This is a genomic window from Aerosakkonema sp. BLCC-F183 (genome assembly GCF_041929145.1).
GTDB lineage: Bacteria > Cyanobacteriota > Cyanobacteriia > Cyanobacteriales > Aerosakkonemataceae > Aerosakkonema.
In genome coordinates, this window is the sequence record NZ_JBHFNU010000072.1 from 1 (window position 1) to 57,671 (window position 57,671).

Genomic DNA, 57,671 nt, shown 5'->3' on the forward strand with positions numbered 1-57,671 from the left:
AGGTTGATAGCCTACCTTTGGATGTTCGCAGTTGGGAATGCCTCAATTGCAAAACCAAGCATGACAGAGACGTAAATGCTGCTATCAATATTCGAGATGAAGGCTTACGGATATTATCGTTGGGAACCAGCGATACTGCCCAAGGAGGCGATGTAAGACCAAAGCGGGGGCGTAAGTCATCCGTAGAGGCGGTTGCTGTTGAGTTGGGAAGCCCCGTCCCCTCGTGGGCGGGGTAGTTCACCGAATCCAAAGCCGATCGCCGCTTTCGATCGCATTACACCGAACCATCGACTGATGCTTTTGGGACGGGCGATCGTCCAGATGTTGATGACCAGACAAATGCTTCCCAGACACAGCAGGATGTAGGTAGGGGCCATCACCACTCCGATCGCCCACCAGGTAAATACGTGCAGTATCATCAATAAAGCAGGAATGCAGGCAATTACAGCAGCTCCAGCTATTTGCACTTGCGGGCGATCGAGTACTGCCAGAATCAGTGTCTGCAAAGTCAAAACCAAATTGGCGGGAACCAAAAACGCACAAATGGCAACGCAGTGGGCGCGTGAAAACTCAGATAAGGTATTAAAATCGATCATACAAATAACTTGTATAGGACAACACGAGAGATTTTGGTAGACTTTATTTCTTTTTTTTGGGAGTCCAAACGTTTGTGAACATCATCAAAAATGCGCCCAGGACAATGGCGACCGCCAGAGTGCCTGCTATTATATTCTGCCAATCAGTAGTTTCCATTTGCTTGTTGGGGTTTTCAGAGCCATATCGAGACAGCTATTACTTTAACGTAGCTTAATTTCCCGAAAAGCTCAACCAATCCGTAAGCATTCATCTGTCAGGTATCAGCCTAGAGCTTTGGGAGGAATTGACTCCGAGCAGTTTAACAAAGGCTACGGAAACTTAGGCGCTCTCGATCGCATTAGCTGACGGCTGATTGCCCTACGGTGAATAATTACCATAACGGGCATATGGATGAAGGGAATTTCTTATTAAAGTTCTGTTGGCGTTTCAGGTGCGATTTCAATTCCCCCTTTTTCTTTCACCGTCTGTTGCTCTGTAATTAAGTCGCTCAATTCGTGAATTTGTACACCTATATCCTCACAAGCTTGCTGTAGTTTTTGCTGAAAAGTATTTACATCTTTTCCATAGCCACACAGATGAGTAGCGGTTTCAATTCCCTGCTTTGCATTGGCTTTAGCACAGTCGATCAAATCTGTACCGAGAAGTGGTGTAGGTGATGCCATAAGTTCAAATATTTCTCCATTTTTGCATTACCAGTACCTTAAATAAAAGCAAGGATGCGCTGCATCCCTCTGCGGAGTTATAGCAACTACAGCTTGATTACTTCTCGTTAGGTATATCTTCAGAGAGGTTAAATCCAAAAACAATGAAAATCAAACCTTGGTAATCCCACTATTTAAAAAGTTTAATTAAAAATTAAAGATAAATTTTAATTTTTAATTAATTATGCTGCCAGTATTTGCAGGCAGCATAGGCGAGAGTGACAACTCCAGTAACGATCGCAGATTCATCCACCTCAAACTGAGGATGGTGTAGGGGGTAATTTTGTTTGTCTTTCAACCCGACGCCGAGACGAAACATCGCACCGGGAGCGTATTCCAGATAACGAGAAAAGTCTTCCGCACCTAAAGAAGGTTCGGGTAAAATAATGACGCGATCGCTTCCCCAAGCTTCCCTTGCTGCCGTTTCCAAGATCTGATTCAGCAGAGGATCGTTTTGCACTCCCGGCACGCCCTGCCTGTAGTTTAATTCATAGCTAGCACCGTAAGCCTGACAGACATTGGCCACAATTTGCTCAATCCAGTCCGGAAGGGCTTTACGGGTTTCTGGGTGGAGCGATCGCACAGTTCCCAGCAACTTCACTTGGTCGGCAATCACATTCGGCGCACGTCCGCCAGAAATTTTACCAATAGTTAGCACTACCGGACGCAAGGGATTTTGCGTGCGGCTAATCGCTTGTTGGAGAGTAGTAATTACTTGTGCAGCGATCCAAATAGCATCGATCGCTTCGTGAGGTCTAGCACCGTGACCCGATTCACCAATAATAATAATTTCCAGATCGTCTGCCGCTGCTGTTAAAGCACCGTACCGGATACCTACCGACCCCCCCGGAATCGTCGGGAAAACGTGAACCCCAAAAATGCTGCGTACCTTATCCATCACCCCATCTTGCACCATCCAGTTGGCACCTTGGGCAATTTCTTCTGCCGGTTGAAACAGGAAGCGAACATTACCCGCAAACTCTTCTCCGAGTTCCGCCAGAACCATTGCCGTTCCCAAACCGACTGTAGTGTGAACATCGTGACCGCAGGCGTGCATAACTCCCGCTTCGCGAGAGGCGTAATCGAGAGTAGTGCGTTCCTGAATTGGTAGCGCGTCCATATCCGTCCGAATTGCCAGCAGTCCAGCATCCTCCTTTTTCCCCTCAAGTTCGCCGATGACTCCAGTTTTGCCAACAGCTTCTTTAACGTGGAGACCGCAGGAAGACAAAACTCCCGCCACATAAGCAGCTGTTTGGTACTCTTGACCGCTTAATTCTGGGTGAGAATGGATATGGCGGCGAATTTCAATCAGACGCGGTGCTAGTTTGGTGGCGATGTTTTTGATTCGGCTAAGCATGAACTGTTGGGTTTAACGATCGAAGCTGTTTACAAATATTAACCTCGAAAACAAAAAGCGATCGCACCTATTTTCGGTAAAAGTGCGATCGCAAAAGAGGACTCCTTGTAGAAATCCACTGATTCCTAGCATCAGGGGATAACCTGAAAAATTTGAGCAAGTTTTACATCATTCCAGCCATCATTCCACCACCACTAATTACATCACTTCCACTGCCGCTAAAAGGAGACGGAAGCTCATCGGCAGACTTCATTCCCTTGTCAATCTGCATAGCGAGTCCGGGAGGCAGACCCTTAATCTTGCCGATCGCTTCATAGTCCCCAGTTTCGATCTTAGAACTGAGCTTCGTGGAAGGTAGTCCGTTCGTACCGACTGTGATATTGTCCGCAGTCAGCTCGCCATTACCGAACAGGGTGATTTTGTATTCCTTGCTGAACTCAAAGACGGTGAAATAAGTACCGCTGCTGGATTTGCCGCTCTTGAGGATGTCGTCCAACACCTCTTCTGCATCCCCATAGCCAAAGTCGGCTACGCATAACTTGTCTTTTTTTACATCGAAGTTGTAGATGGTGTAGCTACCGCCAGTTAAGGTGTCGGTGCCGTTACCACCGGACATCGTGTCGGTGCCGCCACCACCAGACATCGTGTCGGTGCCAGTGCCCTCTTTCGGGCTGTTAGTGATGACAAAAGTGTCTTTGCCAGTGCCGCCGACGAGGGTATCTTTACCAGTACCCGCATAAAGGACAGTACTCTTGCTACCGCCGATCAATACGTCATTGCCATCGGCACCGAAGAGATAAGCATCGGCAGAGCCACCGTACAGAACATCGTTACCCACACCAGCAATTAGGTAAGCGCTCCCTTGACCTGCGATGAGTACGTCGTCTTCTTTTCCACCAATCATCAGGTTGTCGCCCTTGCCACCGATGAGGACGCCTGCGCCTTTGCCGTCCTCAACTTGGAGCAAAGCATCTTCGTCATCGGAGGCGATGATGATTTGCTTGTTGCCACTACCTTTTCCACTTCCTTCCAGGGCAATTTTGAGCAAACCTTCTTTGTCGGTCGCACCATCGAAGTCAGGAGATGCGATGTAACCTTTATCTTTACCTTCCAAAAGGTACTCCTCGAAGGCGTTAGTATATTTACCCTTGTCGAGGGAATCTTGTACGCCTTCGTTCAGTTCCTTATAAAGTTTGAAGTCGAACTTCTTACTGAAAGTGCGCTCTTCTTTTAACCCAAATTCGACCAAGTGTTGGTAAACGGTGAATTCGCCACTCTTAACAGCTTCACCGACATCTTTATTTTGTTCGAGGTACAGATTGATGTCGATCAGGGGGTTGAAGGCACGATTCTCTTTGGTTCCATACGCATTCCAGTGCTGGAACACATTTGTAATAGTTCCTTTTGCAACTTCGTCGGCGACATCTTTATTTTGCTTTAGGTACTCTTCCTTATCGAAGTACGGGTTGGGGATTTCACCTGCGGATGCACCTTTTGTAATGTAGTACTGGAAGGAGCTGGAGACGTCTCCTTTGTCGATCGCCTTCTTAACATCGTCTTTCTTACCATAAAACTTGGCGTCAAATCCAGCGCCGAGACTGCGACCGTCTTTTTCTCCATATTTAATGGCGTGTTCCAAGTAACCGATTTTACCTTTAGAGGCGGCATCCTTTACATCCGGATTAGCCTCTGCATATCCTTTGACATTGAAGTAATCGGTACCGAGCCCACGCCCCTCTTTGTCGCCGAATTTCAGGAGGTGATCGATCGTTGTCGCATCTCCAAGTGTACCTGTTTTAATCGCCTCGTCAACGTCTTTATTCTGTTCCCGGTATTTCGTTACATCAATAGCTTCGCATGGGTTAAAGTCCTCCTTCTTGCCAATTTTCTCGTAGTGTTCCTTGGCATCCTTGACTTTACCTTCTTTCTTGGCTTTGTCGATCTCCTTTTTATACTTTTTGCTGTAATAAGCTTCGTCAAAAATGTCCTTCACACTTAAAGTCATACAATCTCTCTCCCGCAAATAAATTTCAACAACGTTTTATCTTCTGTGCTTCTGTTGAGTACAGAAGGGTAGATACGTCACCCCAAATTGACGGTGTTTTAAAAGACTGGGTTCCCACTTCCAAAAAATTATTTTTTTTGATTGTGCGATCGCTTTTTAGATGAAAATGGGAAGTATACCAGCCATTTCTAGCGGTATATTTTGTACCAGTAATATTCACAAGAAAGCTAGTATAGATTAACACGATAATAAATCATATCTACCCTAAGATAGATACCAAAAAGATGAGGTTTTATGTCTAGCCAAACTTCCTATTTTCTATTTCGGCGTATAGTTCTGGCTGGATGCAGGATAACCTCAGAATGATTAAGATTAGGCGATCGCAAGATGGAGTAATGTTTAAGTTTTAGGGAAAGTCAAAAGTCAAAAGTCAAAAGTCACTCATTAAGAATTTCTTCCTGCTCCCCCACGCCCCCACTCCCCCACGCCCCCGCTCCCCCACGCCCCCGCTCCCCCGCTGGGGCATGAGCGTGTATTACGTTCTTTAAAGTTTTGCTGACTTTTGCACAAGTGGCTGAAAGCCCTGCGGTAAACTAAGTTTCGATCCTGAGAAGCTTATCGTTCAAATCTGCCTAAAGCAGATACTTGCAGTTGTTGAGCCTTCATTTGGAGTCTTTATTCCATGTCTCATTCCGTAAAAATCTACGATACCTGCATTGGCTGCACTCAATGCGTCCGGGCTTGCCCAACTGACGTGTTGGAGATGGTTCCTTGGGATGGCTGCAAAGCTGCCCAGATTGCCTCATCTCCCCGTACAGAAGACTGCGTAGGCTGCAAGCGGTGCGAAACTGCTTGTCCTACTGACTTTCTCAGCATTCGGGTTTACCTGGGGGCTGAAACGACTCGCAGTATGGGCTTAGCGTACTAGACAACTTCTTTGGTACTGACGGCTAAATGCCTAGCGTTGAGTGGAAATTGTGCGATTTTTATGGCCTGTTTTCGCTCTTTACCAGGTGTTTGGCTAATTTGCCCCTTGTGCAGCCGATAGGGGCCAGGATGTCCGGAAGAGTGAGGGTGTGGCAAAAAGGGGGAAAGGGGGAACCATTATGTACATTTTCTGTGGCTCCCCCACTCTCCCACTCCCCCACTCTCCCACTCCCCCACTCTTCCGCTCTGCCCTAGTTGAGGCTTGACGTTATCCGGATAGCTCAGTAGCTTTGAGCAAGTACGTCTTATGAGACGATCGCGATCGAAGTATAGGAGTTGCGGCTAAATGTGCGGAATCGTTGGCTATATAGGTACCCAAGCAGCTAGCGAAATTTTATTGGCAGGATTAGAAAAACTGGAATACCGGGGGTATGATTCTGCTGGCATTGCCACAGTCTGGGAGGGTGATGTTCATTGCGTGCGGGCGAAGGGGAAGCTTCAGAACTTGCGGGACAAACTAGCAGGTAATGAAAACCCAGCCCAAATTGGCATCGGACACACACGCTGGGCTACCCACGGCAAGCCAGAAGAGTATAATGCACATCCTCATATGGATACTGCCATGCGCGTGGCGGTGGTGCAAAATGGCATTATTGAAAATTATCGCGAGTTGCGGGAAGAACTCAAAAGTAGAGGACATAAATTCCGTTCGGATACGGATACAGAAGTAATTCCGCACTTAATTGCGGAATTTTTAGCTAAATCTTCCACTGCCACTCCCCCCCACTCTCCGTCTCGGTTTGTGGAGGCGGTGCGACAAGCTGTGAATAAACTGGAGGGGGCTTTTGCGATCGCAGTTATCGGTGCAGATTATCCCGATGAATTGATCGTAGCCCGACAGCAGGCTCCTTTGGCGATCGGTTTCGGATCGGGAGAGTTTTTCTGCGCTTCGGATACACCGGCGATCGTACCCTATACTCGCACGGTGCTGACACTGGAAAATGGCGAACTCGCACGCCTGACGCCTCTGGGAGTTGAGGTATACAATTTTGCAGGCGACAGGCTCAGAAAAACTCCCCGCACGCTCAACTGGAACCCCATCCTAGTCGAAAAACAGGGATTCCGTCACTTCATGCTCAAAGAAATCCATGAGCAGCCGGGAGTAGTGCGGACTTGTTTGGAAGCATATTTAAACAGCGATTGGCATCTCTCTAATGGTAAGCCGCCAGTTAACCTGTCTTTGCCTGCGGAACTTTATACAGACTTAGAACAAATTCAAATTGTGGCTTGCGGGACAAGTTGGCACGCTAGTTTAGTTGGCAAGTATTTGCTGGAACAACTAGCGGGAATTCCCACCACAGTGCAGTACGCTTCTGAGTTTCGTTACGCACCGCCACCGCTAATGCCAAATACCCTCACGATTGGCGTTACCCAATCAGGGGAAACAGCAGATACTCTAGCTGCTTTGGCAATGGAAAAAGAGCGTCGCACGAATCAGCCGCCGCAATTTAAACCGCGATTGTTGGGGATTACCAATCGCCCGGAAAGTTCTCTCGGTTTGTTAGTATCTCATCTCATCGATACTCACGCTGGGATTGAGATTGGCGTGGCGGCAACTAAAACATTTATTGCACAGTTAGTGGCGTTTTACTGTTTGGCAATAGATTTGGCTTATCGGCGCAAAACTTTGTCTGCCGATTCTCTGGAGAAAATTCTGGGTGGTTTGCGCTTGCTTCCTGCGGAAATTGAAATGATTTTAGAGGTTCAGGAAAGGTATATCGAAGAGTTAGCCCACGGTTTTGTGGATACTCAAGATTTTATCTTTATCGGTCGGGGAATTAATTATCCAATTGCGTTGGAGGGGGCGCTGAAACTGAAGGAAATCAGCTACATTCATGCGGAAGGTTATCCGGCTGGGGAAATGAAACACGGGCCGATCGCATTATTAGATGCTAAAGTACCTGTGGTGGCTATTGCTATGCCCGGTGGCGTTAATTACGAGAAGGTTCTCTCCAACGCCCAAGAAGCCAAAGCTCGCGATTCCCTGTTGATTGGCGTAACACCGAAGGATGAGGGAGAAGCAGCAGAAATATTCGATCGCCTTTTACCGGTAGCGATGGTAGATGAAATTCTCTCGCCAATTGTGACGGTAATTCCCTTGCAATTATTGGCTTATCATATTGCAGCGCGTCGCGGTTTGGATGTGGATCAGCCTCGCAATTTGGCGAAGTCGGTAACGGTGGAATAGTTAATTATTAGGTACGTAGTTGCGCTGTCTTCGCTAAAGCGCAATTACATACCTTTAAGATGCGATCGATCTTGTTTTATGAAATGCGTAACGCAAATTCATCGCCACTTTGAAAATTAAAGTCTACCTGATAGGAGTATTCAATTTTCAGCGTATAGTCTCCACTATTAGGGCTATTAGTTTCGATTACTATTTCCTTCGATACTTCTCCAGAAGAGTCAGAGTTACGAGAGCTAATGGGAAGTAAATCACCAAAGGATATTTCTGGGGATGGTTTAATCACAAAGGCTGGTGTTCCATCGGCTAAATTGGGAATAGGAGTTCCATCGGTTTTTAGCACTGGCGATAAAACGGCGGTTAAATTTTTGAAAGTGACATTTGAGTAACAGTTAGATGCTACGATCGTGACAGTTTCCGACCCCTGTACCGCTAATGGCTGACGCTCGCTTCTTAATTCAAAACAGGGTAGCGGCTGCTGAATTTCCAGTTTAATCCCCACAGGACGGCTATTGCAAATCACTTTTTTAAGAACCTCTGTAAAGCCGTCAATGGAATCGCGCTCGCAAAAAGCTTGTCCACCCGTTTCTTTCGCTAATCTCGCGTATTCTTTCTCCAAACTATCTTTAAACTTACTCTTGGTCGTACCAAAATAGGTATGAACTTTTACACCCGCCTGGGTAGCTTTTGCGATCGCTTTATTTGCAGCGATAATATCTTTCTGTTCCGTTCTATCCCCTCCAGCGTCGAGCGCTTCATCTCCCAAATAGAAAATCGCTCGGGCTGCTCCCGGTCGCCAATCAAAATGATTGGAGATATCTTCTATCGTTCGAGCTGCATCTTCCTGTGCGCCAGCATCAGCTAATTGTCCTCGCTTTCTGGCCCGAATGTCCCCTGGGGAAACTTGGCACTCTTTTAAGAGATAATCCTGTACTGTCCGATTAAAATTTGTCTCTTTCCAAATACCTTCAATTCCAAACCACATTACCCTCAAATCGCAAGGACAACTAGAAGAAGCGGCATCAATACCAGCTGCGGCAGCATCGCTAAGCTGGCGAGCTTCATCTTTCATCGAAGGGCTAGTATCGATGACGATTACCAAATCCACCGGATTTATTGTTGTGATGTTATCGATTCCGCAAGGGCGCACAGTGGGAATGACTTGTTTTGTTTGACTCATATTTTGGCAATTATGTACTAAATGGTTGATGCTAATAGGGCAATTATTTGGCCTATATGCCAGATTATTGGAGAATAGATCCCAACGGGCTAATAGTTTTTCGCCTTTGTTGTCAGTCCAAACAAAGTGGCACTGAAGTAGTATAGAATAAACCTTAACGAAATTATCTAAGTAAAGGTTTGTAAACCTTAATTAATCGAATGTAACACTTGTGACGCCAGTTAGCCTTGTACTAGAAGTCATATATACTAATGGCGATCGCACTATTAATTACTGCTTTTAATTATAGGCAAAATTGCTGTTATTTGCTATAATTAAATATAAAAACTTTAGGAGTTTGTATAATTGATATAAATAGCCGATCGCATCTATCAATTTACCCAATTAAATCGGCAATTTTCCTATGATAGTCAATCCCGATCGCAAATTTATGACTCCCCAGGAATACCTCGACTGGGAAGAACGACAACCAATTAAATACGAATATATCAACGGTGAAGTTTTTGCCATGACTGGGGGGACGCTTCCCCATAATTCGATCGCCCTTAATTTAGCTTCAGTCCTCAACTCTCATACCAGAAGTAAAGGGTATAGAGTATTTATGATAGGTGCTAAGTTGGGTGTATCTGAAAATGGTTCTTTTCACTATCCTGATGTAATGGTAACTTGCGATGAAAGGGATAGACGAGCTATTAAAGCAATTTATTATCCATGTTTAATTGCAGAGGTATTTTCGTCCAGTACGGAAGTTTCGATCGCGGTAAAAAATTCCAACAATATCGTCGTATTTCAACGCTAAAAGAATACGTTTTAATAAGTGCGGAAGAAATGATGGTAGAATGTTTTCGAGTGAATGAAAGAGGACTTTGGGAACTTTCTACTTATGCAGAAGGAGAGGAGATTTATTTAAGTAGCGTGGATTTTCGGTGCGCGATCGAACTTTTGTATGAGGATGTAGTACTTGAAGATGCAGAAAGTGAAAAAGCGATCTGATTGTAGGGGCGGGTTTAGCAGATAATCTCTGTGTAAAACAAACAATCTCTCAACAAAACCCGCCCTTACCATATAATACGGATACTTTTCTAAGCTACAATGTCAATATCTCTAACTTTAGGATTAATTATGAGTACAGTTCAACTGGAAATTCCCGAAGAAGTATTAATTAGCTTGAAGGAAACACCCGAAACTATTGCTAGAGAAATGCAAATATTAGCCGCAGTTAAACTATTTGAATTGGGTAAATTATCATCGGGACGTGCTGCACAGTTGGCTGGAATGCCGCGAGTACAATTCCTGCTTTTACTAGGAAAATATCGGGTATCGCCGTTTTCTTTAACAACGGAAGAATTAGAGCGAGATGTGCAAAATGCCTGAAACTACAGTCATTGTTAATACATCGCCGTTGTTGTATCTTCATCAAATAGGACAATTACAATTACTTCAAGAATTGTACGGTAAAGTTACAGTTCCTACTGGTGTACCGCAAGAGTTAAAAGCGGGAAAATTGTTAGGAGTTGATGTTCCTAAAATCAATTCTATCGAATGGATTGAGGTTCGCCCAGTTGCCTCAATTGCTCTTATACCTGCTGTAATTGATTTAGGACAAGGGGAAGCAGAAGTCTTGGCGCTTGGGTTGGAAATTCCCGATCCTTTATTGATTTTTGATGATAAATTAGCTCGTCGAATCGCCGATTTATATAAGTTGAAATATACTGGTACACTTGGCATTTTAATCAAAGCAAAACAAAGAGGTTATCTGGGTTCTGTTGCACCGATTATTGCGATGCTTCAAAGTCAAGGAATGTGGTTAAATGACAAGATTATTAATGATATTCTTAGATTATGTGGAGAGGTGGGGCGAGAATTTGACTGATGAAACCAACTAAAAACCCTATCTGCGTTTATCCGCGTTTATCTGCGTTTATCTGCGTTGAAAAAAAGCCACATCTCTGACACCAACCAAAAACCCCATCTGTGTTTATCTGTGTTTATCTGTGGTTAAAAATAATTTTAATTAAACCACGAAGGACGCGAACAAGAAAATGAAGAGGATCAAGAGATATCAACGGCGAAGTTTTTGGCATGACTGAGAGAACGCTTCCTCATAATTCGATCGCCCTGTACCTACCAAGCAAGTAGAAGAGCCAAATTTGACATAAACATCGACAAAGTTTTTAATGCTAACTTAACGATATATATCTTTACCTTTTAGGGATTTGTTAAATTTTTCATCCCTATCTAGAAGTTGTTCAATAATTTGCAATAGTTTCTTATCAATTTCATCTAGCTTACTTTTTTCTCTAAATAACTGAACTCTGTATTCATATGATTTTTCTTCGTCAAAGGAGGCGTTTTTGGAGATAAATTGGTTTGTATTATTAAAATAAAATAGTTTCAATTTTTCGTGAGCATATTTTCTATCTTATAGGTTTTTATTAAACTTTTTAGTTAAGTCTACTGCGGAGCTAGCTGCAATTATCAGTCCATCTGATGCTTGTCTTTTTTCCTCTTTTATTAATCCTTAACCATAAGCTAGAAATTAGCAAAGCTAAGATAGCAGGGTAATTATCTATCACAATACTGACCATTTATAACTCCTTTTTTAAACTGTTTTTATATTAAAATATATTATTTTTTATAGCATATAACCAACTAAGTTGGCAACAGACATCATAGGCTTATCTTCAAATAAAGTATCTTATCTAACCATTTCAACAACTAAAGTAGCCGCTTGCCATTTTTTCCAACAATTAGGACTTTCTCGATCGTTTTCCCAGATTTCCCCTGTTTGTATTCTTGATACCACTTGCGGATCTGTTCGGCGATCGCGATCGCACCACCGACAATCCCTATAATGGTGGCAATGGTGGCTACGATTCCTTCGCGTTCTACTTGACTATCTACCTCGTAACTGCCGGATATTCCAGAGATGGAGAGTAATTCTTCGGTGGCTGCGATCGCATCTTGTCCCTGAACTTCAATTAAAATAGCTGCCATTATTTTTTTTCTAAATTTATATAGCCTATTGTAAGGCATAAATGCGATCGGCTCAATATTTATTTAATTCTAATTATTACCTCTGTAGGGGTGAAGCATTCGGGCGACTATCTTTGAGAAAAATCGACAATTCATATATCCGAATGCTTCACCCTTTCTTGGCGACAATTGATGTATACGAATGCTTCGCCCTGCGCGACAATTGATGTATTTTGGTTGGGTGTCATAGATATGGTTTTTTGCAATTGTCGCGGGGGTGGGCGAAGCATTCGGATTGAGGTATTTTCGTTGGGTGTCATAGATTATCGCCCGAATGCTTCGCCCCTACAGATTCGGTAATGAGGAGTAAATGGGGAAATTAAAATTAATTTCGCCCATTACCAATTACCCAGTACCAATTAGGCGAGATATTCCTGAATGGTTTTCACATCCAGGGGTGAGGATTGCAAACGTGCGATCGCAGCTGCGGTAGCTTTGGCCCCGGCAATTGTGGTGATTACCGGAACTTTGTAAGCTAGGGCTGTACGGCGCAATAAACGGGCATCGGTTGCTGCTTCTCCGCCAGAAGGTGTATTGAGAATAAGTTGGATTTTCTCGTTCTTAATTGCGTCTACAATGTGCGGACGCCCTTCGTGTACTTTCAGCACCAAACCGATATTTTTGACGCCGTTTTCTTGCAATACTCGACGAGTTCCATCTGTCGCCACAACTTCAAAGCCTAATTCCAAGAATTTTTTGACTACTGGAACTACAGCTATTTTGTCGCGATCGTTCATAGAAACAAACACGGTTCCCGCTAAAGGTAAGCGCACGTTTGCGGCCAATTCTGCCTTGGTAAATGCTTTACCGAAATCGCTATCAATTCCCATTACTTCGCCAGTCGATCGCATTTCTGGGCCAAGTAAAGTATCCGTACCTGGGAACTTATCAAATGGCAGTACCGCTTCCTTCACAGCAATGTGATTGAGTATGGTTTCGTGCGTGAATCCCAACTCTTCTAAAGTTTTACCGGACATAATTAAAGAAGCTAGTTTCGCCAAGGGTTTACCGATAGCTTTCGACACAAATGGTACTGTGCGCGACGCCCTGGGATTCGCTTCCAAAATATAAACCTGGGGTGTGTAGCTGTGCGCTCCGGCAATGGCATACTGAATATTCATTAAGCCAATTACATTGAGCGCTTTTGCTAACCGAATTGTTTGGTCGCGAATTGTTTGCAAAACTGCTGGCGGTAGAGAAGTTGTTGGCAATGTGCAAGCAGAATCCCCGGAGTGAATACCTGCTTGTTCGATGTGTTCCATAATGCCGCCAATTACCACCCGTCCGGTGCTATCGGCGATCGCATCTACATCGACTTCGATCGCATTCTCCAAAAACTTATCAACTAACACCGGTTTTTCTGGTTCTACCTGCACCGCCATCGTCATGTAGCGTTCCAAATCTGCATCGGAATAAACGATTTCCATTGCGCGTCCGCCCAAAACGTAGCTGGGACGAACGACTACAGGATAACCGATTTTCCGTGCGATTGTCAGCGCTTCTTCTTCACTGCGAGCAATACCGTTAGGCGCTGTGAGCAATTGCAGTTTATCGACAATTTCTGCAAAGCGTTCGCGGTCTTCAGCAATGTCGATCGAATCTGGCGATGTTCCCCAAATCTTCGTACCGAGTTCGGGATTTTCATTGAGCGTTTCTTGCAGAGGTACTGATAGTTTCAGCGGTGTTTGTCCGCCAAATTGCACAATAACCCCTACTGGTTTTTCCGTCTCAATAATATTGAGAACATCTTCTTTGGTGAGCGGTTCAAAATAGAGACGATCGCTCGTATCGTAATCAGTCGAAACCGTCTCCGGATTCGAGTTTACCATAATCGTCTCAAATCCCGCACCGCGCAAAGCATAGGAAGCGTGACAGCAGCAATAATCGAACTCAATCCCCTGCCCGATCCGATTAGGGCCACCACCCAAAATCATCACCTTTTGTTTATCGGATGGCAACACTTCCGATTCGCCTTTTTGCGGGTAATCGAGATCTGCTGTTTCCGATTGTACCCCACAACCCAATTCATAAGCGGAATAGTGATAAGGGGTAAACGCCTCAAACTCTGCCGCACAGGTATCGACAGTTTTGTAAATAGGCACAACACCTAAGCCTTTGCGATACTCGCGCACTTCATCTTCCTTGGTTTTCGTGGCGAAGGCAATTTGGCGATCGCTAAATCCCTGTTGCTTAATCGCAAACAACTGCTCCTTACTTATTTGTTGCAAAGGAGTGCGTTTCAAGAATTTCTCTGTTTCCAGCAATTCCTGCATCTTATCCAAAAACCAAGGGTCGATTCCCGTCAGTTCGTAAATATCTTCTACCGACATTCCCAACTGCATCGCGTGACGCAAAGTAAAAATTCGTTCTGGATTTGGCGTCCGCAATTGAGCGCGAATTTGTTCGAGAGAAGGCAATTTTTCCGATTTATCGCAACCCCAACCGGCGCGACCTGTTTCTAAACTTCGCAATGCCTTTTGAAACGACTCTTGGAACGTGCGACCGATTGCCATTGCTTCGCCCACCGATTTCATTTGCGTTGTCAGTATCGGTGCAGTTCCGGGAAACTTTTCAAATGCAAAACGCGGGATTTTTGTGACCACGTAGTCAATTGTCGGTTCAAAGGATGCCGGCGTTTTCTTGGTAATATCATTATTAATTTCATCCAGCGTGTAACCGACTGCCAATTTAGCAGCAAACTTGGCAATTGGGAAACCGGTAGCTTTGGAAGCTAACGCGGAAGAACGAGACACGCGGGGATTCATTTCAATGACAATTACTTCGCCGTTGACCGGATTGACGGCGAACTGAATATTAGAACCGCCAGTTTCTACACCAATCTCGCGGATAATTTTGATGGAAGCATCGCGCAGGCGCTGGTATTCTTTATCTGTGAGAGTTTGTGCGGGTGCGACGGTAATCGAATCGCCAGTGTGAATACCCATCGGGTCGATGTTTTCGATCGAGCAGATAATCACCACGTTATCCGCCAGATCTCGCATTACTTCTAATTCATATTCTTTCCAGCCTAAAAGCGACTTTTCGATCAAAATTTGGGAAACGGGACTGGCATCTATACCAGCTTGCGCCATAACTTCAAATTCTTCTTGGTTGTAGGCGATGCCACCACCCGACCCTCCCATAGTAAAAGCGGGTCGAATAATCAGGGGATAGGAGCCAATTTGATGCGCGATTTCTTTAGATTCGTTAACGTTGCAAGCAATGCCGGAAGGACAGACGCCTACACCTATTTTTTGCATCGCTTCTTTAAATAGCTGTCGGTCTTCTGCTTTTTCGATCGCTTCCAGTTTAGCTCCGATCAATTCAACGCCGTAGCGTTCCAAAACGCCATTTTTCGATAAAGCTACCGCCAAATTTAACGCAGTTTGTCCGCCCATTGTGGGCAGCAGAGCATCGGGACGCTCTTTGGCAATCACTTTTTCCACCATTTCCGGCGTCAGCGGCTCAATATATGTGCGGTCTGCCGTTTCCGGATCGGTCATAATGGTGGCTGGGTTAGAGTTAACTAACACCACCTCGTACCCTTCACTGCGGAGTGCCTTGCAAGCCTGAGTGCCCGAATAGTCGAATTCGCAGGCTTGGCCGATCACAATTGGGCCAGAACCCAACAGCAGGATTTTGTGGAGGTCGTCACGACGAGGCATAATGGTTGGCCTGGAGTAAGAGTGTGCAAATCCAACCCATTTTAAGTGGTTTGTTCCAAGTAGGGGCGCTTGTTTCACTACACTTTTCTAAAGTTCGATGACAAATTGGCCTTTGTCCCGTCTTTTTTTGGCCCAAAAAGGTTTACAGCCCCACCCATACCCTTCCCGATGGGGCCACGGACACAGGTGGGGTTGCAGCTTCGGCTAATGATGTCACCGAAACTTCAACTGACTTCGATAAAGCTTGCTTTTCATCCTGATTTCACTTTGGCCTGTTTTACTGGAGATAAAAGTAAGTAGTAATACTCAGCCAAAGATGAGTAAGCTGTTATGACCTGTGCAATGTTATCTCCAACCCAAATTACCTCGTTTGACCTGGATAAATTAAACCAGCGATTTGAAACAGCACATCCGCAAGAGATTCTAGCTTGGTGTCTGGAAAATATCCCAAACGGACTCGTGCAGACGACGGCTTTTGGGATCGCGGGTATGGTTATTATTGATATTGTCTACCGGATTCTCAGCCCCCAATTCCCAGTCCCCGTACTGTTTTTAGACACCCTGCACCACTTTCCCCAGACCCTAGAATTTGTTCAAAAAGCTCAGTCTGTCTACAAGTTAGATCTGCACGTTTATAAGACTTTAGAAGCAAATTCTCGCGAAGAGTTTGCGGTTCGTTACGGTTACGAACTCTGGCATAAAGATATTGAAAAATTCCACTATCTGACTAAAGTTGAACCGTTGCAACGCGGTTTAAGCGAACTGAACGCAGTTGCTTGGATCAACGGTCGCCGTCGCGACCAAGCACAGACTCGCGCCAATATTTCAGTGTTTGAACTCGATCAAAGAGGACGGATGAAAATTAATCCCTTGGCAAGTTGGACGTGCCAGCAGACGTGGGCGTATGCGATCGAGCATAACGTCATCTACCACCCCCTGCACGATCGCGGTTATGGTAGTATCGGCGACGAACCGCTGACGACGCCAATCGCAGAAGGCGAACACGAACGAGCCGGTCGCTGGCGCGGTACGGGAAAAACAGAGTGCGGCATTCATCTGTAAACTGAAGCTAGTGCCGCTAGGCGGAAGTCAAAAGTCAAAATTTGTTTGAGCGTCAGTTTTGTGGTGATAGTAGAAACTTATCTAATCGTAGGGTGGGTTAGGCACGGGCGATAATTTCCGCACTTTCGATCGATAATTTAGTTCCCGTGCCGTAACCCACCATCTCACTCAACTGTAATATTAACCAACATTTTACCGATAAATGCGGAAGAGTCGGCGATTTTTGTACTAAAACAACATAGATATTGTCAAAAATTATCAAAATAGGATTTCATGCTAATTTCATAAATAGGTGTCAAACTAATAAATAGGAAACCAAATAGGGATTGTTTAACAGGAGGTTTCCCAACATATGAATAGAGTTACTCAAAACATCCTCAGTGCTGCTGCTGGCGGTCTAACAGTGCTGGCACTTACATTCAGTCCTCTTTGCACAAAACAAAACGACAACGCTAACTCCAGCTTCTAACACCACTGCTGAAGCGCCAGCCCAGCACCAGCAAATGAAAACCGATAAGAATAAGAATGAGAACAAGAAGTGCTGTGAGTCTATGATGGCTAAAGGAATGATGGACAAGAATAAATCGACTACAGATCCGCACAAGCAACATCACCCCACAAATACAAAACCGACGACTGGTTCAAGCGCTAAGCCTAGCGTGAATCGATAAATATGTAATAATAATCGTTGACACTCAATACTGTTCTGCTAAGGGCATTTGCGCTCCCATAAATCAGGATCGAATTAATTGGGAAAAGGTGAGAGGGGAAAGGGAAAATGTTCTTCCCTTTCCCTAATTGAGTAGTTTTGTTAGCTTTTTACGGCGGTTTTGAGAGAGTCTGGTGACAGATGCGATCGCTCTCAGACCTGGTAGAAAAACTTAAAATTAGACATCTTTATAAGGATATAATGATGTTTGGTAAATGTACAAATATTTCACCCAAATTTTATTTTTATATGCCAATATAAGTAGTAGCACTGCGGTGAAAAGCCGACGGTTAACAAAAGGAAAAATAAATTTCTGAAAAAAGCGAGATGGCTCGAAAAATTATGCGATCGATTTCAGAAAAAACAAGCTTATTGGCGTTAACTATGATGGCGGTTGCCTCCCTAAGTGGCGTTCTCACCGCTTGTTCCAATCCTTCCCAGAATAATTCTACGACCTCACCGAATCAAAGCGAAGGTCAAAATGCTGCTGTGACAAATACTAATAGCAACCAAAATATAGATAATAGCAGTGCCGTACATCATAGCCACACAGACCACAGCATGGCAATGAATTTGGGCCCAGCAGATATTGACTACGACCTCCGGTTCATCGATGGTATGATACTGCACCATCAAGGAGCTGTGGAAATGGCGAAAGAAGCACAACAAAAATCTACTCGCCCACAAATCAAAAAACTGGCAGAAGATATCATCAAAGATCAAAATAAAGAAATCGATCGCATGAAGCAGTGGCGGAAAGCTTGGTATCCCAACGCAGCAGATAAACCAATGGCTTATGACGCAGCCATCGGTAAAATGACGGAAATGTCATCTGACCAAAAGAAAAACATGATGATGGATATGGATTTAGGTGCAGCTAATGGTGAGTTTGACTTGCGTTTTGTCAATGCGATGATTCCACACCATGAGGGAGCCGTAACAATGGCTCAAGATGCCTTGACTAAATCCAAACGTGCGGAAATTAAACAATTATCCCAAGCAATCGTCAAAGCACAAGCGGCAGAAATCAAACAAATGAAACAATGGCGACAAACTTGGTACAAACAGTAAACAAGTAGGTTAATATCTCCAAAGAGGGAATGTCGAGCCGCACAGTGCTGCAAAGGCTGGCGAAATTTCATCCTGATTTCATTTCTGTATGAAAAACTGAGAAAAGAGAGCTTCATTAAACAAGCCATCTCGGTTACAGCCAACCGTTCTTTGCACGAGGAAGATGCCAATGATGCAGCACTGTTACCATTATCCATCACCCGGCTCGCGTTCTTGGATTTCTGGAACACTCCTGAGTCTGATTTTGTTAATGACTCCCGCAGCAGCATTAGCCCACGCGGGACATGGGGATGAATTTCATCAAGAGGGAACAGAAGCTTCTCAGTCAACTGAGTCTATTCAAGTTGATGCAGAAACGGCAAAACGGCTGCAAATTAAAGTAGAACCAGTTAACCGTCAGCAGTTAGCTGTTAGTATTAAAACTACCGGAATAATTGAAACCCTACCCAGCAAAAAAGTAGAAGTCACAGCGCCAATTCCCGGAAAAGTAGTTGAGTTATTAGTAGAACCGGGTGCAGTTGTAAAACAGGGTCAACCGGTCGCTGTCGTTGCTGCGCCGGAATTAGTGGAACTGCGAGTTAATTCTGAGGAAAAACAAGCTGAGGCTCAAGCAGATTTGCAACAAGCTCAAGCAAATTTGAAGCTAGCTCAAGAAAATTATCAGCGTCAGCGTCAAATATCGGATGCCGAAATAGCACAAGCTCAAACTCAACTAACAGCGGCGCAATCGCAGTACGATCGCGATAAAACTTTAGTCGATCGTCAAGCAGTATTAAAAGTAGCTCAAGAAAATTATCAAAGTCAAATTCAAATAGCCGACGCCGAAATAGCGCGAGCTAAAACTGAATTGTCAGTCGCACAAGAACAGTACGATCGCGATAAAGAATTAGTCGAAAAAGGCGCTCTCCCACGACGGCAAATGCTGGAATCCCAAGCCCATTTGCAAGAAGCCAAAGCTGACCTCGCCAAAGCTTTAAGTCGTCCGAATGTTCTTGAAGCAGAAAGCCAGGTAAAACGCGCCGAAGTTGATTTGCCTCTCCGGGAATTGCGAGAATCGGAAGGGAAATTAGCAGAAGCTAAAGCCCAACTTACCAAAGCTCTCAGCCGCCGAGAAGTATTAGAAGCGGAAGCGCAACTAAAACGCGCTCGATCGGCTGTTGAAGTGGCACAATCTCGTCTAAAACTGAGTAATGCCACCTATCAAACTCGATTGCAGCAATTAGGAACTCGCGCTAACGATAAAGGATTGGTGACGGTGACTGCACCTATTTCTGGCAGAGTTGCGGACAGAGAAGTTAGCCTCGGTCAATCATTTGAGGATGCGGGCGACAAGTTAATGACGATTGTGAATGACAGTCAGGTTTTTGCGACTGCGAATATTTATGAAAAAGATTTAGATAAAATCAAAATCGGTCAGCAGGTAAATGTGAAAGTTGCCAGTTTACCGAACCAAACCTTTAGGGGAAATATTACCGTAATTGGTTCGGCGGTAGAAAGCGAAACGCGAGTAGTGCCTGTAAAAGCTCAATTAGAAAACTATAGCGGCATCCTCAAACCGGGTACGTTTGCAGAATTGGAAGTGTTAACAGATAAGACAGCTACACCGATTTTGGCGATTGCCAATTCTGCTGTAGTGGAAGCAAATGGTAAGAAACTGGTTTACTTACAAAACGGTAATAGCTATCAACCAGTTGAAGTTACTTTAGGTCAAACTTCTGGGGATATGGTGGAAGTGAAAACAGGTTTGTTTGAGGGAGATTTGGTAGTCACTCAACGCGCACCGCAACTTTATGCACAATCTTTACGCGGTGACTCTAAAAAAGCAGGAGAAAATGTACATAATGCTTCCCCCACTCCCGCACTCCCGCACTCCCGCACTCCTTCACTTACCCAGTTACCAATTTCTTGGTGGTGGGCGATACCTGCTGGTGGTGCGATCGCAGTTTTTACTTTTTGGGGAGGTACTGTTTGGGCAACTCGTCGCACTCAGCATCGTCCATTGCCGACAAACTATTCAGAATCCGACATTCCGATTTATGAATTGCAAGCATTAGAAAAGCGGTAATTACTACAGCAGATTGCAATCGCTTGTGGTACACCTTTAATCTGCGTTCATCTGCGTTTATCTGCACTCATCTGCGGTAAAAATAAATAATTTATGATGTTGCGAATAATCGTACCTCACTGAGAAAGCAATTCGCTATAATTGCTAATCCCTCGCCAATCCCCCAGTTACGAGTTCCTATTACGACAATGCTTAGTGCGATTATCAAATGGGCGATCGCCCGTCGTTGGTTAGTTATTTTAGGTGCAATTGTGGTGACGATTTGGATATTTCGTACCATTATCCAAATGCCTTTAGATGTATTTCCCAGCTTTGCACCACCCCAAGTCGAAATTCAAACCGAAGCACCGGGACTTGCTCCCGAAGAAGTCGAATCCCTCGTAACTTTACCGATTGAAAGTTCGGTAAACGGGACTCCGGGAGTAACAGCAGTACGTTCTGCCAGTGCGGCGGGAATTTCCGTTGTCAAAATTATCTTTAATTGGGAAACTGATATCTATTTAGCTCGACAATTAGTAACAGATCGATTGCAACAAGCACAAAGTAAATTGCCTGAACGAGTAGAAATCCCGCAAATTTCTCCTATTAGTTCTCCTGTAGGCACGGTACTGCAATATGCTTTCACTATTCCCAACGAAACCGCCCAATCTCAAATCGATTTGATGGAAGTGCGGCGCATCGTTGATTGGCAAGTAACCAATCGCCTTTTAGCTGTGCCGGGTGTCAGTCAGGTTGTCGCTTATGGCGGTGACATTCGCCAATATCAAGTATTAGTTGACCCGGAAAAACTGAAAGCTTTTAATGTTTCTCTAGAAAATGTTGTGGAAGCAGGAAAAGCCGCCAATGTCAATGCTCCAGGCGGTTATGCGATCGAACCCGATCGCGAAAAATTAATTCGGGGAATTGGGCGAATTGAATCGATCGAAGAATTAGGGCGATCGGTAATTACTGCACGCAATGGCACGCCCGTCAATATATCCGATGTCGCTGATGTGCAAATAGGTGCAGGTATCAAACGAGGTGATGGTAGTTTTAACGGTCAAAAGGCAGTTATTGTGATGGTTAATAAACAACCTCTTGCCGATACACCAACCGTTACCCGTGCCATTGAAGCGGCAATGGAAGAAATAAAAGCAGGTTTACCTAAAGATATTAAAGTCACCGCTACATTCCGTCAGGAAAACTACATCGATTCTTCCATAGAAAATGTGCGAGAAGCATTATTTGAAGGTGCTATTATCGTTGCCCTTATCCTGATTCCGTTTTTAATGAATTGGCGCAATCTCGCTGTTTGTTTAACAGCATTACCTTTATCGTTGCTAGTGGGAGTGATGATGCTGAATTGGTGGGGACAAGGTTTAAATACAATGACCTTGGGAGGTTTAGCCGTTGCGATCGGTTCAGCCGTTGATGATGCCATTGTCGATGCAGAAAATGTTTATCGTTGTTTGCGAGAAAATAAATATTCCCCCCATCCGCGCCCGGTTTTAGATGTGGTATTTGATGGTTGTCAAGAGGTGCGCGATTCCGTATTTGGAGCTACTATTATTACTTTAGTAGTCTTTTCTCCCGTTTTCGCTTTGAGCGGCGTTGAAGGCAGCATTTTTATTCCAATGGGACTCGGTTATATTGCCGCAGTTGTGGCATCTAGTTTGATTGCGCTAACAGTAACTCCAGCTTTGTGCGCGATTTTGTTACCTCACGGTTACTTGCCAGAAAGAGAACCTTGGGTAGCAAGGTTTTTTAAGTCGCTTTATTATCCTATTTTAAAGTTTTCTGTGAGGTTTTCTGGAATTATTATAGCTTTAGCTATTGCTAGTTTGATAGCGGCAATTGTAATAGTTCCTTCCTTGGGAAGGATATTTTTACCGGAGTTTCAAGAGCAAACTTTGGTGAATACTTTAATGCTATATCCCGGTATGTCTTTGGAGGCTACAAATAGTGCGGGTTTTGCACTTCAAGATGCGCTGAAAAATGACCCCAGATTTCCTTATGTGCAATTGCGTTCCGGACGTGCGCCGGGAGATGGGGATGCAGCGGGGGTTAACTTGGGGCATTTGGATATAGAGTTAAGTGAAGAGGGAATGAAACATAGGGAAAAAACCATTGAAAAGCTGCGGGAAGAGTTTGCTAAATTACCGGGAGTAGCGCCGAATATTGGGGGTTTTATTTCACACCGGATGGATGAGGTGCTGTCTGGGGTGAGGAGTGCGATCGCGATCAAAATTTTCGGCCCAGAATTAGATAAACTTCGCACTCTTGGGGGAGAAGTAAATGATATTATGAAAACTGTCAATGGAATTGTAGATTTGCAGTTAGAACCACAAGTACCGATCGAACAGATTCAGATAAACTTTAATCGCGCTGCTGCTTCTCGATATGGTTTGACAATTGGACAGCTTTCTGAAACAATTGAAACAGCACTAAATGGGCGAGTGGTATCGCAAGTTCTAGAAAAACAACAAACGTTCGATTTAGTTGTTTGGTTAAAGCCAGAAGCACGTCAAAACCTGGATACTATTAGCAACTTGCTAGTTGATACTCCTGACGGTAATAAAATTCCCTTGGCACAAGTAGCCACCATTGACAGCGGTACTGGGCCAAATACTATCAACCGCGAGAATGTTTCTCGTTTGATAGTTGTTTCTGCTAATGCTAGCGGCAGAGATTTACGCTCGATCGTTAACGAGATTAGACAGAAAATTCAGCAACAATTGCAAATACCCTCCGGTTACTACATCCAGTATTCAGGTCAATTTGAAGCGCAAGAAAGAGCCACGCAAAATATCTTAATTTTCAGTGCGATCGCCTTTGTTGCAATTACCATCATCATGTACCTTTCCGTCAAATCTATTCCCTCTACCATCATGATTGCGATTAACTTGCCGTTGGCATTAGTGGGAGGAGTATTTTCGGTGGCTATGAGTGGGGGAATTGTTTCGATCGCTTCCTTAGTTGGCTTTGTTACTTTGTTTGGAGTAGCCACTCGTAACGGCTTGTTACTGGTGGATAACTACAATAGTAAATATGCTGAAGGAATGCCTTTGAAAGAAGTTTTGATTAAAGGTTCGATGGAACGGCTAAATTCTATTTTAATGACCGCTTTTACTTCGGCTTTAGGTTTAGCACCTTTGGTAGTTGAAAGTGGCCCAGGTAAGGAAATTCTGCAACCGCTATCTATAGTAGTATTGGGTGGTTTGTTTACTTCTACGGCATTAACGCTCGTAGTGTTGCCCGCTTTATACGCTAAATTTGGAAAATTTTTCATGCCGAAACGAACTCTATCTGTTTACGAACAGGAGAGCGCTACTCATGCCGGAATTTCATCTTAATTTGATTTTTCACAAATCGGTACAATTTATAACTTTTACACTCAAGGAGCAAACAGTATGAAATCGCTAAACACCAGCTTAATTGTTTTCGGCAGCGTAGGGTTGCTTTTACTGACAGCTTGTAGTAATGGAACCCAAGGAAGTAATTCAACTAGCAACCCCGCTAACTCTGTCGCCTCTTCTCCCTCTCAAACTCAGTCTTCTACTCCCAACACATCGACAAATCAAACAGCTGCAAAATCAGACCATTCCCAATCATCAAAAGGAGGTCAAGTAGTCGAGACGGGAACTTATCACCTAGAGTTTGTTCCGGAGAAAGAACAAAACGGAACTCATTTAGATTTCTATTTACAAAAAGGTGACAACCACGAACCAGTACCTAATGCGAAAGTAACAGCTTTAGTTCAGTTACCGGATGGAACGCAGAAAACTGTAAACTTGTCTTATGATGCTGAGGGCAAACACTACGCTGTTTTACTTCCCGAAACAGCACCCGGTCAGTATCAGGTCAAGATGATTGCCGATATTAATGGCGAAACAGTGAACGGTCGTTTTAACTTTAACAAATAGAAACTAATTTTATGAGAGTCTTGCTAGTTGAAGACGAACCCGATTTAGGGGCGGCTATTAAGCGCACATTGCACCAGCAAAAGTATGTAGTTGACTGGGCGCAAGATGGTCAAGAAGCTTGGGATTATCTACAAGATCAGTGGACTCAATACACCCTAGCTATTTTCGATTGGTTGCTGCCAGGAATATCCGGATTAGACTTGTGCAAGCGACTGCGGTCTAAGGGCAATTCTTTGCCTGTGTTAATGCTGACAGCTAAAGACCGAATGGAAGATAAAGTAGCTGGTTTAGATGCTGGTGCGGACGATTATTTGGTGAAGCCGTTTGGGATGGCAGAACTGTTAGCAAGGTTACGCGCTTTGCAGCGGCGATCGCCTCAATTTCAACCCCAACAACTAACTGTGGGAAATCTCACTTTAGATTATGGTAGTTACGCAGTTTCTCTTCAGCAATCCAATGGCAATAGGCAGGCGATTTCCCTCACCACTAAAGAGTTTCAGTTGTTAGAATATTTGATGAAACATCCAAATCAAATTGTTACCAGCGATCGAATTCGCAATCAGCTTTGGGAAATGAGTGCAGAACCAGTTAGTAATGTAGTAGCGGCGCAAATGCGTTTGCTGCGACGCAAACTGTCTTCTAATGACTGCACGATTCCCATCGAAACTATACACGGAATGGGATATCGTCTCAATCTGAGTGATGAATCAAAATAAACTATTTAACCAGACTCGTTGGCGGTTAGCTTCCTGGTATGCAGGAGTTATGGCTTTGATTTTGAGCTTGTGCGGCATAGGCGTTTACAATGCGATCGCTCATGCCCATTTGGTAGCTTTAGACCGGGAAATCGAGTCTGTGGCGGGAACGTTGCACGACAGCCTCGAATTGAAACTCAAGCAACCCGGACGCTTAGAGCCAATTTTACAGCGATTATTACCAAATATATGTCAAATAGGAACCAACTGCCAAAAAGAGCAGTTGAGTTCCCCACGCCATACTTTAGGCATTATTAATCAAGGCAGTTATTATGTTCGTTTATTTGATAATTTCGGTCGTCCGATCGCTATAGCGGGAGATTATCCAGAGGGATTGCCCCTGCAATTAAACAAGGAACTTTGGCAAACTCTACAAGATAGTAAAGGCAATCGCTATCATCAAATTTCCGTAGCGCTGCATACCGATTCTCAGGCAGATTGGGGATACATACAGGTGGGGCGAAACCTCAAAGATTTAGACGATTACCTCAATACAGTGCAATTGATTTTGTGGTTGGGATTGGCAATGGCAATCGTTTTGATAGCGGTTTCTAGCTGGTGGTTAGCGGGTTTAGCAATGCAGCCGATTTACCAATCCTACAGACAAATTCAACAGTTTACAGCCGATGCTGCCCACGAATTGCGGACACCTTTAGCCGCCACGCACGCTACTGTAGAATCAGCGCTGTTGATGCCTCACTTAGATGAAACAGAGGCGCGAGATATTCTCCAAACTATAGAGCGTCAAAACTTTAGGCTGACAAATTTAGTCACCGATTTGCTTTTATTGGCTCGTTTGGATCGACAAAATCTGCCGATGCAAAGTCAAGTTTGTTGCCTCAACGATATGGTTGAAGATCTCATAGAGGAATTTACAGCGTTGGCGCTTTCTGCTGAGGTAAAGCTGACTGCCGATATTCGAGTATTTAATTCACTCAATGTTTTGGGCAACCCCGATCGACTTTATCGCTTGATTTCTAATTTAATTGTCAATGGTATTAAATATACAACTGCTGGCGGTCAGGTAATTGTTGTCTTGGATCGCAGCGATCGCTATGCTCTAATTCATATCCAAGATACTGGTATTGGTATTGCACAGAACGAACAGCACAGAATTTTCGATCGCTTCTATCGAGTCAACAGCGATCGCTCGCGAGGTACAGGTGGGGCGGGATTGGGATTGGCGATCGCCAATGCGATCGCTCGCACGCATGGCGGCAGCTTGAGCGTACAAAGCGAATTGGGCAAAGGTAGCACTTTCACGATTCGATTACCGGCTCTTGCGTAGATATAGCTGGGGCGTCGGGGTTAGGGGCTGGGGAAGAGGGATGGCTCTCCAAAAGTTTAGTAAAAAATTAGCTCGCTAGTCGGTAATCAATGATAGTTATTAAGTAGAAGGTAGAGATCTGTCGCTACCCGTTAACCAATAGAAAAAGTCCTTATGCTGCACTTGGATGGCTTTATACCAAACGAGATGCTGCTTGCACAGCAACATCCTTTGCATGACAACCTGATGCGACACCTTCCCGATACGGAGGTAGCATCTACTGAGGAAATCAGGGAAATTCAGCTGCGCGATCGCATTCCCGGTATCATCAAACGCCTCATCCCTCTCAATCCGCTGGTATCTTGGGAGTACTGGTGGTGCGTTCCCGGTCGAATTCTTTTACCTGAAGATGTGGCAGTTTTGCAAAGCGATCGGCCCAGGCTGGAAGCCATTTTAGCCAAACTCGTTTGGCTTTTGGGAGGAAACTGCTTTGCAGATAATACTCCTGTAGACTGCGATTCGCCTCCTGTTTACGATTGGCAGCAGGTACTGGCGTTTGTAGAAGCCTGCGGAATGAAACCCTACTTATTAGATATCGATTTTTTGCCGACGGCGATCGATCCTACTCCCATTGCACCCCGTAACGGAAATGGCGAAAGTGCAAAAAAATCTCAAAAGTACGTTGCGATCGAACCCGCGCACTGGCACATCGAGTTTTTTGAAATTCTACCCATAGAGGGAGGTTTTCAACTCGCTTTTCCCAAAAAGCTATGTAGTTGTCAAATTTGGACTGGCAGACCATTTATTAAAAACTTGGAAACTGGAGAAACGGTTACCCGCTATGACTTGTGGGTTTCTAGCCCCCACGATTTAATTAACCCGCCTTGGCTAGACCAATTGGTCAATAGTTAACAATAGCTTAATTAACACAATCAAAAAACTTTTCTAGCCCGCTCATCTTAACACCAGGCTTTTTATTGCTAGCGACGCAAATAATTGGAGAACTAACTATGACAGTAGATACCCCAACAAAAGCAAAAACTTTAGGCGACTGGGCTTACTTGGCAGTTGAGAAACACTTTCACAAAACCCTCAAGCACGAAGCAGATGTTCTCAAAGATAAAGATCCCGAAGCCTTGCACCAAATGCGCGTCGGTATGCGTCGCCTGCGTACAGCCGTAACCGGTTTTGCACCCGCTTTAAATTTGCCTAAAGAAGCTCAAGAGAAAATTATTGGCAAAATTGCTCGCACTTTAGGAATACTGAGAGATTTAGACGTTCTTCAGGAAAGCCTTGAAAGCCATTACCGACCGGAGTTACCCAAGTCGGAACAGAAAGTTGTAGATACTGCTTTAGATTATTTAGCTCAACAGCGTCAACCAGCTTTTAAAGATGTAAAATCCACTCTAGAAAAGTCGCGTTATCTGAATATGAAGCGAGCTTTTCTAGATTGGCTAGAACAACCCAGTTATCGCGAAATGGCTAATTTACCAATTCTGGAAGTGCTACCAGATTTATTGCTGCCGCAAATCAGCGAACTGTTGCTTCATCCAGGCTGGCTGGTGGGAACCAAAGCTGAAAAAGCAGAAATTCATCTGCTTAAAGATATGAGCCATAAAGCCGTAGAACAAGAATTAGCAGTGCATGGAGAAGCTCTGCACAGCCTACGCAAACAAACCAAACGAGTGCGCTATCAAATGGAACTATTTACTAACTTCTACGGAGCCACTTATCAAGCTTATTTAGAAGACATGAAAACCATCCAAAGCATATTAGGCGAAATTCAAGATAGCGTAGTTTTAGCTGAATTTCTTGCCGAAGCTTTGGGTTCAAAAACTGACAAGTTGCCTCGCGATATATCTGAAAAACTTGCAGAAAGCCGTTATCAAGCGTGGCAGCAGTGGCAACCTTTACAACAGCGATATTTGCATATTCAAATTCGCCAATCTTTCCGTTCCGAATTGCTGCGACCGAAAGGAGTTTATGGAAATGAATTAGTAGGTGGTAATCTTGCATCTACGAATGGAACAGTTAAAACTAAAAAATAACAATGCCAGAAACCGGGTTTCTCTGTATAAAAGCAACGCAATTTTGGTTTTTGGATTGCAAGAAACCCGGTTTTTTACCACGATTGAAAACTACATCGCTTCTAGAGCGCCAGTCCACTAGAATAAATTGACAAAAACAACGAAATATGTATTATGTAGGGGCGAAGCATTCGGGCGACAATCGATCGCGCCATCTGCAACAATTTTTATGTCCGTAGGCGATAGCCTGCCGGCAGGCATATGCTTCGCCCTGCCGAGGTCTCTATCCGCATACATATCTATCATGTTTTGTCAACCACTTTTACTGGACTGGCGCTCTAGGTGTTGACGCAGTTTACTGCTCAAAGTATCCATATTGAAATCTACTGCGGCGGAAACCATTCTTGCAATCTCTCTTTTAATTCCTGAAAAGCAGCGTCTTCACATCTTACAAGCGATACCTTTTTAGCCAAGTTTATAAATAAATTAGCAGAGGGATGTTTGCGTGCTTGGCGCAAAACTTCTTCCATCAGTTCTTTCGGGCGATGCGGTTTTATAGCCTCTTGTTGCCAATAGTTTTTCTGTTGAGCAATATTGCGAATCTCATCCCAAGACTTTCCCAAAACGTTAGGAACTACATCTGACGATGACCACACCCAAATTTCTAGTTCTGGCTCGATGACAATAGTTGCACTGCGATTTGACCAACCATTTTGATTTAAAGAGGTTTGGACTTTCTCTTTAATTTGACTAGCACCTGGGCTACCTTTCCATTCAGCATCTAATAAAACTAAAGCATAAGTAAACTGGTTAAGATACAGACTGAGAAACTGAGATGCTTCGCCATAAACCCCTGGATCTCTATTAGGATGAGCATAAATTGCAAAGTTTTGCTCCTTCTGAAGCTGTCGAATTCCCAAAGATCTGTACCGTTCTTCTAGTAATGTGTTAATAACTGCTTCCTGCTGGCTGTCTGCTACTAATACTACCAAGTCTTTCATCCCAGCACCCCAGCTGCATAAAGGGTTGCAAGGGAAATTTGACCGTGCCAGTTTTGCAAGCTTGGGTGCTTATCTCCAGATACTATATCTATAGCTCCGGAAGGGTTTTTCGCAAAACACAACATTTGCTCTGTTTTAGCTAAAGCTAAAAACAATGGGGAGTGAGTCGCTAGTAAGATTTGACTATCATAAACAGAAGAAAGGGACAAAAAAACTGCTTCGATCGCTTTGGGGTGAATGCCATTTTCTGGTTCTTCAATTAAGTAAATTCCTTCATGAAATGGTATATAAGCCAGCAAGGTGAGAGCCAGCATCCGGAGAGTACCATCAGAAAGTAACCAAGATGGAACTGGTTCACCACCAGATTTATATTGGATGGCTAAATATAAATGTTTGTCTTCCGATCGTTCTTGAACAAGGATCTTTTGCACATCTGTTAATACGGTACGAATATGCGCCACCCAGTCTCGAAATACTTCCGGGTTATTTTTCTCTAAATCTTGAACTACAAGAGGTAAGTTTGAGCCATCGACTTTGAAGGTACGCACTTCAGAAGGACTGCAAGGACGGCGCATAGCAATACTATTGAGCGCCAAAATATGTATTCCTTGAAGCAAAATATCCCGTACCCACATTGATATAGGAAATCGCTTATCTTGAGGTAGCCCTCCCAAAGATGACTTACCACTTCCCAATCTGAACATCATGTTCCAATCACTAGATTCACCACGGAAATAGTCGTTCCCAGATTCGAGTATTTTATTAACAACTTTACGCCAGCCTCTGGGAGGTCTGTTTCTCCCTGGTGCTTTAAATAGGGTGTTTGGTGCGACAGGTTCCGTGGGAAACTGTAAGCGTTGTTCTTCAGGTTTTTCTAGATTTTTCTCTGCATCATTGTGCAACCACAGAGTTTCGCCTGCGATCGCTAGTTCGCCGTTTTCCTCTTTGGTAAAGCCTACTTCATAACGAGCGTATTGATAGCGAGATGCTAGTTTTTCAGGAACTCTTAACTCTATGGCTAATTCAAAGCCTGGTGCAGATTGATGGAAAATTAATTGGTCAACGTTGGTAGCACGTCCGATCGGATTTTGAAAGTTTTGCAACAGAGCATTATCTAGTCCCTCGCGCACGTAATCTCCCAGTAACGCTACAACATCCAGAAAAGAACTTTTCCCAGAGGCGTTAGGCCCAATCAGCACTTGGAAGGGTAGCAAAGGGCGATCGATATACCGCAAACATCTATAGTTGAGTGCTTGCACACGACTCAGCATAAGTTATATGTTTATCTACTACTCTTAATATATTCTGAATTGGCCAAGCCACGCAAAAATATAATGGCTAGGCAAAAACCTCCTTACCACTGCAATAATAAAGTTAATTTCTACAGTTTGAAAACTACATCGCTTCTAGGTGTTGACGCAATTTGCTGCTCAAAGTATCAATTAAGGTGACAACAACTAACAACACTAACATCATAGTTGTTGCTTTTGTGTATTCAAAACCTCTGATATAATTGACTAATTCAAAGCCAATCCCTCCCGCGCCAACTACACCGAGTACAGAAGCAGCGCGAATGTTGTACTCAAACATATATAAGGTGTAGCCCAATCCTAATGGCAGTACTTGCGGTAAGATGCCGTATTGGGCAATTTGTAGCCAAGATGCACCCGACACTTGCAAAGATTCTATGGAACGCGGGTCTATAGATTCTATTGCTTCTTGATAAAATTTACCCAAATATCCAATAGTATAAATTCCCAAAGCCAAAGTTCCGGCTGGCGCACCCAATCCTGTGGCTGCAACAAACAATAATCCCAAAACTATGGAAGGAACAGAACGCACTGCATTTTGCAATAAGTTAGCTAATAATTGCAGCCAACGGGGAGCTAAATTGCGGGCGGAAAATATGGCGATCGGCAAGGAAAGAATTGCTCCGATTGTTGTTCCCCACAGAGACATTTGGATTGTTTCAATTAATCGCACAACCGCAATATCTAATATTTCTAAATTGGGAGGCCACAATCTCGATATAAAATCGGTAACATAAGGCCAGCTATTTTTGAGGAGTGTAAGATCGACTTTCAGCCCTTGTAATGCCCAACCGTAAACTAAAATTACACCGCATAGAATCAGTAAACGATTAACCCAGAAATACCGCTTCCAAAAGCTCACAAAATGTTTCATCGGTGATTGGTCATTGGTTATTAGTGATTAGTCATCGATCATTGGCCATTAGTCATTATCTCTAAACTAGATTCTTTTTTTTGACTTTTGACTTTTGACTTTTGACTTTTGACTTTACTTAGTTCGATCGCACAAACTCTGCAAACTGGGATTGTAAGTTTTGGCAGGGGCCATCGTAAACGATCCGACCGGCATCGAGGACGATCGCACGTTCTGCGTAGGCAGATGCTAAGCTCAAATCGTGCAAAACCGTCACAATTGTCATGCCTTTTTGGGAGTGCAAATCTGATAAAATATCCATCACTTGTTTCGCTGCCATGACATCCAAACCTGTGATGGGTTCATCTGCGAGGAGAATCTGAGGATTTTGGATCAGTGCGCGGGCGATCGCTACTCTTTGTTGCTGTCCGCCGCTGAGTTGTCCGGTTTTTTGATAAGCTTGCTCTTTCAACCCCAACTGTGCTAATAAATCCAGCGCCAAACGGCGATCGCTTTTCGGAAATCCCCACAAAGTTTGCCAAGTCGGTAGCCCTCCCAAGCGTCCGCACAGCACATTTTCAATTGCAGATAGCTGACGAATTAACCCACCGCCTTGAAATAACATTCCGATGTCGCGTCTGGTAGAGACAGTTTTGACAAAGGGCCATCGCGATCGCAGGCGGGACGCCTGCTCCACAAGAGAGAAATTTTTTGTGTTTGTTGTGGAACGGGACGCCTGCTCCACAAGAGAGAAATTTTTTGTGTTTGTTGTGGAACAACTTCTTGTGGAACGGGCGTCTCGCCCGTCATCCCCTCCCTCGACAAAATTGCCACAAGTTACCACACCATTAATGCGAATAATTCCGCGTTGCAATGGCACCAAACCGACCATTGCCCTTAACAATGTAGACTTACCCGCACCATTGAGTCCCAACAAAGCGACAAACTCGCCAGCATTAATTGTGCAATCGATACCGTTGAGTATCGGACGCCTCAGAGAAGCGCTGTAGCGCGTTTCTAGATTTTCGCATTCAATCGTCATCAGTCATCAATCATCGATCGTTGGTCGCAATTTCAAATTTAAGATTGCAGATTTCAAATTGAATTTTTGCATCTGCAATTTGAAATTTGCAATCTGCAAATTCCCCATTAGCCCTTTTTACTGAATTCCTGCACGTTGCAGCGCCTCGCGCATAGGCTGTAAGTGAGCTGCGTGATCGATTTTCACCAATTTAGTCGAATTATACAAATCTCGCAGCAGTTGATTGTTTGCAGGCTCGTTCAACTTCATTAACGCATTGATAATTTTTTCTCGCGTAGCAGCGGGAACATCATCGTCAATAGAAACGCCGTGAGCAGGTACATTATTAATTGCATAAAGAACCCGCAATCGACTGCCTTCTGCCTCAGTTATATACGGAGGTTTCAGAGCATATTCCGACACAGCGGCAACATCGGCTTGCCCTCGCAGCACTGCTTGCAAAGCGCCGCTGTAGTTGCTGCCGTAGGAAACTTGACCGAAGAAACCGTTGAGACGATCGCGATTTTCCACCAATCCCAACTTCACCAATTCTCCCACTGGGAAGATAAATCCGCTACCAGAGGAGAAGTAAACGCCATTTTCTTTCCCCGCAGTTGTTGCAGGGTCCCAGCCGTAGCACCGCTTCTGAGCGGACTGTTGCTGGGCACAACAAACACAGAGCGATACGTATACCCACCCGAATAATTGGGGCGCACTTCTGCTAAATACAAGCGAGCGTTTGCCAGCTCCTCAGCTTTCAAAGCGGGACGGCTGCTCAAGAATGCTACATCCGCACGATTGGCTCGCAGAGCTTCTACAGCTGCTGTTTCATCTGCTACCATCGCCTCCACCGACATTCCCGTCTCCCGCGAGAGAAACTGCGCTACTGCATTCGCTTTTCTTTGCGCGTCTGCACCGTCTCCTCTAGCGGGGAGAACTATTGTCATACGATTTGCAGTTGCTTGCGCTAAAGGTTGTTGCACTCGATCGCTAGCAGTACGCTGCGCCATAGCTTGGGGCATTTTGTCAAGTGCGTTAATAGTAATACCTGTCAGCGCTAGTAAGGCAGCACCTGCACCCAGTAAAAATTTTTTCTTCAAAAGCATAATCAACTTTTTATGGAAACCGAAAAACTATTGCCAGTTTTTCTAGAAAAAATGGCAATAAGCACATACTAGAGTCTTATGCTTTTGCAAGCAAAAGTCAATAACTTTTGCCAAAATTACTCAATAAGCAAGGACATTACTTTAGGAATAGAGCGAAAAGCCAGTCTCCCCCGTATGCTATTAAAGTGTCAAGCTTTGTTACATTTCTTCTAAGCATGACACCCAAGCACTCTGGAAAGTCGGTCTTACATTCATCTGTGGGAAGGAAAAAAACTCGCCCGAAAAAAGTTTTGGCTTTCGCCCTATTTCCCTCGCTCCTGCTAGCTTTGAGCGCGTGCGGCAATGCGGAAAAAGTAGAAGCGGAGGCGCAATCTCAGCCATCTGGGGCTGCAAGGCCAGAATCCCGTCCGGCGGCAGTAGATGTAGCGATCGCCCGCACCGGAGTTCTGCAAGAGCCAACAACATACGTAGGCACCACCAGACCGATCCGCGAAGTCTCCCTGCGCTCCCAGGTAGAAGGACGGCTGCTCAACCTAGCCGTCAACATCGGCGATCCGGTAGCGCGAGGCCAAATCCTGGCGCAACTCGACGAAGCCTTGTTATTGACAGCCGTCACGCAAGCGGAAGCGGAACTAGCCGCCCGCCAGTCAGAAGTGGCACGCGCTCAAACGCAGGTGAGCAACGCCAAAGCAAAAGCCGAACAAGCAAGGCTGGAATCCCAACAGTCAAAGGTAGACACCAAGCGACGGCAATTCCTCTACCGGGAAGGAGCGATTTCCCAGCAAGATGCAGAATTGTCGCAAACAGCAGCTCGCACCGCCGAACAAGCCCTCCGCGCCGCCGAAGAACAAATTCGCACAGAAGAACAGGCGGTAGCCGCAGCTCAAGGGAGAGTCAAAGCACAACAAGCGATCGTGGCGCAAGCGCGAGAGCGCAAATCCTATGCCAGAGTGACATCTCCGATTAAAGGTGTAGTGTTGGAACGGGTGACAGAGCCGGGAAATCTGGTGCAGCCTGGGGGTGAAATCCTCAGACTGGGTGATTTCAGTAGCGTGAAAGTGGTGGTATACCTTTCAGAGTTGGAACTATCCAATATTAGAGAGGGACAGTCTGTGCAAGTGCGGTTAGATGCTTTTCCTAATTCGCCTTTCTCCGGAACAGTCAGCCGTATTTCCCCAGCTGCGGAGGCTTCCTCTCGTCAGGTGCCGATCGAAATCATCATTCCCAACAATAACGATCGCATTGGCAGTGGATTGCTGGCACGGGTGACTTTTGCCCAACTGGATAGGCCAAAGACGATCGTACCGCAAACGGCCTTATCGGTAGCAGGGGGGGGCAGGAGTGGGGGAGCGGGAGAGCGGGGGAGTGCGGAAGTGCGGGAGCAGGGGAGCGGGGGAGCAGGGGAGCAGGGGAGTGCGGGAGTGCGGGAGCGGGGGAGTGCGGGAGCGGGAGTGCGGGGGAGCGTTTCGCAGGGAAGAGTCCCCGATTCAGAGTCGATCGGGACTATTTTTGTAGCGATCGCGGAAGGTAGGCAAGGAACAGTTCAAGCCAGAAGAGTGCTATTAGGCGATCGCGCTAACGGCAGAGTCGAAATTCTTTCAGGGCTCTTACCGGGCGAACGTTATGTCGTTCGCAGCGAAAAGCCTTTGAAAGATGGCGATGCTGTGCGCTTGAGCGTTTTGTCGGAAACAGGCGATCGAAGGGAACAGCAGTAATGCAGGAAACAAAGACAAACAATTTTAGCCTCAGCGGACTTTCCATCCGCCAGCACATCGGCACCTTTATGCTCACCTTAACTGTACTGGTGCTGGGCATCTTTTTTCTCACCGAACTGCAAGTAGATTTATTGCCTTCCATCACCTATCCCAGGATAGGTGTGCGACTGGATGCACCGGGAGTTTCGCCAGAAGTGGGAGTCGATGAAATCACCAAACCTTTAGAAGAAGCTTTAAGCGCTACGGAAGGTGTGGTGCAAGTTTATTCCCAAACTCGCGAAGGACAAGTAAGTTTAGACTTGTTCTTTGAACCGGGTGGAGATATCAACCAAGCTTTGAACGATGCGACAGCTGCCTTCAACCGCGCTCGCAGCAGATTGCCAGATATTATAGAACAGCCGCGTTTATTCAAATTCGACCCTTCCCAACAACCGGTATACGAATTTGCCCTGCAATCTCCCTCCTTACAAGATGTGGATTTGCGCGTATTCGCCGATGAGGAATTGTCTCGCGAACTAGGTGTTGTACCCGGTGTCGCCGGAGTGGATGTGGCCGGTGGGGTGCAGGAAGAAGTGCGAGTTAAGATCGACCTCAAACGCTTGCAGGCGCAAGGTGTGAGTTTAACAAGTGTTTTAAACGCCCTGCGCGATCGCAACCAAGATATTTCTGGGGGACGTTTGCGGGGGGAGGATTCAGAACCGCTAACTCGCACGGTAGGGCGTTTTCGCGATGCGGCAGAAATTCGCAACTTATCTTTTGAAGTATCGGCTTCTCCCTCTCCCTCTCTTTCTTCTTCTCTACCTTCGCGTCGCGTCTACCTGCGAGAGTTTGCCGAAGTTATTGATGGTATGGAAGAACAGCGAGTGTTTGTTTTTCTCAACGGACAACCGGCAGTTAAAGTCAGCGTGCAAAAGCAGCCGGATGCAAATACGATCGAGGTAGTAGAAGGAGTTAAAAAACGTCTGGAAGAATTGCGAAAATCCGGTTTAATTCCGGAAGATATGCAAATAGTGACTACTTTGGATGAATCGAGATTTATTCAAAATTCGATCTCCAACGTCACAAGTTCCGGACTTAGCGGTACTGCTTTAGCGGCGATCGCAGTTCTCCTTTTCCTCGGTTCCCTGCGTCAAACTTTAATTATCGTCATCGCCATTCCCTTAGCGACTGTCGCGGCAATTATCTTAATGCAGCTATTCGGTCTTTCCATCAATGTTTTCAGCTTAGGCGGTTTAGCGTTGGGTGTGGGTATTGTGGTAGACAACTCGATCGTGATGATGGAGACGATCGCAGAAGGTGTCGGGATGACTCCCGGTAAAGATAGCAACACTCGTCTGAGTCCCAGAGAAGTGATCGATCGCTCAGAAAGCAGCAGTCGAGAAGTAGAATCCGCTCTGGTTGCATCAACAACTACTAACTTGGTTTCTGTGTTACCGTTTTTGCTAATTGGCGGTTTTTTCTCCCTATTATTCAACGAACTCATTCTCACAATTAGCTTTTCCGTAGCGGCATCGCTTTTAGTCGCTCTCACAGTTGTACCCGTCCTCAGTTCTCGGTTGTTAGCTGTACGTTGGTCGAGTGGGATGAGTAAATTTTGGCCGCTGCGAAAATTTAACGAGAGCTTTGATGCGGGGACAAACAGCTACAAAAATTTCTTATTTGGTATATTGCGGTATCGCATATTAGTAATAGCAACGGCATTCCTAATTTTGGGGGGTGGCAGTATTTGGTTGAGCGGTCAAATTCCCCAAGAAATTTTACCGCGCATCAATACCGGTCAAGCCAATCTCTTTGCCCAGTTTCCTCCCGGTACGACTGTAGAAACTAACCGCAAAGTGATGACTATTGTGGATGAGATTCTGCGCGAACAGCCAGAAACCGATTATGTATTTTCGACGGTGGGTGGTTTTTTGTTTGGCAGCAATACTTCGGCAAACCCCCTACGCGCTTCCAGTACTATATCGCTCAAACCCGGTAGCGATGTGGAAGCTTTTGTGGAACGAGTCACTCAGGAATTTGAAAAACTCAATTTAGCTGGAATTCGGTTGCGCCTCAGTCCGGGTCAAGTGCGCGGGATTATTTTAACTAACTCGCCGGTCCGGGGAGCGGAAATTGATATTATTCTGCAAGGAGAAGATGAGCGTTCGTTGCAACAAGCCGGACGGCAGGTGTTGGCGGCGATGGATAACGTTACTCTGGCAAGGTTTCGACCGGATGCAGACCCCCGACAGCCGGAAATCCAAATCCGTCCTGACTGGGAGAGAATTGCCGAACTGGGATTGAGCGTGCGGGATATCGGCGAAACGATCCAAACGGCGATCGAAGGTGAAGTCCCAACTCAGCTGCAAAGGGGCGATCGCTTGGTCGATGTGCGCGTACAACTCGATCGCCAATCTATCCAGCGTGCTTCCCAATTGGAACAGATACCTTTATTTGTCAGCAATAATTATCTCATCCGTTTGGGGGATGTGGCTAGGATTGAAGAAGGTCAAGCACCGGGAGAAGTGCAGCGGATTAACCAGCGACAGGTGTTTATCATTGCCGGCAGTCTCAGTAAGGGAGCGAATCTCAGCGAAGCGATCGCGCAGGTAAATGCGGTACTGGCAGATTTGCAATTACCCGATGGCGTTACCATCATACCCAGTGCTGCCGCCGAAACCAATCAGCAGTTGCAAAATACCCTCAAAGTTTTGGGGGGATTGGCGGCTTTCTTGGTTTTTGTAGTTATGGCTGTGCAATACAACTCGCTGATCGATCCGCTGGTGATTATGCTGACCGTACCGCTAGCTTTAGCTGGGGGAATTTTTGGACTTTACATCACACAAACTGCGATCGGCGCGACGGTTTTAGTCGGTGCGGTATTGCTGGTGGGGATTGTGGTCAACAACGCCATTATTATGGTGGAACTGGCGAACCAAATTCGGGATCGGGAAGGTTGCGATCGCACTACCGCGATTTTAAAAGCCGCTCCCCAACGCCTGCGACCGATTTTTATGACCACCATTACCACAGTTTTAGGGCTTTTTCCCCTTGCTTTGGGAATTGGCGAAGGCTCGGAGTTTCTGCAACCTTTGGGAGTTGTGGTCTTTTCCGGTTTATCCTTAGCGACTTTGTTAACTTTGTTTATTATCCCCTGCTTTTATACGCTGCTTCACGATTTCGCCAAGATTGGAAAATTGTTTAGTTGAGCGTGGCAAGCGGTTCTGCTTCCATCCAGTCAAACACGCGATCGAGTTGTTCCAATGTCACCAATCCATATTGCCAAAGCACCATCGGTAACAAACTTGGGTCTTGTTCGCCCTTCGCTTGAGCCAATGATATCCAATCGGGAGGAATCGCCAACTCATCCTCTAGGAAGTCCACCAAACGAGATTGCATTGTAGATTTCTTAAACATTTTTTTGTTAACCGCAAAACTATACACTATTTTTTGTAAATTTTTGCAACTTTTTCTCAGAATTACGCAGTTGCGGAACTGGAGAAATCTGCCCCAGTTCAGATCTCTTGCTTCGCCGAAAAGTTGGACGGGATGATTGATATCATTTCACCTTTGGCTGGCAAGAGCCCCCACTTCAAAGGAGAAGCAATGCTCTCGGATGGATAAGCGGGTCTTATATTCTACCAAAGCAGAACTCATTTCACAAACTCAGAGATTTGTTAATAAAGCTTAAAATAAAGGTTACAATAGTTTACATAAATTAACAACACCCTAAACCTACAAGGCCACGCACGCAAGATGAATGCTGATGAACTTTATCGGCGATACGCAGCGGGAGAAAGAGACTTTCGTCTTGTAAACCTACAAGGAGCGAACCTGAGTAACGCCAACCTGAGCGAGGCAAACTTCTGGAAAGCAAACCTAGTTGGTGCTAACTTGAGTAATAGCAACCTGCGGGGAGCTAAGCTGAGTGAGGCAGACCTAACGGGGGCGACCCTGTGGAGAGCAAACTTAACTGGCACAACCTTACATGGGGCCATATTAAGTGGTGCGATCGCCATCAGAGCAAACTTGGTCAAAGTAGACTTGAGCCAAGCATTGCTAGTCAGAACAGATTTGCGGTTAGTTAACCTAACTGGAGCCAGTTTGATTAAAACTAACTTAATGGGAACCGATCTGCGGTATGTAGATTTGACTGAGGCAGACTTGCGCGAGGCAAATTTAAAATTTACAGATTTGGCTGGGGCAAACTTGCGCGATGCAAAGCTGAGGTTCGCAGATTTGACTGGAGCAAATTTGCATCGGGTAAACCTGGCTGGTGCAGACTTATACGAGGCGAAGTTGCACAGGGCTTTTTTGCCTAATGAACTGACGCTCCGCACCATTTAAATCGAAATAGAATTGGCAAAGTAAGACTGTTTTTCGATTTTGATGCAATGGTTTTTTTACTATCTTGACATACTGGGAAACTTATATTTATGGCTGCAACAATAGATCTTCTACCTTTGACTGAGGATAAGCAAATACTTTGCTGCTACGTCAATGCCACTAGCCAGATTCAAATCGCTCGCATTGCCGATATTTGCGATCGCTACTTTGAACGTGTGGTTTTTCCAGGTCAGCGTCTGTTGTTTGAAGCGCTGCCGGACTCTCAACTGGAAATTCATACATCTCTGATGGCAACTGCAATTCTATCTGAGAAGATAGTATGCGCTAACCTGCGCGTCAATGAATAAATTCGCTCTTTCATAGCTCATCGTTAAAAGGAACGAGCAAAGTAGTTTTAAGGCTCTGAACTGTTTAAAGATAAGGGCGAGACTGTGACTTTGGGCAGAACTATTTATCGATGTAAATAAAGGGACATTTTTATCTAACATCATAGCTGAATTTATTTGAGATTGGGTTCATAATTATAGCATAATTTTATTTAATTGTAGGTTGGGTTGAGCGATAGCGAAACCCAACATTTTTTAAGCTTTTTTAGCTTCACCTCAACGCAATATCAAGCTCTTTCGGATTGACGATCGAAAATGTTCATTGATGTTAAAAATAATCAACGCGGTGGTGATTTACGGCACGGTAAGCTATTGCCCGTGCCTAACCCACCCTACGATTAGATAAATTTAAATCACCGCAATGCAATCAATTTCTACTAAAACATCTTTTGGCAAACGGGATACTTCAACCGTAGCGCGAGCAGGTGCTGTAGCTTCATCAAAATATTTAGCATAGACCGCATTCATGGCAGCAAAATCATTCATATCTGCCAGATACACAGTCGTTTTTACCACATTTGACCAATTAGCATCAGCAGCAGTTAAGATTGCTTCAATATTAGCCATCACCTGTTCCGTCTGTTTGGCAACATCATCGGTGTGGACAACATTACCGACTTTGGGGTCAATGGCAATTTGTCCCGCGACAAAGATTGTTTGACCGCTGGCGACAATAGCTTGATTGTAAGGGCCAACTGGTGCGGGTGCCGCATCTGTGCGAATAATTTTGCGAGTCATAGATATCACTGTTTCTTAGAAGTTTCAGACTGAAAGCGTTCTCCATCTGGCATTATCGCACCAGAAAGGTTTGCATTTTTAGTAATTGTTCTAGAAGTTCCTCTGCGTTGATATTTGGTATTGCGATCGCACCTTCATCAGTCTACCACCTAAGCTTTTTTTTATAACGCAAAGGACGCTAAGGAAAACGCCAAGTAACGCAGAGAAAAACTTAAACTTTGCGTACTCTGCGAAAACCTTTGCGAACCTTTGCGTTTAAAACAAACGAGGACGAATTCCATAATGTCGATAACGCCAATAATCCTGCAAAATCTTATCGTGATCGAAACATAAATTAGCAGGAATTCGCCAAGATTCAAAAATATCCATACCCTTGGCATCATCACCAGCATTCGGTGTACCCGTCGCCGTCGCGATAAACACAACGCTCATAGTATGCTGACGCGGGTCGCGATGCGGGTCAGAATAAACGTGGAATTGCTCGATCAGCTCCACCTGCAAACCGGTTTCTTCCTCTGCTTCGCGCCGCGCCGCCGTTTCAGCCGTTTCGCCATAATCGACAAAACCACCAGGAATAGCCCAACCGAGGGGTGGATTTTGGCGTTCAATTAGGACTATCGGTCGATGCGGGCGATCGATTAACTCAATGATGATATCGACTGTAGGAGTAGGATTACGATAAGTCACGCGCCAAAAAGTCTCAAATTTACGTTTGGTGAGGGTATTGTAGCCCGTCGATCGCTGACAAATCCAACCTCGCACCAAAGTTCTGGAGGAAAAGCCTCTGTGAAGCCGTGTTTCAGAGCTCCTACATGATAATCTCGGATCGTTTGCCATTTCTTTTTCAGGTTATTTATGCCGTTTCCCAGATCCAGTGGCATTTTGTTACACCCTACCTCTCTTCCCAGTCGCTTCGGTATTGGCGATTTGGGCATGGAAGCCTATCGTTTTGTGGATTTTTTGGCAGATAGCAAACAACGGTATTGGCAGATATTGCCTTTAGGGCCAACGGGTTACGGTAATTCCCCTTATATGTGTTTTTCCGCATTGGCCGGCAACCCCCTGCTGATTAGCCCGGAAAAGCTGCGAGACGAGGGAATGTTAAGTGAAGAAGATTTTTGGGGTTTACCGGAGTTTCCGGCTGATAAGGTCGATTACGAGCAGGTAATCAAAACTAAAATACCTCTACTCCGAAAAGCCTGCGAGAACTTTAAAACGAGGGTGTCGGAGTTTCACCAAAAGGAATTTACAGCATTTTGCCACAGCAAAGCTTATTGGCTGGATGATTATGCTTTATTCATGACTTTTCTGGATGCTCACGAAGGTGCTAGCTGGCATACGTGGGAACCAGAACTGGCCAAGCGCGATTTAGCTACGATGGATCGGTTGGGCCGGCAGCTAAATGCTGAGATTATTTTCCATAAATACGTTCAATACGAATTTTTCCGCCAGTGGTCTGAACTGAAACGCTATGCCAATATGCGCGGCATTGAAATTATTGGCGATATTCCTATTTATGTAGCTCATAACAGCGCCGATGTTTGGGCGCATTCCGAGAACTTTTGTCTGGATGAAGAAACGGGCGAACCGGCATTGATGGCTGGTGTACCGCCAGATTACTTCAGCGAAACCGGTCAATTGTGGGGCAACCCGGTTTATGACTGGGACAAATTGCAAAAAGATAACTTTCATTGGTGGCTACAGCGCTTTCAGTCAATGCTAGATTATGTAGATATAATTCGCATTGACCACTTCCGAGGATTCGAGTCTTTCTGGGTGGTGGAGAAAGGTGAAGAAACTGCCATCAACGGTGAGTGGGTAGAAGCGCCTGGAGCGGCTTTGTTTGAATTAGTGAGGGAAAAACTGGGCCGATTACCGATCGTTGCAGAAGATTTAGGTGTAATTACACCGGAGGTAGAGGCGCTGCGAGACAAATTTGAGTTTCCGGGGATGAAGATTTTGCAGTTTGCTTTTGGTTCTGGCACAGACAATCCCTATTTACCATTTAATTACGATCGCAACTGCGTAGCTTACACCGGTACTCACGACAACGACACCTCATTAGGTTGGTTCCATCACTTGTCCGAAGAAGAAAAGAATAACATCCTGAAGTATTTGGGCTCTACCAGCGATAAGGGGATTCATTGGGATTTGATCCGCGTAGTTTTCAACTCTGTGGCGAATCAAGCCATTATTCCCCTTCAGGATATTTTAGGATTGGGCAGCGAGGCGCGGATGAATAAGCCAGGAGTTGGTGAAGGTAACTGGGAGTGGCGCTATCGATCCGAGGCTTTGCGATGGGAAGACAGGGAATTCCTCAAGACTCTAACCGAAATTTATGGCCGCGCTCCCGTCTTTGATTAACCTCCAGGATTGGCTTTGAAACTCTTTGTTTGGGGGGTGCTGGAACTTCCCAAGGGTTCAGTTTGCCGTTCGTTAAATGTCACCAGCACTCCGCCGGCGTTACCGGCGCGGATAATCAGTTCTTGCTTTGCTACCCAAGTGCGCTGAGTACCTTCCGGCAGAGTGCCTTCAAATTCTTTTTTGCCGTCGGAGACAACCCGAATCCACGACTGTTCTTTGAGAGTAACGCTGACGCGCACAGGTTTGTCCGCGCCAATTAGATTTTTGTTGGAAGTCGAGCTGACAAGCGCTAAGTTTTCTGATTTGGGTTTCTCTGGCTTAGGTGGCGGTGCAGAGGCTGTTGGTTTATCCATTTTCTCTGCGTTCGCTTGTATAGCAGAGTTTTTCACGATCTGAGATAGACCGCTCACCGCACAGATCACCAAAAATATGTAAAGCAAGTAAAGGTGAATTGGTTTTAATTGAGCCCCCGGCAACTTTTGCCAGGAAGTTCCCATCGGCTGAAAGCTTCCTCCGGTGGGGAAGACGCTGGCGAATTCCGCTCCGTCCAAGCCGAGCGCATCTGCGTAGCGCTTGATGAAGCCCTGGATATATACTGGTTCGGGCAGTGGGTCTAGATTCCCTTCTTCGATCGCATTTAACAGACGCGCCTGAACTTTGGTCTTAGTTGCAACTTCGTCTAAAGACAGACTTTGTTCCTCTCGCAAATAGCGTAGGTAACTCCCCATCTCTGCTAGTTTCTCGGCTCGTTGTTTCTCAAGATAAGGAAGTAGACTCTCCTTTTTATTCCTCTTCATACGTTGCATTCCTTGACATCTGCTGGCAGTAGGGGTGAGTTTTAGCAAATTATCTGTTATCCTACAGGCTTCTTTGTGAAATCCTTCCTGGAGGGTTTAGGAAGTTTATCTGTTATCTGGCAGGTTTGTCTTGTGACATCAGATCCTGCTCTTTGTAAAAAATCGATTTCATCATCTTTGAGCGGACGGTATTGACCTGACAATAGGGGCTCCTGGGGTGTTTGTAATTGTATGGGGCCAACAGCAACGCGATGAATGTGAATTACTGGGTATCCCAGTGTCTCTGCCACTCGTCGAATTTGTCGGTTTCTGCCCTCTTCGATAACTATTTCCAAGAGAGTTTTGTCGCCGTTTGCCCGGGTTTTGAGTATTTTGACTTGAGCGGGTAAGGTTTTTTTGCCTGCTAGCAGGACTCCCTGACGCCAATTTTCCAGCACCTTTTGGGGGGGCTGACCATGCACCCAAACTTGATATTTCTTTGCTATTTTATGGCTGGGATGTAGCAAGCGGAACGTAAGCTCGCCATCGTTTGTCAATATTAATGCACCGGTGGTGTCGGCATCTAGGCGTCCTACGGGGTGGATTCCTGAGTTGAGCCGGAGTTCGGGCGGTAGCAGATCGAGAACGGTGGTGCGTCCTTGGGGATCGCTACAGGTGGAAACGACTCCAGCTGGTTTGTGCAGGAGCAGATAAATTAGCTTGGGCCGATTACCCATTTTGAGCAGTCTGCCATCGACCTCAATGCGATCGCTCTCGGCATCGGCTTTTTGCCCCAGATCGGCTAAGGTGCCATTGACGCGCACTCGCCCTGCCAGAATCATTTGTTCTGCTTGACGACGCGAGGCAATACCCCATTGCGATAGTATCTTTTGCAGCCTTTCTTGCATAGATGGACTGCTTGTACGCACTTGTGAGTGTTGATATGGAAGCTCTATCTTAGTAAACCTACAGGTAAACTATGTAGAAATATTACCCGAACAGAGCCTTAATCTTGATTTTTCTTTATGCCCTATGTTCCCTCGAACGAGTCTGAGCAACTAGAAAGCCTAAGTGACCTATCGTCCAAACAAAGTCGCATTATTAGCAAGGTGCTTTCGCCGGCTGTGCGACTGTGGCTGCGATCGCAGGTCGAGCAGGTCGAAGACCTCCAGGTAGATATTCAGGCGGGAGATCGCCTTCTCCTCACCGGTCACATTCCCAAAGTATCCCTCTCTGCTCACCATGCCGTCTATCAAGGGTTGCATCTCCGCAGCATTCAGTTAGTTGCAGAAACAATCCGGATAAATCTGGGTCAAGTTTTAAAAGGCAAACCACTGCGGCTGCTAAAACCTATCCCCGTCACTGGCGAGCTGCTGTTGGAGGAAGCAGATCTGAATGCTTCTCTCCAAGGTACTTTGCTGCCTAATGCTTTGACTGAGTTTTTGGTGACGCTGTTAAAAGCGAGTGGTGTTCAGAATTCCACTGAAGTTCTCCAAAATCGACAAATAACCTGGCAGGAGATTGCGATCGACTCTCGAGAAATCAAGCTGAGTGGCACTTTGACAGACCATAACAGACAAGATCTTAACTCCAGTCTCGCGATCCGCACTGGTGTAGAGCTATCCAGCTGCCACGAGCTGCTGTTTATCTCCCCCCAGATAGAAGGACTGCCAGGTTTAAAATTTCCACCTTTAGATAGTTTACAGCTGGACTTAGGCTCAGAAGTAAATATTCGAGAGCTTACCTTAAACAGCGGTCTACTTATTTGTCGCGGTAGCATTTTAGTCAGAACTGAGTGACTTTTTTAGGCCCTCTCCAGCAGTGGCAGCAGCAAAGTCACAAAGTAGTAGACCAAAGGTGCCGTAAAAACGTAGCTATCAGCGCGGTCTAAAATGCCACCATGACCGGGAATTAGTTGTCCGGAGTCTTTGACACCCGCATCTCGCTTCATCATCGATTCGGTTAAATCTCCCAAGAGGCTGGCGATACCGATGAGAAGTCCCAAAGCGATGCCGGTGAGAGGCCAACCCGGCCAATCGAGATACCAAGCGCCTGCTACTGCTACAGCTACGCTGGCGCTAACGCCAAAAGCGGCTCCTTCTACTGTTTTTTTGGGGCTGATGTCGGAAAGGCGAGTTTTTCCGAAGAATTTGCCGATGATGTATGCGCCAATATCAGCAGCCCAGATGCAGAGGAAGGCTAGGAGTATGATTTTCAGACCTTGAGGCAGGGTTTGCAGATTTGTCCAATTTTCAGGCCAGAAGCCACCTAAAGGTAAGTTGCTAGTTTGGGTGCTGTTGAGGGCTCGCAATCTTACCCAGTAGCTGGGCAGATAACCGCCATAAAATAAGCCCAAAATTGAAGAGGAAATATCTGCGATCGAAGCTAATTTGGGCTGAAAGAGAAGATAAAAACAAATAAATGTGCCGGCTACCGGAAAAACGGCGTCGGCTAGGTCGTAGGAAATAGTAGATACTAGCAGCAATACTTGACTGACAACCAGAGTAGTTTTGCCAGCCGGATCGATTCCCTTGGCTCGCGCCAGCTGAAAATATTCCAGCTGACCCAGATACACAATAATGGCAAAACATATGGTAAAGTACCATCCCCCTAAGAGAATCATTCCCAAAGCGAGGATAATTGCAACAATTCCGCTAAGTATACGAGACCAAGGCATGAGAAGATTTTGGATTTTAGATTTTAGATTTTAGATTTTAGATTTTAGATTTTAGATTAAATGCAAAGTCTAAAATCTCACATTTATTTGATTCAGTTTAGCTTTTCGCCGCTGAGGATAAACACGGGACTGACAGCGGCAAAGGTTTGATGGGTGCCCCGCGTCTCTAGGCGGTTGACAGCAGACTGTACGACTTCAACATTCCTAACCTGCAACTGGGCAAAGCTTTCTGAAATGGCGTAAAGACTCTCAAGATTGCTGGCGGTGGCAACTATTCTGCCAGACGGTAATAAATAATGCCAGACTTCCTTAAGGATTTCTTTGATGGGGCGTCCGCCTTCGATACAGACTCGATCGGGTGGAGGAGATAAATCTTTAAGGCAGTCTGGGGCACAGCCTTCGATAATTTCCACATTCGGGACTTGAAAGCGATCGCAGTTACGACGGATCAAACTGGCAACTTCCTCATCGCGTTCCACGGCGACAATTTTACCTTTGGGGCAGAGTAAGCCAGCTTCAACGGGAATAGTACCGGTGCCTGCTCCAATATCCCACAAAACTGTATTTGGCAACAATCGCAGGTAGGAGATCAATAGCAAGCGGACTTCTCGCTTGCTCAGGGGAATACCGGGCAAGCGATCGAACATTTCGTCGGGGATGCCGGGGGTAATGTAGGGCCAAAGTTCGTCAGGCATAGAAATCCTTGAGGCGATCGTACTGGGCAAAATGCCAGACACAACCCCACTTTAGCAATCTCTGGTCAATTACCGCTCTTTCCGGTGGAGAATCTCTATTTTGCTATACATTACGTCCGATCGCAGGACGTACTTTCGGCCATTTATTACAGGTGCGCCTTCGTGTCGCAGATGATGGACAAAGCACAGCGCCATCCCTGTTTTGGGAACTACAGGTATATCAAAGTGAGGATAGCGAAGATCGAAGCGAGTTTCCCCTCCCAAAAAGCCTTCATTCAGGTATATCATAAATGTTAAAAAACTTTCTTCGCCGTTGGGTCGTCGATAGGAACCATCGTAGTGGGGAGCAAACTGTTGACCGGGATCGTATCGATAGAAGCGCAGGCGTTCGTTAATGCCGATCGCATTTCTTCCCTCTATGTTAGCAGGAACGTGAGGAGCGATTCGATTCCACAAAAAAGTCGATCGTTCTGGGTCATCTAATATGACGCGATCGTTATTTCTGATATCCGGACGCATCTCGAATCCCCGACTGGTGGTGATGGGTGCAGCTGTGTAACCGATTTTTTCACTCAATGCGATATACTCAGCACATTCTGCGGGGGAAAGAATTTCTGAAACTGTAAAAATATCTGGTGTAATTTCAACTTTTTTGCGGCTAAGGGATTGATTGATTTCCATAAATTTTTTAATAGTTTAATGTGGCGGAGCAGGAATTGAACCTGCAAGGACTTTCGCCCGAAGGAATTTGACTCCTTTGCGTCTACCGATAACCCTCAATTCTGCGGCCTGTAAAGGCAAGGAACGAAAAAAGGGATTGTTGATTTCGCCACCCGCCACAAAATGAAGAAAATTTAGCTGCGGTCAGAAAAGCAGAGTTAGTGCTTTTCTAGAACCGCAAACTAATTATAACTCATCCGTTGCTAGCATTTGAATGACGCGAGGTGCGCCCGGATCGAAACCACCCATATCCCAAGAAAGGGGATCTTTCGGATCTACCAAAGTAATTCGGTAAGGTGCAAGCGTGACATACACTGCTTTGATATTCGGATTTACCTTTTGACGATATTCAGCTAATGCTTGAGATGGATGTTTGTAACCAGCCCAACTTTCGCTATCAGTCCAAAAACAAATAACATCTGCTTTGAACTTGTTATTAATCATCCAGTCATAAGCAACAGAAGCATCTGTTCCGCCAAAGTTTTGCTTGCTAGCTTTCGTCACAGCCGAACTAAAACTATCTTTGGCAGTAATACCCAAATCGCGGAACTCGGTAGAAAAACCGCGAATCATGTAGTTTTTCTCAGACTTGGCTGTTACTAATGCCATTGTTGTCGCAATTTCGCAATAGGTAAGTCCCACGGAATCGACGACACCGCATGACATAGAACCAGAAATATCGACGGCGTGCATGAACACTTTGCCTGTAGGTTCTACAACATCAAAAGATAGTTCAACAGCTTTTTCTAAGATATCTCCAATTCGAGGAACTGGGTTCCAAGTTTTCTGGCTGCGTCCCAATCTTCCACCAGATTGATAAGTTTTGAGAGCTTTCAAAACATCGATCGGGTGGATGCGACCTTTACGCAGGTGTTCTTTGTTGTTTAGAACCGATTCAACCCTGTCCAAATTAGCTTGTTCGTCAGTTCGCAAAACACCCAATTCAGTCAGCGAACCTAGATTACGCAGCATCGCGCCGATCGGCATTTGATTAAACAGCAATTGCCATGCTTGTTTATCCATTTTGCCGACAGGTGCGGCCATTTCGTGAGTTAAATGACCTTTGGCAATGGCTTCGTGGGTTTTATCTTGATTCCGCTTTAACCACTCGTACCACCAAATTTGAGCTAACGCATCAGAAGGTATTTCGTTTGGTAATTCTTGCCAACCTTTGACCACCCATTCAAATAGCTGTCGGTGGTTTTCTGTGGGTGGATTAACGTGGAATAACCGCAAAGCATCGCGATGGGAAAATCCTTGCCGCTGTTGATATTTCAAAAGTTGATAAGCCAATCCTTTGACATCTTCGCGGGATAGCCAATTTTTACCGACTTCGCGAATAACTTTGCCAAATCCGCGCAGAGATTTGGTATAATTCAGCCACTCGTAGAAATGACTGCCTGTGCGAACAACTTGGGGGAAGATTTCTTGAAATGCTTTTTTGGCTTCCGGTGCTTCTCCCATTGATAGTAATACTAGGGCAAAAATGGGAGCGCTGTTGTTGATTGAACGTCCATCGCTGGCGTAGAGAATTTCTTCTGCTACGCGGGTGGGATTTTCTGCGATCGCTTCCTTTACAACCTCTACAAAATCTTCTGTTAACTCTTGCTTTCCGGCATAATATGTGCTTTGCGCCGTACCGATTAACAGACAGCGACGCAGCATTTTCCAAATGCCAGCATCGAACATAAACCCGCCGCTACGTCCCTGGATCATCTCCGCTTCGCGTCCGGGAATAGGTTGAGTTTGTGGCGTTCCAGTCTTTTTTTGAGTGAAAAATTTATAATTCATTTTTTCATCTCCCGGCCTTTTCAGGCAAAATGAAAGAAAGGCGGCAGGGCAGGATTTGAACCTGCGACACATGGAGTCACGATAACCTTCAATTACTTCGGCCTTTTCAGGCAAGTTGGTGAATTAAAGACTACTGGTAAAACCAGTCCACTGCTCTACCAAACTGAGCTACCCGCCATGATGAAATTTTAGGTGGCAGGGCAGGATTTGAACCTGCGTCTCCCGCGTGAAAGGCGATAACCCTCAACTCGTCGGCCTTTTCAGGCAAGGGGTGAATTAAGGATGTTTTTGGTATTCTAGGCCGCTGAACTACCTGCCACATGAGAAGTCAAAAGTCAAAAGTCAAAAGTCAAAAGTCAAAAGTCAAAAGTTAAAAGTCAAAATAAAAAATTTATTTTGCTTTCTCTTTTTGGCGATAGTTTACCTTGAAAATGCGGTTTTTTGACTTGAATTGGTTAGGACTTACGCAAAGAAACCGGGTTTCTATGCAAAATCGTGGGTTTCTCTACTAGATATCGACGAAGAAACCCGGTTTCTGGCTTCTTCGTGCGTAAGTCCTGTTGATGTAGCAAGGCGAGATTTGAACTCGCATCTCGAAGCGAATTAAGGGGAGAAATCGTTAAAAGCGATAACCCTCAATTCTTTCGGCCCTTTCGGGCAATGTTTGCGCTCTACCATTTGAGCTACCTGCCACATAAAAAGTTTTAAATTGAATCAGTTTTGGAATTGGTGTAGCGGAACGGGATTTGAACCCGTATACCCGGACGGTGGAGCAGTTTCCTTCTAAGCTGTAATTTAAAGATAACCCTCAATTCTATCGGCCTTTGCAGGCAAGAAGCCGAACTAAGGAAAATTTTTGCTGCTCCGGTGGACGCTCTGCCATTTGAGCTATCCGCTACAACAAGGGTTAACTCCTTTGGAACATCACTTGTATTATTAATGTAGTACGTTTATTTTTCGGTGTCAAGTAGTTGAGAAGCAAAATTTATGGCTTCTGCTGGAGTGGAGATTTTATCCTCAATGCGTGCTATCTGAATTTCGGTGAGAAGTTGACCGATTTTGGGGCTAGGTTTAAGGTTGAGTGCTTGCATCAAATCGTTTCCGGTGACTAGCGGGGTGGGATGGGCGACTATATCGGAGGGGGTAAGATAGCGATCGCACAACGTTGCTATCTCTTCGACTGGTATCCCGACAGCAACAGCTACCAAAACTAAAGCGGGGAAGACAACTCCCACTTCCCGAAACATAAAATACTGCTCTCGCACAGACATCGGTGCTTTACGCAGTTGGGGTAAAAATTTGAGAATAGTATTAACAGCGCGAATTTCCGGAACGCTATACTTGATCTCTTTGAGAAAATCCTCAACTGAAGAATTCTCTACATGAATGTCAGCGCGAGTGTAGTTCAAACTGACTACTGGGGTAAACCTCACCCCCCTACCCCCCTCTCCGAGATCGGAGAGGGGGGAATTTTGCTCCCCTCTCCGTGGCGGGGAGGGGATGGGGGTGGGGTGTTCTTGTCTGGGGTTAAACTGTTCCCTGACATTCAACTCATCAATTTCCGAAAGGGAAATTTCTGGGATTAGCAAACAAGTAAGTTTAGCGATCGCCATCCAAGTACGCTTGGCATCTGCTGCTAATCCCGGTACGCCAGAAGACAATTCCACGCCAATTTGAGGCCAAATTTCAGCCAGTTTTGCACGACGGCGATCGATTTCTGCGACTAGCGCTAAATTAGTTGCCGTTACATCGTCGTGCAAAATCCAACGCAATATCCCATCTGACCAAGCAACAGTTAACCAGGGAGTTCCTTGAGGACTGCTGAGGAGATAACCTAATTCTACCCGCACTCGTTCGGCGGCGATTTGACCGAGTAAAGGTGCTAATTGACGAATAGTCGATCGCGTTTCATCCTCGATCGCAAAACCCAATTGGGCAGCTTGACGGTAAGCTCGTAATAAGCGCAACGGATCGTCTTCCAAATTGGCAGGCGATACCATACGGATAATGCCTTGTTGCAAGTCCGCATTACCTTGGAGAGGATCGATGAGTTCGCCTGTGTGGGGGTTAAAGGCGATCGCATTCACGGTAAAATCGCGCCGATGCAAATCTGTTTCCAGACGATCGCCTTCCTGTTGGGCAAAATCGGCTGTAGCATCTTTGAATACCACCCTGGCAATTTGTCGTTGGGCGTCGAGTACGACAAACCCAGCTTTATAATAATTTGCGATCGTTCTAGCTGTCTGCACCGCATCGCTGGGCACGATAAAATCCAGATCGAGATATTCTCGGCGTCTTCCCAAAAGGGCATCCCGCACCGCACCGCCTACCATGTAAATAGGCACCGGTAGCAATGCCAAACTAAATGGCCAAGTTTCCGGAGATAACGCCAAAAGTTCCCGATTTTCTGCCTTTGCGTCCTTCGCGTCTTTGCGGTTCATTCAATTCTCTTGCATAGATTGCAACAAAAATCAACCAAGCGACTAACCGATCGCTGTGTCGCCTAAGCTAGATTAACAGAAAAGCCAGTGGAGCTTTGTTATGTGTATTTGCATTAACTGCCATTATGTCGATCGCTGCACCACCTACCACGCGGTAGAAACGCAGCATCAGGTGCCTCACCTGACAGAAACGCCGGATTTTGAAGCTAACGAACCCAGCATTAACGTCAATATTCGTACCCGTGAAGATTATATTGAGATGGAGTGGGATGTTGTGGGTTGCCTCAGCTTTAAGCAGGAGACGGGTAAATGGGCGAGATTGCGTCCGGGCGAGTTGGTGCCAACTTGATGGCGATGCTAGAAGGCGACAATATGATGAGGCACGGTTAGGCCGTGCCTTTTGTACGATCTATATCTATGCAAAACTTTTTAGATCCGGGAAAATACGCCCTTGCCCTTCACACTACCAGTCCCGAAGTTGGTATGGCAATTAGCAATTTTGCAGATAATTCTCGCTGTCAAACTTGGGACTTGGGGACTGATTTATCTAGCTATTTGCACGCCCACTTAGCTGAATTTATCAAACCGCAAATCTGGGCTGAGTTGGGGTTTATCGCGGTTGCCAAAGGCCCTGGTAGCTTTACCAGCACTCGCATTGGTGTAGTTACTGCCCGTACCCTTGCCCAACAGTTAGATATTCCCTTGTTTGCGATTTCGACTTTGGCTGCTGTTTGCCATCAGTCATTAGCAACAGAGGTAAAAGAAAAGACGATCGCAGTTCAATTACCCGCCCATCGCGGTGAAATATTTGTCGCTATCTATGAAGTATTGCCAAATGGTTCCGGTTTAAATGAAGTATTGCCAGATACGGTAATGAAACCGGAAAAATGGCAAGAAACTCTGGAAAATTGGCCTAATTCCTATCAATTGATTGCAGCGCCAGCTAAACTTGGTGCATCTGTTTCCAGTTTGTTGGAACTCGCTTATTTAGATTGGCAAAAAGGATTGCGTCCGCATTGGTCGTCAGCGCTACCTTTTTACGGTCAACATCCGATAGAGTAGACCCCAGAAACCGGCTTGTAGCTTGTAGGTTGGGTTGAGGAACGAAACCCAACTTATTAGCTAACCTTGTAGGTTGGGTTGAGGAACGAAACCCAACTTATTAGTAGCTTGTAGGTTGGGTTGAGGAACGAAACCCAACTTATTAGTTTGGTGGCGTTGGGTTTCGCTCTACTCAACCCAACCTACTATTGATACTAACCCACCCTACGAATAGATCGGTTTATATTCTCACCATAAAAACGGGAGGCACTAATCAAACAACAGTGAAATTGGCTGCTGTCAGAGCGCCATTATGGAAGATAGTAATTGTGTTCTCTGCACTCAGCGTCACGATAGAAAACCGACCGCCATCATCAGTCGAACCGCTGCTAGTAATTGCCCCGAAAACATTAGCACCGCTAGTGAAACCAAGACTGCGAGCTACTTGTACAATATCATCGGCTGCGACAAAATCACCAATGCGATCTTGACCTGCTTCAAAGATAAATCGATCTCGACCAGCACCGCCAAAAAGGTCGTCATTGCCGGGGCCACCTATTAGCAAATCGTCTCCCAAACTCCCTGAAACCTGATCGTTTCCTCTATCGCCGAAGAGAATATCGTCGCCATCTTCTCCTGAAACAATGTCATCATCAGCACCACCCCTGAGCAAGTCAACACCTGCATCTCCAAGTAAGTAGTCTTTGCCTGCATTACCGTTAATGACATCAGATAGAACCGTACCAAAAATTGTGTCATCATTAGAAGTCGATATCGGTGATAGCGAACCTTGCGGTTGAAAGTTGGTAATTCGGTAGCCAATATCGGCTAAAAGTGCCAAATCTAATCGTGTCGGTGTAATGCGAGTATCCGGGTAGGTCGGGTCCATTAATACTGGTTGACCGTCGCTTAAAACACCATTTTTTACATGGCCTAAGTCTTCTTCAAGCGGAACTGGTTGACCTCCATTAGCAGCTACGGCATTGGGGCCTTTAAAGGAAGCTCCGGCACCTAATTGTTGAAAAATTTTTGATGGCCCAATTCCCAAAATATGCCCGATTTCGTGCAAAGCAACGCTGAAGAAATCGGTGGTTCCGTTAGGAATATCATTAGATGTATTGGGTGTGGGATCGAAAAACCAGTTTGTTGCGGAACTGAATGAGAGATTACCGGCAAAGGGCTGAAATTTAGACCCATTTAACCTGGCATTGTAAATACTTCCGTCAGCATCGTAACCTTCAACTGATGATGCGGCCAAAGCGTCTGTAGCATCACCAAATGGTGTAGGAGCAGCGCCAACGTAAATTCTCAGGTCGTCAATGTCAGATGTTAAAGTAACTTCCTCAAATCCTCCATTTTGAGGGTTAGCTAAGCTAAATTTAGTGCCTGTAAGGACATTTTTAAATTCGTCTTGGATGTAAGATTCCCAAACATCGGCGGCGGCTTCTAAAAGAGTTCTTCTTTCTGGGTTATTAAAGAAACCATTGGTATCGAAACTATAGTCAAACTGAATGTTGAAACTATTTGTAAGTACACCCGGGCGATTTTCGTTTTTGCCGTACAAAATATAGTGTTCAAATGCAGAAGTTTCTCCTCTGCTTACAGCAGCAGCAACATCTGGATTTTGGCTGAGATAAAGACTGGTATTAAATCGAGTGCTGGGGTCGCGACCTTCTCTAGTGCCATACTGAAGGAAATGATCGTAGGCGCTGCGAAGGGTGCCGTTGTTTATAGCTGGTGCGATATCTGGATATCGGCTGAGGTAATAACCGCTGTTAAATTCTGGTATGGGGTCGCGACCTTCCCTAGCACCAAACTGAAGGAAATGGTCGTAGCCGCTGCGAAAGGTGTTGTTGTTTACAGCTGCGGCGACATCGGGATACAAGCTGAAGTAATAGTTGCCGTTAAATACCTGACTGGGGGCACGGTTTTCTCTGGCACCAAATTGAACGAAATGATCGTAGCCGCTGGTAATTTGTCCTTTGAGAATTGCACCAAAAACATCTAGGTTGTTGAGACGATAGAAGTTTTCGTCGAAATAGGTGTTGAGAGGAAGTGTCATAATGAGGGGCTAGGTACTGGGGATTAGGGAAGTGGGGAGGAATTAGCAATTATTCATTATCATTCTTCTTTTGAAGAAGATATTGTACTGCTGGAGTAAGAGTGGCGAGTAGTAACAAAAGGGGTGTTAGCCAATCTCCCCAACGAACATATAAAGTTTGACTTTGCCGCCGATAAATTGTTGCCGCATGAAGTTCAAAAGTATTAATTTTGGATAACCACTGTGTTCTGCCGTGGGGGTCGATAATGCCTGAATAGCCTGTGTTTGTGGCTCTTACAGCCCAGCGATCGGTTTCGATCGCTCTCATGATATCCTGAGCGTGGTGCTGGGCCATCATCGATTCCTTGTAATGGGCATCGTTAGAAGCGCTGAGGATAAATTGGCCGCCATTGGCAGCTTGTCGCCGGAAAAGCTCAGAAAAGGCAGAATCATAGCAGATTCCGACAATAGCACGACCGAAGGGTGTATCGAACACCTGATTTGGTTTTCCGAGAACTAGGTGGGCGTCCAATGGGGAAAGCTTATCGATGAGGCTTCCCAAATATTCCTCAAAGGGGATGTATTCGCCTAAAGGTACTAATTTTACTTTGTCGTAACGGCTGAAAATTTCGCCTGTGGCTGTGACGGTAAACAAGCTGTTGGTTAAATTGCGCCCTGTCTCGCCAAAACCTCCCACCCACGCAACTGCGCCTTTTTCCAAAACGGCTGTATAAAAGGAACGCGGAATTCGATCGAGATTTGTCCAGATAAAAGGTAAAGCTGTTTCTGGTATTAAAACTGCATCAACTCCCTTATCCGCTAGGGTACGATAGCCGATGGTGTAGCCTTCAATAGCGCGATACCATCCGGCGGAATTGAATTTGATTTTGTTGGGAATATTGCCTTGGATGATGCCGACTTTTAATGCTGTTGCCGACGGTTGAATTAACGGACGGTTGTATAGCACAAAACCGATAATATGTAAACCTGCTAAGAAACTAATTACAATAATTAATTTAGAGAAAATTACTTTATCAAAATTATTTTTTTCTTTGTCAATGACCAATTCGGCAATTAATCCATTAACGGCAACAATTGCGGCTGTGATGGTGTTGGGCCCGGAAATTTGACCGAGGTGCAAAATGGCGAGATTGTGGGGACTTTGGGTGTAGGAAAGAGATGTCCACCACAAAGAACCGGAACTCCAAAAACTTTCTAAACTGCACCATAAGGCTGTGCCGATAAGGAGGCGAACTAAAGTATTTTGGATTGGGGATTTTGGATTTGGGATTAGATCGACAATAGTTCTAAATCCAACTGCCCAAACGGTGACTAATGCTGCTCCCCAAAGGGTGATAAATGTCCAGCAGAATATTGTAATTAGTAAGCTGGGTAACCAAGGAACTCCCAACCAGGTCATGGGGTGAATGCCAGTTATCCAAAATAAGGCTGTGCCGTGATAACCAATTCCCCAAAATAAAGGCAAAAGTAAAAACGTAAATGGGAAAAAAGATAATTTTCCTTTTTTTTCTTCTACCTTTTTTCTTTCGTAATTGACAACCAAAACCCAAAGGGGAACTAGGGCGATCCACGCCAAAGGCCAAGCATTTACTGGCGCGGTTGTCAATCCCATTAAAATGCCGCTAATTAAAGCGATTCCCAAACGCAATGCCATTTTTCTAGGGGTTAGGGGCTAGGGGTTAGGGGAAGAGGGAAGAGGGAAGAGGGAGAGGGAAGAGGGAGAGGGAAGAGGGAAAATATTAATTCTTCTCCTCCCCCACTCCCCCACTCCCCCACTCCCCCACTCCCCCACTCCCCCACTCCCCCGCTCCCCCGCTCATATCAATCAGCTTCTTCTTCTTCGCCGTTGGTGGGGGGAACTAAGGCGACGGCGGCGATCGCATCATCTTCGTCCAAGCGCTGCACGCGCACTCCCGTTGCCATACGCGATTGAGGAGAAATCGCATTCACAGCTTGACGAATGATGATACCTCGACTGGTAACCATCATTAACTCGTCATCCTGATTGACGACGTGCAGTGCGGCTAGGCGATCGGCTGTTTTGCGGAACTTCGTCGCAAGTACTCCCATACCGGCA

Annotated in this window: 49 protein-coding genes, 3 tRNA genes and 1 pseudogene (1 of these 53 running past the window's edge); 24 read left to right on the forward strand and 29 right to left on the reverse strand. The window is 45.4% G+C overall.

The window, feature by feature from the left end; all coding sequences use genetic code 11:
* On the forward strand, positions 1-236 hold a 236-nt coding region (locus tag ACE1CD_RS21440; RefSeq protein WP_374826188.1), incomplete at its 5' end, for a zinc ribbon domain-containing protein.
* Here ACE1CD_RS21440 and ACE1CD_RS21445 read toward each other — a convergent pair.
* From ACE1CD_RS21445 to ACE1CD_RS21460, 4 genes are all read right to left on the reverse strand, one after another.
* A complete protein-coding gene (locus ACE1CD_RS21445) occupies positions 177-596 on the reverse strand; it encodes a hypothetical protein (protein ID WP_374795265.1) in 420 nt (139 codons plus the stop codon). The genes ACE1CD_RS21440 and ACE1CD_RS21445 overlap by 60 nt on opposite strands.
* 408 nt (positions 597-1,004) lie before the next feature.
* On the reverse strand, positions 1,005-1,259 hold the full coding sequence (locus ACE1CD_RS21450; protein ID WP_374795266.1) for a hypothetical protein: 255 nt from the start codon (positions 1,257-1,259) through the stop codon (positions 1,005-1,007).
* Positions 1,260-1,476: 217 nt separating this feature from the next.
* Positions 1,477-2,655 (reverse strand): M20 family metallopeptidase, encoded by a 1,179-nt coding sequence (locus ACE1CD_RS21455; protein WP_374795267.1) that lies wholly within the window; start codon positions 2,653-2,655, stop codon positions 1,477-1,479.
* A 163-nt stretch (positions 2,656-2,818) separates the two neighbouring features.
* Positions 2,819-4,660: a calcium-binding protein gene (locus ACE1CD_RS21460; protein WP_374795268.1), complete on the reverse strand. Its 1,842-nt coding sequence runs from the start codon at positions 4,658-4,660 to the stop codon at positions 2,819-2,821.
* A 682-nt stretch (positions 4,661-5,342) separates the two neighbouring features.
* On the opposite strand from ACE1CD_RS21460, the gene psaC reads away from it, so the two are divergent.
* Both psaC and glmS read left to right on the forward strand, forming a co-directional pair.
* Positions 5,343-5,588 carry a photosystem I iron-sulfur center protein PsaC gene (gene psaC / locus ACE1CD_RS21465; RefSeq protein ID WP_015175986.1) on the forward strand — a complete coding sequence of 82 codons (246 nt, stop codon included), beginning with the start codon at positions 5,343-5,345 and terminating at the stop codon, positions 5,586-5,588.
* A gap of 345 nt (positions 5,589-5,933) precedes the next feature.
* Complete coding sequence (glmS, locus tag ACE1CD_RS21470; protein WP_374826189.1) at positions 5,934-7,835, forward strand: glutamine--fructose-6-phosphate transaminase (isomerizing); 1,902 nt, start codon at positions 5,934-5,936, stop codon at positions 7,833-7,835.
* Between the two features lie 76 nt (positions 7,836-7,911).
* Here glmS and ACE1CD_RS21475 read toward each other — a convergent pair whose 3' ends face one another.
* Entirely contained in the window at positions 7,912-9,012 is a 1,101-nt protein-coding gene (locus ACE1CD_RS21475) for a hypothetical protein (RefSeq protein WP_374795271.1), read from the reverse strand.
* Positions 9,013-9,415: 403 nt separating this feature from the next.
* On the opposite strand from ACE1CD_RS21475, the gene ACE1CD_RS21480 reads away from it, so the two are divergent.
* The 4 genes from ACE1CD_RS21480 to ACE1CD_RS21495 all read left to right on the forward strand — a co-directional run bounded on the left by ACE1CD_RS21480 (position 9,416) and on the right by ACE1CD_RS21495 (position 10,885).
* Positions 9,416-9,811, forward strand: a complete 396-nt coding sequence (locus tag ACE1CD_RS21480) for a Uma2 family endonuclease (protein WP_374826190.1) — start codon at positions 9,416-9,418, stop codon at positions 9,809-9,811.
* On the forward strand, positions 9,724-10,005 hold the full coding sequence (locus ACE1CD_RS21485; RefSeq protein ID WP_374826191.1) for a Uma2 family endonuclease: 282 nt from the start codon (positions 9,724-9,726) through the stop codon (positions 10,003-10,005). The genes ACE1CD_RS21480 and ACE1CD_RS21485 overlap by 88 nt, the downstream gene beginning before the upstream one ends.
* 129 nt (positions 10,006-10,134) lie before the next feature.
* Positions 10,135-10,386, forward strand: a complete 252-nt coding sequence (locus ACE1CD_RS21490) for a UPF0175 family protein (RefSeq protein ID WP_374826192.1) — start codon at positions 10,135-10,137, stop codon at positions 10,384-10,386.
* A complete protein-coding gene (locus ACE1CD_RS21495) occupies positions 10,379-10,885 on the forward strand; it encodes a DUF3368 domain-containing protein (protein ID WP_374826193.1) in 507 nt (168 codons plus the stop codon). Before ACE1CD_RS21490 ends, ACE1CD_RS21495 begins: the two co-directional genes overlap by 8 nt.
* An 845-nt stretch (positions 10,886-11,730) precedes the next feature.
* Here ACE1CD_RS21495 and ACE1CD_RS21500 read toward each other — a convergent pair.
* Together ACE1CD_RS21500 and carB are read right to left on the reverse strand one after the other, a co-directional pair.
* Positions 11,731-12,009, reverse strand: a complete 279-nt coding sequence (locus tag ACE1CD_RS21500) for a hypothetical protein (RefSeq protein ID WP_374795272.1) — start codon at positions 12,007-12,009, stop codon at positions 11,731-11,733.
* Positions 12,010-12,407: 398 nt separating this feature from the next.
* A complete protein-coding gene (carB, locus tag ACE1CD_RS21505) occupies positions 12,408-15,713 on the reverse strand; it encodes a carbamoyl-phosphate synthase large subunit (RefSeq protein ID WP_374826194.1) in 3,306 nt (1,101 codons plus the stop codon).
* Between the two features lie 330 nt (positions 15,714-16,043).
* On the opposite strand from carB, the gene cysH reads away from it, so the two are divergent.
* Positions 16,044-16,775 carry a phosphoadenosine phosphosulfate reductase gene (gene cysH / locus ACE1CD_RS21510; RefSeq protein WP_374795275.1) on the forward strand — a complete coding sequence of 244 codons (732 nt, stop codon included), beginning with the start codon at positions 16,044-16,046 and terminating at the stop codon, positions 16,773-16,775.
* A 97-nt stretch (positions 16,776-16,872) separates the two neighbouring features.
* On the opposite strand, the gene ACE1CD_RS21515 is transcribed toward cysH, so the two are convergent.
* Entirely contained in the window at positions 16,873-17,037 is a 165-nt protein-coding gene (locus ACE1CD_RS21515; protein ID WP_374795276.1) for a hypothetical protein, read from the reverse strand.
* A gap of 774 nt (positions 17,038-17,811) precedes the next feature.
* On the opposite strand from ACE1CD_RS21515, the gene ACE1CD_RS21520 reads away from it, so the two are divergent.
* From ACE1CD_RS21520 to ACE1CD_RS21555, 8 genes are all read left to right on the forward strand, one after another.
* Positions 17,812-18,555 (forward strand): DUF305 domain-containing protein, encoded by a 744-nt coding sequence (locus tag ACE1CD_RS21520; RefSeq protein WP_374826195.1) that lies wholly within the window; start codon positions 17,812-17,814, stop codon positions 18,553-18,555.
* Between the two features lie 172 nt (positions 18,556-18,727).
* On the forward strand, positions 18,728-20,620 hold the full coding sequence (locus ACE1CD_RS21525) for an efflux RND transporter periplasmic adaptor subunit (RefSeq protein ID WP_374826210.1): 1,893 nt from the start codon (positions 18,728-18,730) through the stop codon (positions 20,618-20,620).
* A gap of 188 nt (positions 20,621-20,808) precedes the next feature.
* Positions 20,809-23,952, forward strand: a complete 3,144-nt coding sequence (locus ACE1CD_RS21530) for an efflux RND transporter permease subunit (protein ID WP_374826196.1) — start codon at positions 20,809-20,811, stop codon at positions 23,950-23,952.
* A 57-nt stretch (positions 23,953-24,009) separates the two neighbouring features.
* On the forward strand, positions 24,010-24,522 hold the full coding sequence (locus tag ACE1CD_RS21535) for a hypothetical protein (protein WP_374795281.1): 513 nt from the start codon (positions 24,010-24,012) through the stop codon (positions 24,520-24,522).
* An 11-nt stretch (positions 24,523-24,533) separates the two neighbouring features.
* A complete protein-coding gene (gene rppA / locus ACE1CD_RS21540; protein WP_374795282.1) occupies positions 24,534-25,238 on the forward strand; it encodes a two-component system response regulator RppA in 705 nt (234 codons plus the stop codon).
* The gene (rppB, locus tag ACE1CD_RS21545; RefSeq protein ID WP_374795283.1) at positions 25,225-26,565 is read left to right on the forward strand and encodes a two-component system sensor histidine kinase RppB; all 1,341 of its coding nucleotides are present in this window, start codon (positions 25,225-25,227) and stop codon (positions 26,563-26,565) included. The genes rppA and rppB overlap by 14 nt, the downstream gene beginning before the upstream one ends.
* A gap of 153 nt (positions 26,566-26,718) precedes the next feature.
* On the forward strand, positions 26,719-27,456 hold the full coding sequence (locus tag ACE1CD_RS21550) for a hypothetical protein (protein WP_374795284.1): 738 nt from the start codon (positions 26,719-26,721) through the stop codon (positions 27,454-27,456).
* A gap of 98 nt (positions 27,457-27,554) precedes the next feature.
* Complete coding sequence (locus ACE1CD_RS21555; protein ID WP_374795286.1) at positions 27,555-28,592, forward strand: CHAD domain-containing protein; 1,038 nt, start codon at positions 27,555-27,557, stop codon at positions 28,590-28,592.
* A 362-nt stretch (positions 28,593-28,954) separates the two neighbouring features.
* Here ACE1CD_RS21555 and ACE1CD_RS21560 read toward each other — a convergent pair whose 3' ends face one another.
* From ACE1CD_RS21560 to ACE1CD_RS21580, 5 genes and pseudogenes are all read right to left on the reverse strand, one after another.
* Positions 28,955-29,572 (reverse strand): hypothetical protein, encoded by a 618-nt coding sequence (locus ACE1CD_RS21560; RefSeq protein WP_374795288.1) that lies wholly within the window; start codon positions 29,570-29,572, stop codon positions 28,955-28,957.
* Positions 29,569-30,843: an AAA family ATPase gene (locus tag ACE1CD_RS21565; protein ID WP_374795289.1), complete on the reverse strand. Its 1,275-nt coding sequence runs from the start codon at positions 30,841-30,843 to the stop codon at positions 29,569-29,571. The genes ACE1CD_RS21560 and ACE1CD_RS21565 overlap by 4 nt, the downstream gene beginning before the upstream one ends.
* A 124-nt stretch (positions 30,844-30,967) precedes the next feature.
* Positions 30,968-31,756: a phosphonate ABC transporter, permease protein PhnE gene (gene phnE / locus ACE1CD_RS21570; RefSeq protein ID WP_374795291.1), complete on the reverse strand. Its 789-nt coding sequence runs from the start codon at positions 31,754-31,756 to the stop codon at positions 30,968-30,970.
* A 118-nt stretch (positions 31,757-31,874) separates the two neighbouring features.
* Positions 31,875-32,777, reverse strand: a complete 903-nt coding sequence (locus ACE1CD_RS21575; RefSeq protein WP_374795292.1) for a phosphonate ABC transporter ATP-binding protein — start codon at positions 32,775-32,777, stop codon at positions 31,875-31,877.
* 117 nt (positions 32,778-32,894) lie between these two features.
* A pseudogene (locus ACE1CD_RS21580) lies at positions 32,895-33,862 on the reverse strand (phosphate/phosphite/phosphonate ABC transporter substrate-binding protein).
* A gap of 215 nt (positions 33,863-34,077) precedes the next feature.
* Between ACE1CD_RS21580 and ACE1CD_RS21585 the strand changes: the two are divergent.
* Positions 34,078-35,577 (forward strand): efflux RND transporter periplasmic adaptor subunit, encoded by a 1,500-nt coding sequence (locus ACE1CD_RS21585; protein ID WP_374826197.1) that lies wholly within the window; start codon positions 34,078-34,080, stop codon positions 35,575-35,577.
* Positions 35,577-38,765 (forward strand): efflux RND transporter permease subunit, encoded by a 3,189-nt coding sequence (locus ACE1CD_RS21590; protein ID WP_374826198.1) that lies wholly within the window; start codon positions 35,577-35,579, stop codon positions 38,763-38,765. The genes ACE1CD_RS21585 and ACE1CD_RS21590 overlap by 1 nt, the downstream gene beginning before the upstream one ends.
* Here ACE1CD_RS21590 and ACE1CD_RS21595 read toward each other — a convergent pair.
* Positions 38,758-38,973, reverse strand: coding sequence for a DUF2949 domain-containing protein (locus ACE1CD_RS21595; protein ID WP_374826199.1), 216 nt, complete (start codon positions 38,971-38,973; stop codon positions 38,758-38,760). The two genes, ACE1CD_RS21590 and ACE1CD_RS21595, sit on opposite strands and share 8 nt — an antisense overlap.
* 339 nt (positions 38,974-39,312) lie before the next feature.
* On the opposite strand from ACE1CD_RS21595, the gene ACE1CD_RS21600 reads away from it, so the two are divergent.
* On the forward strand, positions 39,313-39,903 hold the full coding sequence (locus ACE1CD_RS21600; RefSeq protein ID WP_374795300.1) for a pentapeptide repeat-containing protein: 591 nt from the start codon (positions 39,313-39,315) through the stop codon (positions 39,901-39,903).
* A gap of 89 nt (positions 39,904-39,992) precedes the next feature.
* Positions 39,993-40,250: a DUF1830 domain-containing protein gene (locus ACE1CD_RS21605; RefSeq protein ID WP_374795301.1), complete on the forward strand. Its 258-nt coding sequence runs from the start codon at positions 39,993-39,995 to the stop codon at positions 40,248-40,250.
* 387 nt (positions 40,251-40,637) lie between these two features.
* Here ACE1CD_RS21605 and ACE1CD_RS21610 read toward each other — a convergent pair whose 3' ends face one another.
* Positions 40,638-41,027: a Rid family detoxifying hydrolase gene (locus ACE1CD_RS21610; protein WP_374795302.1), complete on the reverse strand. Its 390-nt coding sequence runs from the start codon at positions 41,025-41,027 to the stop codon at positions 40,638-40,640.
* 255 nt (positions 41,028-41,282) lie between these two features.
* Positions 41,283-41,714: an NUDIX domain-containing protein gene (locus ACE1CD_RS21615; protein ID WP_374795584.1), complete on the reverse strand. Its 432-nt coding sequence runs from the start codon at positions 41,712-41,714 to the stop codon at positions 41,283-41,285.
* Positions 41,715-41,882: 168 nt separating this feature from the next.
* Here ACE1CD_RS21615 and malQ point away from each other — a divergent pair, with 168 nt between their 5' ends.
* Entirely contained in the window at positions 41,883-43,391 is a 1,509-nt protein-coding gene (gene malQ, locus ACE1CD_RS21620) for a 4-alpha-glucanotransferase (protein ID WP_374795303.1), read from the forward strand.
* Here malQ and ACE1CD_RS21625 read toward each other — a convergent pair.
* Together ACE1CD_RS21625 and ACE1CD_RS21630 are read right to left on the reverse strand one after the other, a co-directional pair.
* Complete coding sequence (locus ACE1CD_RS21625; protein ID WP_374826200.1) at positions 43,388-44,188, reverse strand: helix-turn-helix domain-containing protein; 801 nt, start codon at positions 44,186-44,188, stop codon at positions 43,388-43,390. The two genes, malQ and ACE1CD_RS21625, sit on opposite strands and share 4 nt — an antisense overlap.
* Before the next feature lie 56 nt (positions 44,189-44,244).
* A complete protein-coding gene (locus ACE1CD_RS21630; RefSeq protein ID WP_374795585.1) occupies positions 44,245-45,075 on the reverse strand; it encodes a pseudouridine synthase in 831 nt (276 codons plus the stop codon).
* A gap of 117 nt (positions 45,076-45,192) precedes the next feature.
* On the opposite strand from ACE1CD_RS21630, the gene ACE1CD_RS21635 reads away from it, so the two are divergent.
* Positions 45,193-45,966 carry a DUF2993 domain-containing protein gene (locus ACE1CD_RS21635; protein ID WP_374795305.1) on the forward strand — a complete coding sequence of 258 codons (774 nt, stop codon included), beginning with the start codon at positions 45,193-45,195 and terminating at the stop codon, positions 45,964-45,966.
* 5 nt (positions 45,967-45,971) lie between these two features.
* On the opposite strand, the gene ACE1CD_RS21640 is transcribed toward ACE1CD_RS21635, so the two are convergent.
* The 8 genes from ACE1CD_RS21640 to ACE1CD_RS21675 all read right to left on the reverse strand — a co-directional run bounded on the left by ACE1CD_RS21640 (position 45,972) and on the right by ACE1CD_RS21675 (position 52,491).
* On the reverse strand, positions 45,972-46,844 hold the full coding sequence (locus ACE1CD_RS21640) for a phosphatidate cytidylyltransferase (protein ID WP_374826201.1): 873 nt from the start codon (positions 46,842-46,844) through the stop codon (positions 45,972-45,974).
* 92 nt (positions 46,845-46,936) lie between these two features.
* Positions 46,937-47,539: a precorrin-6Y C5,15-methyltransferase subunit CbiT gene (gene cbiT / locus ACE1CD_RS21645; RefSeq protein WP_374795586.1), complete on the reverse strand. Its 603-nt coding sequence runs from the start codon at positions 47,537-47,539 to the stop codon at positions 46,937-46,939.
* 69 nt (positions 47,540-47,608) lie between these two features.
* Positions 47,609-48,220: a prolyl hydroxylase family protein gene (locus tag ACE1CD_RS21650; protein WP_374795307.1), complete on the reverse strand. Its 612-nt coding sequence runs from the start codon at positions 48,218-48,220 to the stop codon at positions 47,609-47,611.
* A gap of 225 nt (positions 48,221-48,445) precedes the next feature.
* Entirely contained in the window at positions 48,446-50,050 is a 1,605-nt protein-coding gene (locus ACE1CD_RS21655; protein WP_374826202.1) for a TROVE domain-containing protein, read from the reverse strand.
* 40 nt (positions 50,051-50,090) lie between these two features.
* Positions 50,091-50,228 (reverse strand) — tRNA-OTHER (locus tag ACE1CD_RS21660).
* A gap of 14 nt (positions 50,229-50,242) precedes the next feature.
* A tRNA-OTHER gene (locus ACE1CD_RS21665) sits at positions 50,243-50,369 on the reverse strand.
* Positions 50,370-50,614: 245 nt separating this feature from the next.
* Positions 50,615-50,744: transfer RNA gene (locus ACE1CD_RS21670), tRNA-OTHER, on the reverse strand.
* Positions 50,745-51,000: 256 nt separating this feature from the next.
* Positions 51,001-52,491, reverse strand: coding sequence for a CCA tRNA nucleotidyltransferase (locus ACE1CD_RS21675; protein ID WP_374826203.1), 1,491 nt, complete (start codon positions 52,489-52,491; stop codon positions 51,001-51,003).
* Positions 52,492-52,591: 100 nt separating this feature from the next.
* On the opposite strand from ACE1CD_RS21675, the gene ACE1CD_RS21680 reads away from it, so the two are divergent.
* Positions 52,592-52,840 carry a Ycf34 family protein gene (locus ACE1CD_RS21680; RefSeq protein WP_190475250.1) on the forward strand — a complete coding sequence of 83 codons (249 nt, stop codon included), beginning with the start codon at positions 52,592-52,594 and terminating at the stop codon, positions 52,838-52,840.
* Positions 52,841-52,908: 68 nt separating this feature from the next.
* The gene (tsaB, locus tag ACE1CD_RS21685) at positions 52,909-53,553 is read left to right on the forward strand and encodes a tRNA (adenosine(37)-N6)-threonylcarbamoyltransferase complex dimerization subunit type 1 TsaB (protein ID WP_374826204.1); all 645 of its coding nucleotides are present in this window, start codon (positions 52,909-52,911) and stop codon (positions 53,551-53,553) included.
* A gap of 253 nt (positions 53,554-53,806) precedes the next feature.
* Here tsaB and ACE1CD_RS21690 read toward each other — a convergent pair whose 3' ends face one another.
* The 3 genes from ACE1CD_RS21690 to gyrA form a co-directional block, all read right to left on the reverse strand.
* A complete protein-coding gene (locus ACE1CD_RS21690; protein ID WP_374826205.1) occupies positions 53,807-55,594 on the reverse strand; it encodes a matrixin family metalloprotease in 1,788 nt (595 codons plus the stop codon).
* Between the two features lie 49 nt (positions 55,595-55,643).
* Entirely contained in the window at positions 55,644-57,248 is a 1,605-nt protein-coding gene (gene lnt / locus ACE1CD_RS21695) for an apolipoprotein N-acyltransferase (protein ID WP_374826206.1), read from the reverse strand.
* A 167-nt stretch (positions 57,249-57,415) separates the two neighbouring features.
* Positions 57,416-57,671 carry the 3' portion of a DNA gyrase subunit A gene (gene gyrA / locus ACE1CD_RS21700; protein WP_374826207.1) on the reverse strand. Its footprint extends 2,318 nt past the window's final position, so only the last 256 of its 2,574 coding nucleotides appear in the window; its start codon lies beyond the right edge, outside the window; the stop codon is at positions 57,416-57,418.

Bases quoted from the DNA above. Each gene is read 5' to 3' on its own strand.
- ACE1CD_RS21445 (WP_374795265.1), bottom strand. From the start codon at position 596: ATGATCGATTTTAATACCTTATCTGAGTTTTCACGCGCCCACTGCGTT.
- ACE1CD_RS21605 (WP_374795301.1), top strand. From the start codon at position 39,993: ATGGCTGCAACAATAGATCTTCTACCTTTGACTGAGGATAAGCAAATA.
- ACE1CD_RS21490 (WP_374826192.1), top strand. From the start codon at position 10,135: ATGAGTACAGTTCAACTGGAAATTCCCGAAGAAGTATTAATTAGCTTG.
- ACE1CD_RS21640 (WP_374826201.1), bottom strand. From the start codon at position 46,844: ATGCCTTGGTCTCGTATACTTAGCGGAATTGTTGCAATTATCCTCGCT.
- ACE1CD_RS21495 (WP_374826193.1), top strand. From the start codon at position 10,379: ATGCCTGAAACTACAGTCATTGTTAATACATCGCCGTTGTTGTATCTT.
- ACE1CD_RS21625 (WP_374826200.1), bottom strand. From the start codon at position 44,188: ATGAAGAGGAATAAAAAGGAGAGTCTACTTCCTTATCTTGAGAAACAA.
- ACE1CD_RS21655 (WP_374826202.1), bottom strand. From the start codon at position 50,050: ATGAATTATAAATTTTTCACTCAAAAAAAGACTGGAACGCCACAAACT.
- rppB (WP_374795283.1), top strand. From the start codon at position 25,225: ATGAATCAAAATAAACTATTTAACCAGACTCGTTGGCGGTTAGCTTCC.
- ACE1CD_RS21450 (WP_374795266.1), bottom strand. From the start codon at position 1,259: ATGGCATCACCTACACCACTTCTCGGTACAGATTTGATCGACTGTGCT.
- glmS (WP_374826189.1), top strand. From the start codon at position 5,934: ATGTGCGGAATCGTTGGCTATATAGGTACCCAAGCAGCTAGCGAAATT.
- ACE1CD_RS21635 (WP_374795305.1), top strand. From the start codon at position 45,193: ATGCCCTATGTTCCCTCGAACGAGTCTGAGCAACTAGAAAGCCTAAGT.
- ACE1CD_RS21650 (WP_374795307.1), bottom strand. From the start codon at position 48,220: ATGGAAATCAATCAATCCCTTAGCCGCAAAAAAGTTGAAATTACACCA.
- ACE1CD_RS21565 (WP_374795289.1), bottom strand. From the start codon at position 30,843: ATGCTGAGTCGTGTGCAAGCACTCAACTATAGATGTTTGCGGTATATC.
- ACE1CD_RS21530 (WP_374826196.1), top strand. From the start codon at position 20,809: ATGCTTAGTGCGATTATCAAATGGGCGATCGCCCGTCGTTGGTTAGTT.
- ACE1CD_RS21455 (WP_374795267.1), bottom strand. From the start codon at position 2,655: ATGCTTAGCCGAATCAAAAACATCGCCACCAAACTAGCACCGCGTCTG.
- ACE1CD_RS21560 (WP_374795288.1), bottom strand. From the start codon at position 29,572: ATGAAAGACTTGGTAGTATTAGTAGCAGACAGCCAGCAGGAAGCAGTT.
- psaC (WP_015175986.1), top strand. From the start codon at position 5,343: ATGTCTCATTCCGTAAAAATCTACGATACCTGCATTGGCTGCACTCAA.
- ACE1CD_RS21460 (WP_374795268.1), bottom strand. From the start codon at position 4,660: ATGACTTTAAGTGTGAAGGACATTTTTGACGAAGCTTATTACAGCAAA.
- ACE1CD_RS21525 (WP_374826210.1), top strand. From the start codon at position 18,728: ATGCAGCACTGTTACCATTATCCATCACCCGGCTCGCGTTCTTGGATT.
- ACE1CD_RS21475 (WP_374795271.1), bottom strand. From the start codon at position 9,012: ATGAGTCAAACAAAACAAGTCATTCCCACTGTGCGCCCTTGCGGAATC.
- ACE1CD_RS21550 (WP_374795284.1), top strand. From the start codon at position 26,719: ATGCTGCACTTGGATGGCTTTATACCAAACGAGATGCTGCTTGCACAG.
- ACE1CD_RS21595 (WP_374826199.1), bottom strand. From the start codon at position 38,973: ATGTTTAAGAAATCTACAATGCAATCTCGTTTGGTGGACTTCCTAGAG.
- ACE1CD_RS21590 (WP_374826198.1), top strand. From the start codon at position 35,577: ATGCAGGAAACAAAGACAAACAATTTTAGCCTCAGCGGACTTTCCATC.
- ACE1CD_RS21675 (WP_374826203.1), bottom strand. From the start codon at position 52,491: ATGAACCGCAAAGACGCGAAGGACGCAAAGGCAGAAAATCGGGAACTT.
- carB (WP_374826194.1), bottom strand. From the start codon at position 15,713: ATGCCTCGTCGTGACGACCTCCACAAAATCCTGCTGTTGGGTTCTGGC.
- ACE1CD_RS21610 (WP_374795302.1), bottom strand. From the start codon at position 41,027: ATGACTCGCAAAATTATTCGCACAGATGCGGCACCCGCACCAGTTGGC.
- malQ (WP_374795303.1), top strand. From the start codon at position 41,883: ATGCCGTTTCCCAGATCCAGTGGCATTTTGTTACACCCTACCTCTCTT.
- tsaB (WP_374826204.1), top strand. From the start codon at position 52,909: ATGCAAAACTTTTTAGATCCGGGAAAATACGCCCTTGCCCTTCACACT.
- ACE1CD_RS21535 (WP_374795281.1), top strand. From the start codon at position 24,010: ATGAAATCGCTAAACACCAGCTTAATTGTTTTCGGCAGCGTAGGGTTG.
- ACE1CD_RS21485 (WP_374826191.1), top strand. From the start codon at position 9,724: ATGTTTAATTGCAGAGGTATTTTCGTCCAGTACGGAAGTTTCGATCGC.
- ACE1CD_RS21630 (WP_374795585.1), bottom strand. From the start codon at position 45,075: ATGCAAGAAAGGCTGCAAAAGATACTATCGCAATGGGGTATTGCCTCG.
- ACE1CD_RS21555 (WP_374795286.1), top strand. From the start codon at position 27,555: ATGACAGTAGATACCCCAACAAAAGCAAAAACTTTAGGCGACTGGGCT.
- lnt (WP_374826206.1), bottom strand. From the start codon at position 57,248: ATGGCATTGCGTTTGGGAATCGCTTTAATTAGCGGCATTTTAATGGGA.
- cbiT (WP_374795586.1), bottom strand. From the start codon at position 47,539: ATGCCTGACGAACTTTGGCCCTACATTACCCCCGGCATCCCCGACGAA.
- ACE1CD_RS21585 (WP_374826197.1), top strand. From the start codon at position 34,078: ATGACACCCAAGCACTCTGGAAAGTCGGTCTTACATTCATCTGTGGGA.
- ACE1CD_RS21500 (WP_374795272.1), bottom strand. From the start codon at position 12,009: ATGGCAGCTATTTTAATTGAAGTTCAGGGACAAGATGCGATCGCAGCC.
- ACE1CD_RS21600 (WP_374795300.1), top strand. From the start codon at position 39,313: ATGAATGCTGATGAACTTTATCGGCGATACGCAGCGGGAGAAAGAGAC.
- ACE1CD_RS21480 (WP_374826190.1), top strand. From the start codon at position 9,416: ATGATAGTCAATCCCGATCGCAAATTTATGACTCCCCAGGAATACCTC.
- rppA (WP_374795282.1), top strand. From the start codon at position 24,534: ATGAGAGTCTTGCTAGTTGAAGACGAACCCGATTTAGGGGCGGCTATT.
- ACE1CD_RS21690 (WP_374826205.1), bottom strand. From the start codon at position 55,594: ATGACACTTCCTCTCAACACCTATTTCGACGAAAACTTCTATCGTCTC.
- ACE1CD_RS21680 (WP_190475250.1), top strand. From the start codon at position 52,592: ATGTGTATTTGCATTAACTGCCATTATGTCGATCGCTGCACCACCTAC.
- cysH (WP_374795275.1), top strand. From the start codon at position 16,044: ATGACCTGTGCAATGTTATCTCCAACCCAAATTACCTCGTTTGACCTG.
- ACE1CD_RS21520 (WP_374826195.1), top strand. From the start codon at position 17,812: ATGGCTCGAAAAATTATGCGATCGATTTCAGAAAAAACAAGCTTATTG.
- ACE1CD_RS21575 (WP_374795292.1), bottom strand. From the start codon at position 32,777: ATGACGATTGAATGCGAAAATCTAGAAACGCGCTACAGCGCTTCTCTG.
- phnE (WP_374795291.1), bottom strand. From the start codon at position 31,756: ATGAAACATTTTGTGAGCTTTTGGAAGCGGTATTTCTGGGTTAATCGT.